This is a genomic window from Thermodesulfovibrio aggregans, from assembly GCF_001514535.1.
Classification (GTDB): Bacteria; Nitrospirota; Thermodesulfovibrionia; order Thermodesulfovibrionales; family Thermodesulfovibrionaceae; genus Thermodesulfovibrio; species Thermodesulfovibrio aggregans.
This window is the reverse complement of record NZ_BCNO01000001.1, coordinates 634,776-691,140: the sequence shown is the minus strand read 5'-3', so window position 1 is coordinate 691,140 and position 56,365 is coordinate 634,776. Positions and strand designations below refer to the sequence as shown.

At 34.4% G+C, this 56,365-nt stretch carries 65 protein-coding genes, 2 tRNA genes, 1 rRNA gene and 2 pseudogenes (1 of these 70 running past the window's edge); 22 read left to right on the top strand and 48 right to left on the bottom strand.

The window, feature by feature from the left end; all coding sequences use genetic code 11:
• The 5 genes and pseudogenes from TAGGR_RS03500 to TAGGR_RS03490 form a co-directional block, all read left to right on the top strand.
• Positions 1–211: the final stretch of a ParM/StbA family protein gene (locus TAGGR_RS03500; RefSeq protein ID WP_059175966.1), read on the top strand. Its footprint begins 1,031 nt before the window's first position; 211 of the gene's 1,242 nt are visible here — the last part of the coding sequence; its start codon lies off the left edge, out of view; it ends in the stop codon at positions 209–211.
• Positions 212–361: 150 nt separating this feature from the next.
• Complete coding sequence (locus tag TAGGR_RS03495; protein WP_059175965.1) at positions 362–979, top strand: hypothetical protein; 618 nt, start codon at positions 362–364, stop codon at positions 977–979.
• Positions 980–996: 17 nt separating this feature from the next.
• Positions 997–1,119, top strand: a pseudogene (locus TAGGR_RS11235) (IS1634 family transposase N-terminal domain-related protein); the annotation flags it as partial.
• Positions 1,120–1,125: 6 nt separating this feature from the next.
• Positions 1,126–1,272, top strand: a complete 147-nt coding sequence (locus TAGGR_RS10590; protein WP_161936164.1) for a hypothetical protein — start codon at positions 1,126–1,128, stop codon at positions 1,270–1,272.
• Positions 1,273–1,449: 177 nt separating this feature from the next.
• On the top strand, positions 1,450–2,226 hold the full coding sequence (locus TAGGR_RS03490) for a hypothetical protein (RefSeq protein ID WP_153000433.1): 777 nt from the start codon (positions 1,450–1,452) through the stop codon (positions 2,224–2,226).
• Positions 2,227–3,043: 817 nt separating this feature from the next.
• Here the strand turns inward: TAGGR_RS03490 and TAGGR_RS03480 are convergent.
• The 4 genes from TAGGR_RS03480 to TAGGR_RS10885 all read right to left on the bottom strand — a co-directional run bounded on the left by TAGGR_RS03480 (position 3,044) and on the right by TAGGR_RS10885 (position 5,170).
• Entirely contained in the window at positions 3,044–3,910 is an 867-nt protein-coding gene (locus tag TAGGR_RS03480) for a hypothetical protein (protein WP_153000432.1), read from the bottom strand.
• Positions 3,846–4,091 (bottom strand): ParB/Srx family N-terminal domain-containing protein, encoded by a 246-nt coding sequence (locus tag TAGGR_RS03475; protein ID WP_059175961.1) that lies wholly within the window; start codon positions 4,089–4,091, stop codon positions 3,846–3,848. The genes TAGGR_RS03480 and TAGGR_RS03475 overlap by 65 nt, the downstream gene beginning before the upstream one ends.
• 14 nt (positions 4,092–4,105) lie before the next feature.
• Positions 4,106–4,741, bottom strand: coding sequence for a hypothetical protein (locus tag TAGGR_RS03470; protein ID WP_059175960.1), 636 nt, complete (start codon positions 4,739–4,741; stop codon positions 4,106–4,108).
• A gap of 195 nt (positions 4,742–4,936) precedes the next feature.
• The gene (locus TAGGR_RS10885; RefSeq protein WP_059175959.1) at positions 4,937–5,170 is read right to left on the bottom strand and encodes a hypothetical protein; all 234 of its coding nucleotides are present in this window, start codon (positions 5,168–5,170) and stop codon (positions 4,937–4,939) included.
• A gap of 291 nt (positions 5,171–5,461) precedes the next feature.
• Here TAGGR_RS10885 and TAGGR_RS03460 point away from each other — a divergent pair, with 291 nt between their 5' ends.
• A complete protein-coding gene (locus tag TAGGR_RS03460) occupies positions 5,462–6,082 on the top strand; it encodes a tyrosine-type recombinase/integrase (protein ID WP_059175958.1) in 621 nt (206 codons plus the stop codon).
• 31 nt (positions 6,083–6,113) lie between these two features.
• On the top strand, positions 6,114–6,503 hold the full coding sequence (locus TAGGR_RS03455) for a hypothetical protein (RefSeq protein ID WP_153000431.1): 390 nt from the start codon (positions 6,114–6,116) through the stop codon (positions 6,501–6,503).
• 366 nt (positions 6,504–6,869) lie between these two features.
• On the opposite strand, the gene TAGGR_RS03450 is transcribed toward TAGGR_RS03455, so the two are convergent.
• The 4 genes from TAGGR_RS03450 to TAGGR_RS11145 all read right to left on the bottom strand — a co-directional run bounded on the left by TAGGR_RS03450 (position 6,870) and on the right by TAGGR_RS11145 (position 9,022).
• Positions 6,870–7,913 (bottom strand): hypothetical protein, encoded by a 1,044-nt coding sequence (locus TAGGR_RS03450; protein WP_059175956.1) that lies wholly within the window; start codon positions 7,911–7,913, stop codon positions 6,870–6,872.
• A gap of 75 nt (positions 7,914–7,988) precedes the next feature.
• Positions 7,989–8,207: a type II toxin-antitoxin system HicB family antitoxin gene (locus tag TAGGR_RS03445; protein ID WP_059175955.1), complete on the bottom strand. Its 219-nt coding sequence runs from the start codon at positions 8,205–8,207 to the stop codon at positions 7,989–7,991.
• A 301-nt stretch (positions 8,208–8,508) separates the two neighbouring features.
• On the bottom strand, positions 8,509–8,763 hold the full coding sequence (locus TAGGR_RS03440) for a putative toxin-antitoxin system toxin component, PIN family (protein WP_059175954.1): 255 nt from the start codon (positions 8,761–8,763) through the stop codon (positions 8,509–8,511).
• 52 nt (positions 8,764–8,815) lie between these two features.
• On the bottom strand, positions 8,816–9,022 hold the full coding sequence (locus TAGGR_RS11145) for a ribbon-helix-helix domain-containing protein (RefSeq protein ID WP_369688459.1): 207 nt from the start codon (positions 9,020–9,022) through the stop codon (positions 8,816–8,818).
• 219 nt (positions 9,023–9,241) lie between these two features.
• On the opposite strand from TAGGR_RS11145, the gene TAGGR_RS11215 reads away from it, so the two are divergent.
• From TAGGR_RS11215 to TAGGR_RS11140, 5 genes are all read left to right on the top strand, one after another.
• Entirely contained in the window at positions 9,242–9,340 is a 99-nt protein-coding gene (locus tag TAGGR_RS11215; protein ID WP_153000430.1) for a hypothetical protein, read from the top strand.
• Between the two features lie 49 nt (positions 9,341–9,389).
• Positions 9,390–9,824: a hypothetical protein gene (locus TAGGR_RS03435; protein ID WP_059175953.1), complete on the top strand. Its 435-nt coding sequence runs from the start codon at positions 9,390–9,392 to the stop codon at positions 9,822–9,824.
• Between the two features lie 19 nt (positions 9,825–9,843).
• The gene (locus TAGGR_RS03430) at positions 9,844–10,317 is read left to right on the top strand and encodes a Spy/CpxP family protein refolding chaperone (RefSeq protein WP_059175952.1); all 474 of its coding nucleotides are present in this window, start codon (positions 9,844–9,846) and stop codon (positions 10,315–10,317) included.
• Positions 10,318–10,361: 44 nt separating this feature from the next.
• A complete protein-coding gene (locus tag TAGGR_RS03425; protein ID WP_059175951.1) occupies positions 10,362–13,610 on the top strand; it encodes an autotransporter outer membrane beta-barrel domain-containing protein in 3,249 nt (1,082 codons plus the stop codon).
• A gap of 807 nt (positions 13,611–14,417) precedes the next feature.
• Positions 14,418–14,579: an HTH domain-containing protein gene (locus TAGGR_RS11140; RefSeq protein ID WP_082673588.1), complete on the top strand. Its 162-nt coding sequence runs from the start codon at positions 14,418–14,420 to the stop codon at positions 14,577–14,579.
• A 577-nt stretch (positions 14,580–15,156) separates the two neighbouring features.
• On the opposite strand, the gene TAGGR_RS03420 is transcribed toward TAGGR_RS11140, so the two are convergent.
• The 6 genes from TAGGR_RS03420 to TAGGR_RS03405 all read right to left on the bottom strand — a co-directional run bounded on the left by TAGGR_RS03420 (position 15,157) and on the right by TAGGR_RS03405 (position 17,960).
• Entirely contained in the window at positions 15,157–15,369 is a 213-nt protein-coding gene (locus TAGGR_RS03420) for a DUF2283 domain-containing protein (protein ID WP_059175950.1), read from the bottom strand.
• Between the two features lie 43 nt (positions 15,370–15,412).
• Positions 15,413–15,583, bottom strand: coding sequence for a hypothetical protein (locus tag TAGGR_RS10230; protein ID WP_201783811.1), 171 nt, complete (start codon positions 15,581–15,583; stop codon positions 15,413–15,415).
• A gap of 70 nt (positions 15,584–15,653) precedes the next feature.
• Positions 15,654–15,788, bottom strand: coding sequence for a hypothetical protein (locus TAGGR_RS11010; protein WP_269083320.1), 135 nt, complete (start codon positions 15,786–15,788; stop codon positions 15,654–15,656).
• A gap of 479 nt (positions 15,789–16,267) precedes the next feature.
• Positions 16,268–16,462 (bottom strand): phosphoribosylanthranilate isomerase, encoded by a 195-nt coding sequence (trpF, locus tag TAGGR_RS03415; RefSeq protein WP_059175949.1) that lies wholly within the window; start codon positions 16,460–16,462, stop codon positions 16,268–16,270.
• Positions 16,463–16,482: 20 nt separating this feature from the next.
• The gene (locus TAGGR_RS03410) at positions 16,483–17,640 is read right to left on the bottom strand and encodes a UxaA family hydrolase (protein WP_059175948.1); all 1,158 of its coding nucleotides are present in this window, start codon (positions 17,638–17,640) and stop codon (positions 16,483–16,485) included.
• Positions 17,641–17,669: 29 nt separating this feature from the next.
• The gene (locus tag TAGGR_RS03405; RefSeq protein WP_059175947.1) at positions 17,670–17,960 is read right to left on the bottom strand and encodes a UxaA family hydrolase; all 291 of its coding nucleotides are present in this window, start codon (positions 17,958–17,960) and stop codon (positions 17,670–17,672) included.
• 758 nt (positions 17,961–18,718) lie between these two features.
• Between TAGGR_RS03405 and TAGGR_RS03400 the strand changes: the two genes are divergently transcribed.
• Together TAGGR_RS03400 and TAGGR_RS10415 are read left to right on the top strand one after the other, a co-directional pair.
• Complete coding sequence (locus tag TAGGR_RS03400; RefSeq protein ID WP_059175946.1) at positions 18,719–18,949, top strand: helix-turn-helix domain-containing protein; 231 nt, start codon at positions 18,719–18,721, stop codon at positions 18,947–18,949.
• A gap of 92 nt (positions 18,950–19,041) precedes the next feature.
• Positions 19,042–19,218 (top strand): hypothetical protein, encoded by a 177-nt coding sequence (locus TAGGR_RS10415; protein ID WP_161936163.1) that lies wholly within the window; start codon positions 19,042–19,044, stop codon positions 19,216–19,218.
• 343 nt (positions 19,219–19,561) lie between these two features.
• Here the strand turns inward: TAGGR_RS10415 and TAGGR_RS03395 are convergent, their stop codons facing one another.
• The 4 genes and pseudogenes from TAGGR_RS03395 to TAGGR_RS03385 all read right to left on the bottom strand — a co-directional run bounded on the left by TAGGR_RS03395 (position 19,562) and on the right by TAGGR_RS03385 (position 21,228).
• Positions 19,562–19,759, bottom strand: a complete 198-nt coding sequence (locus TAGGR_RS03395) for a hypothetical protein (RefSeq protein WP_059175945.1) — start codon at positions 19,757–19,759, stop codon at positions 19,562–19,564.
• Positions 19,760–19,925: 166 nt separating this feature from the next.
• A pseudogene (locus TAGGR_RS11135) lies at positions 19,926–20,165 on the bottom strand (protein-export chaperone SecB); the annotation flags it as partial.
• A gap of 228 nt (positions 20,166–20,393) precedes the next feature.
• Positions 20,394–20,879, bottom strand: coding sequence for a type II toxin-antitoxin system MqsA family antitoxin (locus TAGGR_RS03390; RefSeq protein WP_059175944.1), 486 nt, complete (start codon positions 20,877–20,879; stop codon positions 20,394–20,396).
• 1 nt (position 20,880) lies between these two features.
• Positions 20,881–21,228, bottom strand: a complete 348-nt coding sequence (locus tag TAGGR_RS03385) for a type II toxin-antitoxin system MqsR family toxin (protein ID WP_059175943.1) — start codon at positions 21,226–21,228, stop codon at positions 20,881–20,883.
• Positions 21,229–21,860: 632 nt separating this feature from the next.
• Between TAGGR_RS03385 and TAGGR_RS03380 the strand changes: the two genes are divergently transcribed.
• From TAGGR_RS03380 to TAGGR_RS03365, 4 genes are all read left to right on the top strand, one after another.
• Positions 21,861–22,205 (top strand): HD-GYP domain-containing protein, encoded by a 345-nt coding sequence (locus TAGGR_RS03380; RefSeq protein ID WP_059175942.1) that lies wholly within the window; start codon positions 21,861–21,863, stop codon positions 22,203–22,205.
• Complete coding sequence (locus tag TAGGR_RS03375; protein WP_059175941.1) at positions 22,183–22,416, top strand: helix-turn-helix domain-containing protein; 234 nt, start codon at positions 22,183–22,185, stop codon at positions 22,414–22,416. Before TAGGR_RS03380 ends, TAGGR_RS03375 begins: the two co-directional genes overlap by 23 nt.
• 89 nt (positions 22,417–22,505) lie before the next feature.
• Positions 22,506–22,805: a hypothetical protein gene (locus TAGGR_RS10585; RefSeq protein WP_059175940.1), complete on the top strand. Its 300-nt coding sequence runs from the start codon at positions 22,506–22,508 to the stop codon at positions 22,803–22,805.
• A complete protein-coding gene (locus TAGGR_RS03365; protein WP_236698892.1) occupies positions 22,702–23,577 on the top strand; it encodes a tyrosine-type recombinase/integrase in 876 nt (291 codons plus the stop codon). The genes TAGGR_RS10585 and TAGGR_RS03365 overlap by 104 nt, the downstream gene beginning before the upstream one ends.
• Positions 23,578–23,604: 27 nt before the next feature.
• Here the strand turns inward: TAGGR_RS03365 and TAGGR_RS03360 are convergent.
• The 6 genes from TAGGR_RS03360 to pilB form a co-directional block, all read right to left on the bottom strand.
• A tRNA-Asp gene (locus tag TAGGR_RS03360) sits at positions 23,605–23,682 on the bottom strand.
• A 10-nt stretch (positions 23,683–23,692) separates the two neighbouring features.
• Positions 23,693–23,765: transfer RNA gene (locus TAGGR_RS03355), tRNA-Val, on the bottom strand.
• Between the two features lie 105 nt (positions 23,766–23,870).
• The gene (locus TAGGR_RS03350) at positions 23,871–24,635 is read right to left on the bottom strand and encodes a 3',5'-cyclic-nucleotide phosphodiesterase (protein WP_059175938.1); all 765 of its coding nucleotides are present in this window, start codon (positions 24,633–24,635) and stop codon (positions 23,871–23,873) included.
• Between the two features lie 3 nt (positions 24,636–24,638).
• On the bottom strand, positions 24,639–25,742 hold the full coding sequence (locus TAGGR_RS03345) for an HD-GYP domain-containing protein (RefSeq protein WP_236698891.1): 1,104 nt from the start codon (positions 25,740–25,742) through the stop codon (positions 24,639–24,641).
• A complete protein-coding gene (locus TAGGR_RS03340; protein WP_059175937.1) occupies positions 25,721–26,797 on the bottom strand; it encodes an HD domain-containing phosphohydrolase in 1,077 nt (358 codons plus the stop codon). Before TAGGR_RS03340 ends, TAGGR_RS03345 begins: the two co-directional genes overlap by 22 nt.
• Positions 26,797–28,506 carry a type IV-A pilus assembly ATPase PilB gene (gene pilB, locus TAGGR_RS03335; protein ID WP_059175936.1) on the bottom strand — a complete coding sequence of 570 codons (1,710 nt, stop codon included), beginning with the start codon at positions 28,504–28,506 and terminating at the stop codon, positions 26,797–26,799. The genes TAGGR_RS03340 and pilB overlap by 1 nt, the downstream gene beginning before the upstream one ends.
• A 79-nt stretch (positions 28,507–28,585) precedes the next feature.
• Here pilB and gltX point away from each other — a divergent pair, with 79 nt between their 5' ends.
• Both gltX and TAGGR_RS03325 read left to right on the top strand, forming a co-directional pair.
• Positions 28,586–29,986, top strand: coding sequence for a glutamate--tRNA ligase (gene gltX / locus TAGGR_RS03330; RefSeq protein WP_059175935.1), 1,401 nt, complete (start codon positions 28,586–28,588; stop codon positions 29,984–29,986).
• Positions 29,973–30,158, top strand: a complete 186-nt coding sequence (locus tag TAGGR_RS03325) for a Trm112 family protein (protein ID WP_059175934.1) — start codon at positions 29,973–29,975, stop codon at positions 30,156–30,158. The genes gltX and TAGGR_RS03325 overlap by 14 nt, the downstream gene beginning before the upstream one ends.
• 91 nt (positions 30,159–30,249) lie before the next feature.
• Here TAGGR_RS03325 and TAGGR_RS03320 read toward each other — a convergent pair whose 3' ends face one another.
• The 6 genes from TAGGR_RS03320 to dsrA all read right to left on the bottom strand — a co-directional run bounded on the left by TAGGR_RS03320 (position 30,250) and on the right by dsrA (position 35,976).
• On the bottom strand, positions 30,250–30,690 hold the full coding sequence (locus tag TAGGR_RS03320; RefSeq protein ID WP_059175933.1) for a 23S rRNA (pseudouridine(1915)-N(3))-methyltransferase RlmH: 441 nt from the start codon (positions 30,688–30,690) through the stop codon (positions 30,250–30,252).
• A 3-nt stretch (positions 30,691–30,693) separates the two neighbouring features.
• Positions 30,694–32,706: an NAD-dependent DNA ligase LigA gene (gene ligA / locus TAGGR_RS03315; RefSeq protein WP_059175932.1), complete on the bottom strand. Its 2,013-nt coding sequence runs from the start codon at positions 32,704–32,706 to the stop codon at positions 30,694–30,696.
• A 103-nt stretch (positions 32,707–32,809) separates the two neighbouring features.
• A complete protein-coding gene (locus TAGGR_RS03310) occupies positions 32,810–33,280 on the bottom strand; it encodes a CinA family protein (protein ID WP_059175931.1) in 471 nt (156 codons plus the stop codon).
• 64 nt (positions 33,281–33,344) lie between these two features.
• On the bottom strand, positions 33,345–33,569 hold the full coding sequence (locus tag TAGGR_RS03305; protein ID WP_059175930.1) for a hypothetical protein: 225 nt from the start codon (positions 33,567–33,569) through the stop codon (positions 33,345–33,347).
• Positions 33,570–33,627: 58 nt separating this feature from the next.
• Positions 33,628–34,743: a dissimilatory-type sulfite reductase subunit beta gene (dsrB, locus tag TAGGR_RS03300; protein WP_059175929.1), complete on the bottom strand. Its 1,116-nt coding sequence runs from the start codon at positions 34,741–34,743 to the stop codon at positions 33,628–33,630.
• A gap of 24 nt (positions 34,744–34,767) precedes the next feature.
• On the bottom strand, positions 34,768–35,976 hold the full coding sequence (dsrA, locus tag TAGGR_RS03295; RefSeq protein WP_059175928.1) for a dissimilatory-type sulfite reductase subunit alpha: 1,209 nt from the start codon (positions 35,974–35,976) through the stop codon (positions 34,768–34,770).
• A gap of 147 nt (positions 35,977–36,123) precedes the next feature.
• Between dsrA and smc the strand changes: the two genes are divergently transcribed.
• Complete coding sequence (gene smc, locus TAGGR_RS03290; protein WP_059175927.1) at positions 36,124–39,579, top strand: chromosome segregation protein SMC; 3,456 nt, start codon at positions 36,124–36,126, stop codon at positions 39,577–39,579.
• On the top strand, positions 39,576–40,934 hold the full coding sequence (locus tag TAGGR_RS03285) for an FAD-binding oxidoreductase (RefSeq protein WP_059175926.1): 1,359 nt from the start codon (positions 39,576–39,578) through the stop codon (positions 40,932–40,934). Before smc ends, TAGGR_RS03285 begins: the two co-directional genes overlap by 4 nt.
• Here TAGGR_RS03285 and TAGGR_RS03280 read toward each other — a convergent pair.
• The 18 genes from TAGGR_RS03280 to TAGGR_RS03200 form a co-directional block, all read right to left on the bottom strand.
• Positions 40,909–41,754: a ParB/RepB/Spo0J family partition protein gene (locus tag TAGGR_RS03280; protein WP_059175925.1), complete on the bottom strand. Its 846-nt coding sequence runs from the start codon at positions 41,752–41,754 to the stop codon at positions 40,909–40,911. The genes TAGGR_RS03285 and TAGGR_RS03280 overlap by 26 nt on opposite strands.
• Positions 41,735–42,505, bottom strand: a complete 771-nt coding sequence (locus tag TAGGR_RS03275) for a ParA family protein (protein ID WP_059175924.1) — start codon at positions 42,503–42,505, stop codon at positions 41,735–41,737. Before TAGGR_RS03275 ends, TAGGR_RS03280 begins: the two co-directional genes overlap by 20 nt.
• A gap of 3 nt (positions 42,506–42,508) precedes the next feature.
• Positions 42,509–44,290: a penicillin-binding protein 1A gene (locus TAGGR_RS03270; protein ID WP_059175923.1), complete on the bottom strand. Its 1,782-nt coding sequence runs from the start codon at positions 44,288–44,290 to the stop codon at positions 42,509–42,511.
• Complete coding sequence (locus TAGGR_RS03265; protein WP_059175922.1) at positions 44,290–44,691, bottom strand: M67 family metallopeptidase; 402 nt, start codon at positions 44,689–44,691, stop codon at positions 44,290–44,292. Before TAGGR_RS03265 ends, TAGGR_RS03270 begins: the two co-directional genes overlap by 1 nt.
• The gene (locus tag TAGGR_RS03260) at positions 44,688–45,452 is read right to left on the bottom strand and encodes a HesA/MoeB/ThiF family protein (protein WP_236698890.1); all 765 of its coding nucleotides are present in this window, start codon (positions 45,450–45,452) and stop codon (positions 44,688–44,690) included. Before TAGGR_RS03260 ends, TAGGR_RS03265 begins: the two co-directional genes overlap by 4 nt.
• Positions 45,452–46,732, bottom strand: coding sequence for a homoserine dehydrogenase (locus TAGGR_RS03255; protein WP_059175921.1), 1,281 nt, complete (start codon positions 46,730–46,732; stop codon positions 45,452–45,454). The genes TAGGR_RS03260 and TAGGR_RS03255 overlap by 1 nt, the downstream gene beginning before the upstream one ends.
• Positions 46,733–46,741: 9 nt before the next feature.
• Positions 46,742–47,950: an alanine transaminase gene (alaC, locus tag TAGGR_RS03250; RefSeq protein WP_059175920.1), complete on the bottom strand. Its 1,209-nt coding sequence runs from the start codon at positions 47,948–47,950 to the stop codon at positions 46,742–46,744.
• Positions 47,951–47,972: 22 nt separating this feature from the next.
• Positions 47,973–49,124, bottom strand: a complete 1,152-nt coding sequence (locus tag TAGGR_RS03245) for an iron-containing alcohol dehydrogenase (RefSeq protein WP_059175919.1) — start codon at positions 49,122–49,124, stop codon at positions 47,973–47,975.
• Positions 49,111–49,971 (bottom strand): lipoyl synthase, encoded by an 861-nt coding sequence (lipA, locus tag TAGGR_RS03240; RefSeq protein WP_059175918.1) that lies wholly within the window; start codon positions 49,969–49,971, stop codon positions 49,111–49,113. The genes TAGGR_RS03245 and lipA overlap by 14 nt, the downstream gene beginning before the upstream one ends.
• Before the next feature lie 46 nt (positions 49,972–50,017).
• Entirely contained in the window at positions 50,018–50,221 is a 204-nt protein-coding gene (locus TAGGR_RS03235; protein ID WP_012546429.1) for a cold-shock protein, read from the bottom strand.
• 316 nt (positions 50,222–50,537) lie between these two features.
• A 5S ribosomal RNA gene (rrf, locus tag TAGGR_RS03230) occupies positions 50,538–50,654 on the bottom strand.
• 39 nt (positions 50,655–50,693) lie between these two features.
• Entirely contained in the window at positions 50,694–52,805 is a 2,112-nt protein-coding gene (locus TAGGR_RS03225) for a DNA translocase FtsK (RefSeq protein WP_059175917.1), read from the bottom strand.
• Positions 52,805–53,578 carry an undecaprenyl-diphosphate phosphatase gene (locus tag TAGGR_RS03220; protein ID WP_059175916.1) on the bottom strand — a complete coding sequence of 258 codons (774 nt, stop codon included), beginning with the start codon at positions 53,576–53,578 and terminating at the stop codon, positions 52,805–52,807. Before TAGGR_RS03220 ends, TAGGR_RS03225 begins: the two co-directional genes overlap by 1 nt.
• A 24-nt stretch (positions 53,579–53,602) precedes the next feature.
• Positions 53,603–53,857 (bottom strand): type II toxin-antitoxin system RelE family toxin, encoded by a 255-nt coding sequence (locus TAGGR_RS03215; RefSeq protein ID WP_059175915.1) that lies wholly within the window; start codon positions 53,855–53,857, stop codon positions 53,603–53,605.
• A 2-nt stretch (positions 53,858–53,859) separates the two neighbouring features.
• The gene (locus TAGGR_RS03210) at positions 53,860–54,084 is read right to left on the bottom strand and encodes a hypothetical protein (protein ID WP_059175914.1); all 225 of its coding nucleotides are present in this window, start codon (positions 54,082–54,084) and stop codon (positions 53,860–53,862) included.
• 47 nt (positions 54,085–54,131) lie between these two features.
• The gene (locus TAGGR_RS10410; RefSeq protein ID WP_153000429.1) at positions 54,132–54,272 is read right to left on the bottom strand and encodes a hypothetical protein; all 141 of its coding nucleotides are present in this window, start codon (positions 54,270–54,272) and stop codon (positions 54,132–54,134) included.
• On the bottom strand, positions 54,269–55,447 hold the full coding sequence (locus TAGGR_RS03205) for an Aq_aa27 family P-loop NTPase (RefSeq protein WP_059175913.1): 1,179 nt from the start codon (positions 55,445–55,447) through the stop codon (positions 54,269–54,271). Before TAGGR_RS03205 ends, TAGGR_RS10410 begins: the two co-directional genes overlap by 4 nt.
• On the bottom strand, positions 55,425–56,365 hold a 941-nt coding region (locus TAGGR_RS03200), incomplete at its 5' end, for an IS256 family transposase (protein WP_082673538.1). The genes TAGGR_RS03205 and TAGGR_RS03200, both read right to left, overlap by 23 nt.

Below are 56,365 nucleotides of genomic sequence, written 5' to 3'. Positions count from 1 at the left end.
TAGATTTTATTTACCAGAAATAGAGAGCAGACTTAAAGATTATGTGATAGAACTAAAAAACAATGGATATAAAATTGATCAAGTACTTTTAACTGGTGGTGGTGCAGTTTATTTGAATGATAAAGTTGATGGAGTATATATATCAGATAATCCTCAATTTGCAAATGCAAGAGGATATAAAATATATGTTGAATATGTTGAACGAAAATAAAAAACCTTGGATATATTCAGAGTTTACAAAAGAATGTTGGAAAGTTTTCATTAGAATTCCTTTTCTTTCTTGTTTGTCTATGTTTTCTCAATTTAAAAAAATTTCTTTTGGCTTTTTTATATAATTACATATAAAGAATAAAGGTTAATTATGAACCAAAAAAATGAAAACAAGGTTAATTTAACTTATAAAGATATTCAAACCAAATCAGAAGATGTGTCATTTGCCTTTTTCTTAGTAATTGCTTTGTTTATTACTGGAATAATATATTTTTGGGATTCAGTCAAAAAATTTTTTCCTGAATTAGGGACACATCTTTTAAATCTCGATATTAATACCATTGCTCACATTGTAGGTTTCTGGATAGCGATTAACTTAGGAGTACTGTTTATTTTTGGAGTAATATTTGGTTTTATTCTTGAAAAAGTCTTTTGCAAAATAACTGAAAGCACTTTTTCACCAAAAAGATTTTTATACATTTTCTTAAAAATGCCAGAATGGATAGATAGGACATTTAATGCTTTTTTTGATAATTTTGGATTAACTTACAAAAATTTTTTAGACGATAAAAAAGCTAAATTATTATGGGACATATATACAGATATGAAAACAGGCTACATATCCAACTGGTATTCTCTGCTTTTACATGTTGTAACTTTAGTTAGTTTTATGTTTCCTGTTTTGTATTTTTATGTAAAACCTATCAGAAGAAATATCTCACATAACGCTTTTATGGTTTATTGCTACATGTCAAAAAAGAAAAATTAAAATCCTTTAAAAAATAAATTCTTAATTTACCTGCTTTCACGAACAGAGATGAAACTGGAAAAACAAGGCACAGGTATCTGTTCAGTCTTGGCAGGCTTGATGATTTCCTGAACACAGAGTCATTTAAAAAACTTGCAAAGAGAGCATTGGGGCAGAAAGAACAAAAGCTAGAACTTAGAAACATCTCAGAGGGAAGAATACTCAACTATGGACATTGTCTTATAAAGAAACTCTGGGATAGATTGAGTCTTGATGAATTTTTCAACTCTGTGACAGAAAAGAAAAGGGCTTGAAAATTCTCATGAAATTTGACCCACTTTTCTCATGAAAATTGATCCACCCCTCTATTAAAATAACCCCTAAAACAGAGGAAAAGGAGATGGTGATAAGCATGAAAAATTGGCAGTGTTCAGATAGTGCTTGGATTACTAATAAAGATGGAATGTCCTTCTAAAAATATAATATTTAATATGAAACCAAAAGTTCCTAAAAAACCTGTTTCTACTGTTCATCAACAGCGTCTCCCTTTGTTTTGTAAAAAAACAAAGTTTGAAACTATATTTGGAAATATAGAGCTTTCAAAAGAATTAAGCCAAACGCACAAGGATATTCTTGATGCTATGGCAACCTGTTCTATCAAAAAAGGCAAAACTTTAGAAGGAAGAATGTTCATTGTTTTTGACATTCGGGAAGTCTTAAAATTTCTTGGACACAAAAAAATAACACATCATAAGTGGTTATCTCAAAAACTTGATGACATGATGTCAACAATAATCAAACTTCAATACACTAAAAACGATAGAATCTATAAAATTCACTCTAACATCATCAACAAATTTGGATATTCAGAGAAATTTAAAAAAGAAAATATAAAAGAAGGAACATTTGGAGAAGGTTGTTACTATGTTGTGGTTTTCTCAGAAGAATTCACAAAACTTTACGAACACGATACTGTTATCTATCTCGATAAACAAACTATAAAAGCCATCGTGGATGTTAGTAGCGATTTTGTTAAATCAGTTATAAGGTTCTGCATGAGTCATCAGCAATGCAATATGAAACTTGAAGACATAATGTATTATCTTGGCTACGAAAATATATCAGAACGACATAAGCAAAGATTAAAAGCAGAAATCTTAAAATACAAAAATTATCTTGAAGAAAATTTCAATATCATCGTCAAACAAGAAAAAAATCAAATCACAATTTTCTACAAAAGCAATTTATCAGTTTTTTTGCCTGAATAAATAATCCAATTCAACTAAACTCACTCTATAAAGAACACTAACCATTTATTTTTGCCTTAGCTAATTGCTAAATCATAAACAAATATCCTTATAACGCTCAAATCAAGTAAAATCAAGCATTTCATAAAATGTTGTCTTTGATATGTATTTTTTGCTTATTTTTCAATAACTTAAATGTAAGTAACATAAAGCCTTGAAAAATAAAGAAAACGACATATTATGATACGGAGTATGACATGTTATGATACGGTGGCGACATGTTATGGTACGGTGAGCGACATGTTATGATACGGTCGCCAAGATTAGGGTATATATATAACCCTAGTAATATAAGTTATGCAGGGGGGTATCTCAATTTCGCATATATTATATATATAGGGGTTATAATAATAACCTTAGTTATTCTTTAACCTAGGTATAAATTTGTCCTACAAAGAATTAGTAAAAGACTTATTTTTTTGGTTTAGTTCTAATTTCACTAGTGGAACACTCTTTTTTTGACAAAACTATTTTATTGTGATTGGTTCTTAATATTTATTAGAGGCAAAATACTTCTCTTAGCCTTTCCTTGCAACTCCCTGTTTTCCCTCCGACAGGGAGTTGCCCCCCTTAAAAAAAACATAAAAAATGAAAGTTTTTTACATAGGGAAAAACTCAAATAAACCCTTCTTCCCCTTTGTTAAAAACAAAAACTACCTCAAGCAAAAAAATCTTTGTAAAGCAAATAAAAAAAAGAGGAGGAAATCCCCCTCTTTTTTTACTTTTTACCCTGAGATATGCTTTCCCTTTAAGGGAAAGCAGAAAAATTCAGAACAGGTTAATCCGGAAATTTCTCTATAATTGATTCCTCTACTTTGTTGAGTTTATTAATAATAATATCCTTGATTTTCTGGAAGTGATCATGAATCACAAGCATGTTTTCTTTATCTTTTATTGCAGAAAAACAATTCTCAAACTTTGTTAAAGTCTCTTCTACATCTGTTAAAAGAGATTTAATAATTGTAACAGTGTATTCAAACATCTGATTATTAACCATTTCAATTTTTTCAGAAAGTTCTTCATAAAGTTTCAATTTTTCTCTTTCCTTTTCAGCAATGATAGCATCTTTATCCTTAAGATTTTTTTCTAAAAGTTCTTTGTTATGAGATAGAATTTTGATTTGGTTTTTAAGTTCTTCTACCTCTTTTTTTAATTCTTCGTCTGGCTTGAAATTTTTAAGCTCTAATTCTTTTTGTTCAATTTTTTCTTTAAGAATTTCAAGTTGTTTTTTTGTTTCATTGAGCTGGTTGTTTAAATTTTCTTTTTCTTTTAAAATAGAACTTATTTGATATTCAAGTTCTTTTTTTTCTTGAATTAATTTTTCGTCAACCACTTTTTTTTCTATGATTTCTTTTACGACTTCAACTTGTACATTCTCTTTTTGCTCTAAAAGTTCTTTTATTTTTTCTATTAACTCAGGAAAATTTTGTAAATGCTTTAATTTTTCTTCAGGTAGATTTAGTTTTTGGGCAATTTCAGAAAGATAAGGGAGAATTTCATTCTTTTTAAAAAAGATATGGTCTATTTTTTCTAAAATTGCAATTTGTTCAGTACTTGTGTAATTTTTTCTGGAAAAGTTTTCAGCAATCCATGCTTGGACAATTTCTTCTTCGTCGGTTTCCTGCAATACGATAAATCTTTCCATTTTCCTCTGTAACCAAAATCGGTTGCAAAATATTCATCTCTGCTATTGAAATCATCAACTTTTGTATGTCTTCTTCAGTAACAGCAAAGATTTGATTTTCTTCTAAAATTTTCAACGCAGGATGTGGTTCAAGAGTTTCTGGATTCAAAAAAACTATTTGTCCTTCTTGGTATTTTGTCATTCTTGTCTCCTCCTTTAAAGTTTATTTTTTTTCATTAATTCCTTTCTTGCCTCTTCACATCTATCGTGCAAGGTTAATTTATCCATACGCATAACACTCTCTATTGTGAGGTTTAAAAGAGGTAATAAATCTTTGAAATTGAGAATATAAAACATTTTTGCGGCTTTTTCATCTTCTAAAGTTAATCTGGTCATCAAATTTATTAATTTTAATTTTTTGTCCCTAAAAAAGATTATGTTTTCAACACCATATATTTGTGCAATATATTCTAAATATTTTTTTGTTAGTTTTCTTTTTTCCGCACGAGATTTTAAAACACAATCAGGTTTAATGATAATTTTTTGTAATTTCAATTCTTCGCAAAGTCTTTTTACATGTCTATATTTGTATCCTTTAGGATTTTTTACAATGTTTTCTATAACATTAATAAGTGCAGTGATTTTGATGTCATCAGAAGGTAACGAAGCGATAAGAATTAACCATCTTAATTTAATAACTTTTTTTAAAAAATTAGGCTCTCTAAAACGCAAAAGCATTGTTATGCATTCTGGGGGAAGATTGTTAACGAATTGTTTTGCATAACGATTGCCATACGCTTCCTTTAAAAATTTTTCTGCTTGTATTTTTTCTATTTGTGTTTCTGTCATCATTTTATAATATAACAATATTTTTTTAAATTACAAATCGCTCACTATTTACAAAAAGTTGTATCTTTTAAAAAAAATACAACTTTTTGTCGCAAACTCACTTGCTACAACTTTTTGTCTCAAACCCATTTGCAACAACTTTCTGTTGCAAACCAATTTGCTACAACTTTCTGTTGCTTTTTTGCAAAGAACAATAAATCACCCAAATCTTATATCATCTACTGCTTGCAGAATATTTTTTATGTGTTTGATGTCTATCTTTGTTAAGCGGGAAATTTCTTCTATTGATTTGTTTTCCTTATGAAGTTTCACTATTTCTATTAAAATTTTTGTAGCCTTATTATTTTTGCAGTTTGTTATTTTAGCTACATATTCTATTGTTCTTGACGCAAGAAATTTTATATAGTCAGAATAAGAATTTGTATAATGCAATAAAGCAGTATTTGCTATTGCAGGAATAGTAGAGATATTAATAGTTTCAAATGAAACAAATTCATCTTCACCATCGGGGAGACCCCGTCAGTAAGGGCGGGGATGAAAGGCGATTTTTTTAACATATAAAAACCCCTTGATTTCTTAACACTATTACAGGTTTTTTCAAACAGTCATTATCTATAACAAAATTTCTATTTTGTTATAGATAGCATCTGTTTTATATCATTTTATCCCTTGATTTTTTATTTTTTGTTGACTTATCTATAACATTTCCTTTAGCATAATGTTATGCTTGTACCCAAAAAAGGAAACTTTATCAATTCTGTTCCTGTACAGGAAGAAATTTATCATCTTACAGAAGATGAACTTAACAGGCTCACCTTTGAGTTTCAGAAATGGTTTGATGAAAAACGAAGTGTTTTAAGGGGTAGATACTGGCTGATTTTTCTTTTGCTTCGTTATACAGGGGCAAGAATTTCTGAAGTTCTGAATATAGATGAAACAAGAGATATAGATTTCAGAGCATCTACAGTTAGACTCATCACTCTTAAAAGAAGTGCCAGAAAAAAGAATCAATACAGAATTGTTCCTGTTCCCGACAGAGTTATTTCTGAGTATCTGAGATTTACAAAGCTTTACCCCATACTGGAAGGTAAGGTTTTTAAAGTCAAAAGAAACAATTTTTTTGTTGTCTTCAGAGAAATTTGTAAAAAAGCTAACATCCCAGAAAATATTTCCCATCCACATGTTTTAAGACACACCCGTGCAATAGAACTTCTCCGTGCAGGAATTCCTGTAACCGCAGTTCAACAACTGCTTGGGCATGCATCACTAAATACTACTGCAATGTATCTCAGATACAGTAATATTGAAATTCAAGAAATATTAAAGACAAAAGGGTTAATTTAAACAGTGAAGTGGAGGAGGTTTTTTTATGTTAATGAAACTATTAATTCCAATTCTTGTCGTTGTTTATTTAACAACAACTACTTTTGCTATGGATCCTGCTTGTATAGCGGGGGGATGTGAACAGGAAAGTCAGCAGAACTCTCCAAGTTTATATGAAACAGATGATTATAAATGCGTGTGTCCATCCTCAAGAAGTGCTGTTGAAACATTCCTTGATGCGTTAAGCATTTTAATTATACCTTTAAAAATTTTATCCAGAGATTATAATTTCACTCCAGAGGGAATATCTATTGAAAGACTGATCAAGAGTGGATGCACATGCAAAAAGAAAGAAAGTCAACCAGATGTTGAAAAAAATGTTATAGAAAATATAGAAAACAAAAAAGATTCATCAGAAGAATTGAATAATCAAAAAAGATAACCCAGAAAGGATTGATGCTAAATCTGATCAATAAAAATTCTTTAAAAAAGAGAAATACATTTTTTTACAGAAGAAAAATTAGAAAAAATCAAAATTTCTTCGTCGCTCACGCTCCTCGCATTGACCTGATTGGATGCTTCTTATATTTACAAAATAGATACTCCCTGCAAGGACCAAATCGGACGCTTATTGTAATGAACAAATTCGTTACTCAACACAATTAACAGATTGTAGTAAATCTGGCAATGATTAGATGGGTAATCTTTGCAATGAAACCATCATCAATTTCACGAAAATATGAGCTTTAGCTATCACCAATACTCGCCGAATTAGATAAGAAATTCGTAAAACAGGGCTTCCTGTGCTCTAAATCGTCTCTCCATACCTATATTTCAGGTCAAAGTAGTAGCTGTAATAAAACTTTATCTCTGGATAAAACTTCTTTAAATACTCCTCCACATCAGGTTGTATTGTGTAACTCACCACAAATCCTTGCACTTCACCTCTTAGATATTGTCTTACCCTTTCAATAATACGACTGAATTTTTCTATATCTCTTTTACCTAAATGAGCCTTGCATTCTCCTATGAGATATACTGTCTTCCCATCTCTCTTACCTTCAACATAGATGTTAAGTTCATCAAATTTTCCATCAGGATATACTATGTTTTTTCTACCAAAGTTCTTTACCTTTATTCCGTATTCATCCTCCGCAAACTTCTTCATCAGTGGAATTATCTTATCTTCAAGACCATAGCCTACTGTGTCTGCAAGGTTTCCAAGCATTTTCCTTGTTTCTCTATGCTCTGAAGCAAGCTTCCTTATTTCTTCTTCTGTTCGTTTCTGGGCTTCTGCAAGTTCAGCAACAGTCTTTTCAAGTCTTGTGAGTCTCTCTTCAAATTTCTTCTGTGCTTCGGCTAGCTCATTCAATCTCTGTTCAGTCTTCTTCTGTGCCTCAATTAGCTCTGCAACTGTTTGTTCAAGTCTTGTAAGTCTCTCTTCAGATTTATTATGTGCCTCAATTAGCTCTGCAACTGTCTGCTCAAGTCTTGTAAGTCTCTCTTCAGATTTATTATGTGCCTCAATTAGCTCTGCAACTGTTTGTTCAAGTCTTGTAAGTCTTTCTTCAGATTTCTTCTGTGCCTCGGCTAGCTCTGCAACTGTTTGTTCAGTCTTTTTCTGTGCCTCAGCTAGCTCTGCAACTGTCTGTTCAGTCTTTTTCTGTGCCTCAGCTAGCTCTTTAACTATTATTGCCAGTTCCCTTATTTCAGCCTTCAGGGCCAAAAAATCCTCTTTTTTTACCATCTCCCCGATCGTCTTATCCAGACTCTTAAGTATCTTAATAAGACTTGACCTAAGGGCAGGTTCAAGTTTCTCTAATTCTTCAATGATTTCTATACTGAAAAGCATATCTTAATATAAACTGTTTTACTAAATATTATCAATAAGTCTTACATTTATCAAAGAGACTTTACTTTTGGTTGTTCAGGCAACCTGAACCTCTATGGTTGAAGTAAACACCTTTTTTCTTTTAATTTCTTCAAATTCTTCAGAAGTTAACGTCTCAAGATAAAGTTCCACCGCTTCTTTGATGTTTGCAATTGCTTCTTCGAGAGTATCACCTTGACTTATGCACCCTTCAAGTTCAGGACAGTAAGCAAAATATCCTGAAGAGTCTTTCTCTATAACTATGGTAAGTTTCATATATAAAGTTAAAAAAATAGAATAAAAAAATCAATGTAAATTCCTCTCTTGGATAAATCCTTATGATTGTTATAAATTTTCATGAAAATTGACCCTGGTTTTATCGCGAAAATTAACTCACCCTATTTCTGTTGTACAAAAAATTTATATTTTCAAAAATAAAATCCAATATTTTCAATGAGTTATAAAATTTAATTGATAAACTCAGGTGATTGGTTATGATCATGAGATACTGGCATAAACAAACGAAAAGTCAGAGTAAATCTTGACTAATAAACTTTAAGTATATGCATGCTCATATTCAATCAAATAACAATTCAAAATCCCTCGGAGATAAAATTCTGATTCTTTTGTATTTTTTAACAGAAAGCAATTCAGTATCACCTGTCACTATATAATCAGCATTGCTTGCCACTGCACAGGCAATTATATTGTCATCATCTTTATCCTTACAGATTCCTGAAATAGTTAGACTGTCTTGAATTACGTCAGTAACTGCTTCATTGATTATATCTGTTGATGAATTTACCTCGCCCTCCTGAGAATCCTTGAACATAGACCTTCTGTAACGAGTGCTGCTATATAAACATTTGTATCAAAAACAACTCTCACGATATTTTCTTAAAGACATCTTCTTCTGTAACAATACCAAGTTTTTTTGCCTTTGAACCCATCCTCTTTTGGAGATCTCTGAGTTTCATTTCCCACAGAAAAAGACTTAAAGATTCTTTAACAATATCACTCTTATTCCTTCCTGTCTTTTTTGCAAATTCATTGAGTCCCTTTAAAATCTCCTTAGATAAACTAACTGAAATAACGGACCTTATGTTTCACCTCCTTTATTACAATACACTACAATATAAGATTATCTCAAGTTTTCACCACTGTTTTAGGGGTTATTTTAATAGAAGGGTGGGTCAATTTTCAATGAGAATTTTCAGCAGAGAAACTTGAATACTTCAAAACAAGACCTCTTGCACAGAGTTTACTGTATTCATTGATGCTATCACACCGAGGTAAGAGATGAAGGCAAAATGGTTAAGATAACTATTTATGTAGCAGCAGGATTTGATTCATTGGGATATAGACATATACTTGGTTATTGGATTATGAAAGGCAGAGCGGAGGGTTGACAATTGAAAAAAAAATGATATTCTCAAGCAAAAAATTAGGAGGTGTCTTATGAAAAAAGTGGAAAGTAGAATTAAAAGATTTGCTCAATTGTTTTGTCTTTTCTCTATTGTGTTTATGTTTTTTTTAGTCTATGAAGTTGCAGCTGATGTTTCCCCACCAGGAAGTTATAAAAAAACATGTAAAAAAATCCAATACAATGCAAGCGATGACAGAATAACCAGTGCATACTGCCAAAAAATAGACGGATCTTGGAAGTATACTTACGTGAATAATGCAAAGCAATGTGTAGACAATAAAGGCGATATTTCAAACTGTGATGGTTCACTTGATTGTACAGGGATCAACCTTCCTGTCAGTTCATATACAGCCACATGTTTTTGCTGTAAAATGACCGGAACGACTTTAAGTTGTTACTGTAAAGACGCAAAGTTTAGAAAGTTAAGTAACCGTGCATGGGTTATTGTTAGTGCGGTACAAGAATAAAAACCGTAGGCGTATTATATTGAAATACTCTGCAAAGGTTTTTACAATTCTCCTTTTTTCCATTGTCTGTTATATTTTTAGTATTTCTGTGGTTTATGGAGAATCCCAGCCAAAGAAAGAGGCAAATCCCCAAGTTCAGCCTCATGCTCAGCCTCAGGTTCAGCCACAAGTTCAGAGGAAGACTGTTCTTGATTTCAAGGAGGAGCTCAAGTTAACCCGAGATCAGGAGGAGAGAATTAAGAAGATTATTGAGGGATTTCAGAAGAGGGAGCGGGAGATATCTGAGAAGATGAGGTTGCTTGATGGAGAGATAAGAAAATCGCTTGAGGAAAACGGAGAGATAAAGGAAATAGAAAAGAAAGTCAAAGAGCTTTTTCAGTCAAGGGCAGAAGTGGTGATAGAGGAAATAAAGGCGGGGCGTGAGATAGACAGGGTATTAAATGCTGAGCAGAGAGAAAAGTTGAGAAAAATAAGGAAAGGAGAAAAGCCATAAAAAAGGAAAATAAAAGAGAGTTAAATAGAGGTAAGGAGGCAAGTATGAGACTAAAAAGTCCATTTTTGTTCCTTGTGTTAAGTTTTCTTATTTTTTTAGGTTTTGCGATGAATTCAGAGGCATCCGAGCGAATAACAGGTCCCGACAGTGAAACTTGGGAGGTTGGTGTATATTTAGATTCTGATGAAACTACATATACGCTTTCATCTGACTTGTCCATTAATAGTGACACATATACAGTTGCAGGAATTTATGTAGACAAGGATACAGATACTCCGCCTACTCCTTTTGAGTCACTTACCATTGGTGCTTCCCTTAATGCAACGTTTAACAATACGAGTGAAGATGGTAGGGCTTACGGAATTTATTTTAATGTAGAAGATTATCAGATGGCGAGACCTCTTAATAATTTAACAATTACATCAGGCGGGGATATAAGTGTAACAGCGACAGGTGGATATGCAGAGGCCTATGGAGTGTATGCATACAGTATAGATGAAAGTTTTGTTAACAACGAGGGTGGGTCAATCACCGTTACAGCTGATGCAGCAGATGGAGATGCCTATGCCTATGGAGTGTATGCAGAAAATCAAGTAGATAATTTTGAGAATAGCGGCAATATAAAAGCAGAATCAATAGCAACTGCAACAGATGGGGAGGCCTATGCCTATGCCTATGGAGTGTATGCAGAAAATCAAGTAGGTAATTTTGAGAATAGCGGCAATATAACTGTAACAGCAACAGGTGGATATGCAGAGGCCTATGGAGTGTATGCATACAGTATAGATGAAAGTTTTGTTAACAACGAGAGTGGGTCAATCACCGTTACAGCTGATGCAGCAGATGGAGATGCCTATGCCTATGGAGTGTATGCAAGCAGTATAGGTAATTTTACGAATAACGGGACTATTAAAGTATCAGCCGTGGGTAATTATTTATATGATGAGTATGATTATTATTATTATTATCCAGGAGTGGCAGGGGTTTTTGTACATGGTGATTCAATAGAAGAGTTTGTTAATACAGGTAAGATAGAAGTAAGCGGTAATGCAACAAGTGGTGATGCCTATGTAGATGGAGTGTTTGTGGAAAGTGGCATAACTAGTTTTAGTAATGAATCGGGTGGTACCATATCGGTAAGGGCTATTTCTAATAGTTGGGCAAGTGCCTATGGAGTTGAGACATGGGATAATATAGGTAATTTTACGAATAGCGGGGATATAACAGTCAGTGCAACAGGTCAGTATGTGTATAATTTCAATGAAGATTATCCAGGAGTGGCAGGGGTTTTTGTATATGGTGGTTCAATAGAAGAGTTTGTTAATACAGGTAAGATAGAAGTAAGCGGTAATGCAACAAGTGGTAATGCCTATGTAGATGGAGTGTTTGTGGAAAATGGTATAGGTAATTTTAGGAATAGCGGAAATATTACGGCATCAGCAAATACAACAGGTGGGAATGCAGAGGCATATGGAGTGAGTGCCGGCAGTATAAATGATAGTTTTGTTAACACCGAGGGTGGGTCAATCACCGTTACAGCCAATGCAACAGATGGGGAGGCCTATGCGTATGGAGTGTGGGCATGGAATAATATAGGTAATTTTACGAATAGCGGGGATATAACAGTCAATGCAAGAGGTGGGAATGCAGAGGCATATGGAGTGTATGCATACAGTATAGGTAACTTTAATAACACAGGTCATATAGAGGTTAATGTAAATAGCAATTATCAGAGCGCAACTATTAATGCAGCTGTCCTTAAAATTTCTGATAGTTCCAATGCAAATATAGTCAATAATGGAACCATGAAGGTTGTTCTTAATCTGCCTTCCAATGCAGATACGACCAATGTCAATGCAGCTGTCTTCTGGATTGAAAATTCCAATGCTACTATCTCTAACTATGGCAATACCTGGGTTGAAAGCAATGTGGCAGGTTCTAATTTGAGAACCCTTTACATTACTAACTCATCTCAGGTTACTTTAAGTGATAAATTTGCCATCACCTTTGGTGCACCTGGTGTTAATCCTGATACAAGACCAATCTATGTTGGGAGTAATTCTACTCTGGATCTCAATAATGCTACACTTATTGCAAGAATGGATAGTAGAAATCTCAAACTTAATGTTCCTTATTATTTAATTCAAAAAGAGGAAAGTGGAAATGTGACCGGGCAATGGGGAGGCCTTGAGAGGGGCTATTCCAATCCATCTATACTGGTCAACTGGTATAATGCCACTTCCCTGGGTGCAGATTCTGCTGTAATCTTTACCTATCAGGCTACACCTCAGCAAGATTTAGCACCGATTGTAGGTTCAGTGGTAGCTAATGATATTGGCACAACCTCTGTTGTTGGTGCTATGCTTATGGATGCATCACCTTTTTTTAACTTCTTTGTTAAGGGAGAAAGACCGGTTATGCTTGCTTCAAGCGCCTTTAGTGATGCTGGCTATGCAAGCCTTGGAGGCTCAATGGCTGGGCAGAAGGGAATTTTCTGGCTCATGCCTCTTTATACAAGAATTGAGGCCAAAGACCTTGGATTCAAAGGCAACTCCTACGGGCTTGCCATGGGGCTTGGTTTAAAGCTCACTCAGGGGGCAGGACTTGAGGTCTTTGGTGGCTACCTTAAGAATGATCTTAACTACACTGTTAGAGTGGCAGATAACCTTGATCAGGACAACTGGTTTGGAGGATTTAACTTTATCTACAATCCAAAACCCTATATCTTCAGGTTATCAGGCCTTGCCTACAAGGCAAACAATGACTACAGCGGAAAGACTGGTCTTAATTATGATTTGAAAGAAACAGCTTCTTTCGACTCTAACGGATACAGAGTTGAGGCTATGGGAGGATATGTTTTTGGTCAAAAGGTAAAGCTTGTGCCTCAGATTGGATTGAGCTATAGTTATCACAAAACGGATAGTTTCTGGACAAAGGTCCCTGACAATCCTTCCCTCAGCAGAAAGCTCAACGCGGATGATTTAGATGTGTGGAAGGTTAAGGGGCTTTTGAGTGTGGTAGGTGAGACAGAAGCAGGAACGGGCCTTGTAAGATACTACCTTGGGGCAAAGGTTGAGCAGGCTATATCTGACAACGATGTTGAGGCCTTAGTGACTGTGGCTGATACTACAACCAAGGTCAAGAGAAGCATTGGTGATACTACCTATGGAGTGAATGTGGGGTTGAATTACATTTACAATAAGAGATGGAATTTTGAGGTCTCTGGTTCGGCAGACTTTAACTCCGACTACAGCTCTTACACTGGAAAGGCGATTTTGAGGTATAGTTTCTAAGGTTTAGTTTTTGAGTAGAAAAGCCCGGGGACTTCCCCGGGCTTTTCTATTTTTAATCATCATAGAGTTTCGCCTGCAAAAAATCTCACTATCAGGTAGCCGCAGGCTTTAGCCTGCGATCTTTTTAGGGCAACCTGTGGGTTGCGGCTACAAGAAACCTAAAAAGAACTATAATTTCGCAAAGGTCTGTAGATGAAGAACCATGGTAATGTCAACTTAATTGTGTCAACCGTTACCCTTGAAGCATTTTTATCCATTAAAAGTCTCATCCTTTTTTATGAGTGTTCTTTCAAGTATTTTTCTCTTTCACTTAGCATTATTTCTTGTATCATTGACTTGAAATATAATGACATAATTAATTATACACTATCAAAAATACTATTGTTTTGTTTATCATTATTTGTATCCTCCTCACTTCATCGCCACTGGAAAGTTTGGCACGGTTACCGGTTTTGTGTTGACCGGGGTCTGTTTGCCCTTTGTTATCTCCTTTACACGCTCTGCCTGACTTTGACAGTTAAAAATTTAAAATTCTTTATTTTCAATATGTTAGGGCGACCTGTCCTGTTTACTCCACTACAACTACTCTGAGGATTAATGGCGGGATTTTTACTCCTGAGGTTTTAAATATCTGATTAATTTATAATCGCTATCCTTGTTTTGACCAATTCTACAAATTCAAAAATCTCTGAGATAATGCTGTCTTGATTAAACTGATATAATATATAAAATGCCAAAGAAACCGAGTATAAAAAAGGAAGCACTAAACAAAGGAAAGAGAAACCTCAGGGTGTTGCTGAAAAGGTAATCAACATCCTCAAGATACTCAATCTCAATGAACAGGACAAGCATCCCACAGTAAAAGAGCTTGCTCAAATCTGTGAAGTAAGTGAGCGTTCCATCTATCGTTATCTATACATCCTCAATCAAGTCGTTCCCATAAAAAGTAATGTTAACATTGTCAGATAGTCATTGACTTAGCTCTGCCATAAAAGCCCTTTTTCCAAAAAATGACCACCAACTCTGTTTCATTCATATGCAAAAAAAATTAGGAAGAAAACATGTCAAAACAGGACGTTAAGGCTTTTTATGAAGAACTGTCCAGAGGCAGTAAGGAAACAACACATCTAAACAACAAATATAGTGGAAAACATAAACAGCAGATTAGAACTTGTACGAATGAATACAGGAGGGGATTTTCAATCAGTGAGGACAGCTGAAGTTGCGATATATGTTACATTGAGCAGAATAGAACAGACAAAATGGAAAAATCCTATGCCTCTGGTAAAATCCTGCTCTTTATGAGTTAAGACAGATGTTTAATGCTAAATTTTTTGGGGAGACACAATTTTCTTGACAAGTCTCTATATGCAACATCAAAATCACATGATGAAAAAGTCCTTACCCTACCTTTACCCGTCCTGAGATGTCATGTCAGGACAGTTAAAGCACGGTTCAGAAAAATTTAAGGTAAAACCCCTTATGGCAATGTTGCCATAAGGGTTATTGAAGTGTTATAGTGATGTGGAATGTATTTTTTCTATTATCATTCTACAACTATTTCAACAGGCATGGAATTACTGACTTTCAATGTTTTGCTTATGTAGAGTTTTTCTATACCAATAATGTTACCTTTTTTATCCTTTTTGAAAATAATTCCCTCCCCTGCCTCTTCACATATTGCTTCATCCAGAGGATTACCGAACCATATATCAAGTGTATCTGATTCCCTGTTGTAGTGAATATTTATTTTACCCATATTAGTTCACCCTCCTTTACTTTTTCGGTAGGATAAGCAGTTATTAAAAAACCTGTCTTATTTCATCTGGAAACTGCAATACAGATTTTACAATATCTTCTTTATCTTTCATCACAGGATGTTTTATGGTAATCAGGTATTTCCAGTAATTATGAGTAGTTCTTATTTCTACATTAAGTGGAATTTTTACTGTAAAGTAAATTTCTTTATTCAAATAAAGTCCCCTTTAAAAATTATTTTTGCTATATATTATTTACCAGATTACAGGTTTTTTCAAACAGTCATTATCTATAACAAAAATTGAGCAGCTTTTTTCTGAAATTGCAGGCTGAGTATCCCCCAAGAAGCTTAGCAATTGCTCTTGTGCCATGCTCTGGATTTTTCTTCTTAAGATTCCTTATTGTTGCCCAATCCTCCATGCTTATTACCCTTTCCCACTGTTTTAGGGGTTATTTTAATAGAAGGGTGGATCAATTTTCATGAGAAAAATGGGTCAATTTCAAGTGAGAATTTTCAAAAATTGCGGCAAGGAAATCTTCACAGCCAGTTTTGGTTTTAAGGATTTTTTGCAGTAAACGGTGCCAACAGAAGGAACAAAAATTCTATTACAGGCTCAACAAAAGAAAACAACCCTCTAAAATCAATTTTAAGGATGTCCACAATAACGATGGCTATGTTAGTATTAATTCCTCAACAGTAGGCTTATAAATCAAAAATTATCAACTATCCCTCCAGAAAAGCAGGTTTGAGATAGAGTTTGGTAGCTATGAATTTTGCCAGATAGCAAAGCATTGCTGCAACTTTGAAATCAACAGTCCACAGCCTTTGGCATCCGCCCTTGGCAATTCAAACGCCCTGCTGGCTATTCAAGATTCAAAGTTCAAGGTTTAAGCTTCAATTATTGAGCATAGGCATGACAACGGCTGCCTACTTCTTTAGCGTTCCTTATGAACAGTCTTAATTTTTCAGGGTCTTTAAAGCCATTGCTTTCTTTTGTGCATGTGTTTACATCCACTCCATAGGGGGGAACGCCCTCTATTGTCTGCTTTATATTTTCAGGGGTAATACCTCCTGCAAGAAAAACAGAAGTCAAAGTCGGAAAAAGGTTAAAATTTAAAAGGTAGAAACCAGCTTAAACATACCAAATTCTCTATGTTTTAAAGCCTCTGCCTTTGTTAATCTCCCATTTATAACCTCTATCATAAGTTTAAACAATCTTTCTCCTGCTTCTTCTATGCTCTCTATTCCTTCTATTATGGTGCCACAATAAAAATCAATATTGTCTTCCATCAATTTATAAGTTTCAGGATTACCAGTTATTTTAATAACAGGAGCAATAGGAGAACCTGTGGGTGTGCCTCTTCCTGTGGTAAAAATAACAACCTGTGAACCACCAGCAGTCATACCAGTTATAGATTCAATGTCCTGGCCTGGCGTATCCATGAAGTACAATCCTTTTCCAAAAGGTTTTTCTCCGTAATCCAGAACTCCCTGTAATGGTTTAGTTCCACCTTTATAGATAGCTCCTAAGGATTTTTCCTCTATTGTACTGATTCCTCCTTCTATGTTTCCTGGAGTAGGTTGACCACCGCGTATGTCTACACCTAATGTCTTGGCTTTTTCTTCAACTTTTTTAACCATCTCAATTAATTTTTCAGCTACTTCTTTAGATACAGCTCTTTTAGCCAGAAGGTGTTCAGCTCCTATAACCTCTGTAGTTTCAGAAAACATCCCTGTTGCACCAAGCTCAATAATTTTATCTACAACATATCCTGCAACAGGATTTGAAGCCAATCCTGAGGTTGTATCAGAGCCACCGCATTCTACAGATAAAATTATTTCAGATATATCGGCATCCTCTCTTTCCATTTTTAACAACTCCTGAGCTAATTTTTGAGCCAATCTCGTTCCATTATCTATAGCTTTTAATGATCCTCCCGCTTTCTGAATTCCTACGTATTCAACAGGCTTGCCGGTTTTTGAAATTTCTTCAACCATTCTTTCTCCAGAAACACCTCCGCATTCAAGAGAAACAACCAGCACTGCTCCTACATTGGGATTTTTACCCAATCCTATCAATACATTTTCAGTCAAAGCTAAATCTGCACCAATCTGACAACAACCATGCTGATTAGCAAGTGATATTGCTCCTTCCACAAAAGATGCTATTCGTTCAGCCACGGTTGAGGCGCAAACAACCGTAGGTATTATCAGTAAATGATTTCTTATACCTACTCCTCCATCAGGTCTAATAAATCCTCTGATTTTCATTTTTTACCTCCTGATTGTACTTTTTAAGGCTATTGCCAGTCTCCGCGGCCTCTTAAACTTTCAATGTTATGAACATGAACATGTTCTCCTTTTTTGATATCAGTAATAGCCCTGCCTATAACTTCACCATATTTAATGACATTCTCACCTTTTTTTATATCAGCTATAGCAAATTTATGTCCGAATCTTATGTTTGACAACAATTTAATCTTCACGTCCTTACCACTAACATTGATAGACACCTCGTCGCCAGCAGATAAATCTGTTAAAGCCGTAACAACATTATCAACCTGATTTATCAATAAAGCTACTTTTCTCATATTCCCCTCCTTTTTTATAAATACTCTTCAAAGACTCGCAATTTTTTGAAAATCAAAACCTTGCAAGACTGTTTAATTTTAAATTACCTCTCTTCTGTCATTCTGCTATGATTATTATAGGTAACAAATGTCAAAAAATCAAGCATATTGCTATCCCGGCAGTGTAAAATTTTTTATGTGTAAAATTGACAGAACAATAAATGAGGGTGTAGCCTCCATTAAATTAACCAAAAATCACACAAAGAAAGTTTGATAGGTTTAGGATAACCACCTTTACTAAAAAACCGAAAAAATCTTTTTCAATCTTCAATCTATAATGTCTTCTCAAAACCACACTCTACCTGTTGCAACTGTTGCAACAGGGTCCTTCATGCAACTATTGCTTGTTGCAATTTTTACAAATAAAGAAATTTTATGCCTAAAAAATAATATTTATTATGAAGATTTACAGGGTTTGTTTACATAGTACATATAGCGTTGTTGAACACCAATATGAAAGTCATGATGGACCTAGAGACCATAAAGTACTTACCAGAGAAAAATTTTCTATCGCAAATAAAATTTTATCATTGGCAGATATCTATTCAGCATTAATGATCGATAAGCCTTACAGATCATCTTGCGATAGAGCCCTTTTATCAAGCAATATCCAGAACCAAACTCCTCGTTGGCTTGAAGCCGAATTTATAAAAAATTTAATTGAAATCAAAAAATTTGAAAACAGTCAATATGTTATATAAAAGAAGGAGGTAAAATTTATGGAACTTTTAACAACAGATGATGTTGCAAGAATGCTTAAAGTTAATAAAAGAACTATTTATTACTGGGTTGAAAGGAAACAAATTCCACACATAAAAATTAACAATAAACTCATAAGATTTAGACCAGTTGACATTCAGGAATTTATCGAGAAAAATCTTGTTAATCCTGATGGAGTTGATGAAACCGTTGACGAAGTCGTTGATGAAATCCTTTCAAAAATCAATTAGTAAATATTTGACTCTTATGTTTCCTATTTCTGATTCTATTGTATCTCTGTTCTTTGACAAGTCAGGTATGCAAGCCTGTATGGAGGTTATATATGGGCTTGTATAAAAGAGGCAAAATCTGGTGGATTGCCATTACTATTGATGGCAAGCAAAAATGCTTTTCTACAAAGACCAGTGATAGAAAAATTGCTGAACAAATTTACGCAAAGGTATTACTTAAACTTGATAATCAGGAATCGAACCCGCGTCAACAGATTGTAACTTATTGATTTTATTGCATTTTATTTTTGATTCGGATAGAGTTCGGATAGAGTTGAAAAATCCTTTATTGATTCTTTTAATCCTTTTTTATTTGTAAACTTCTCCTCTATAATCAGTTTTGTCAATGAAAATTACTCTTTTTTCTTTTTCAATTGTAAATATTATTCTCAATTTTCCTTTTCTTATTCTGTAATAACCTTTCCATTCTCCTTTTAGTTTTTATATATCAAGTTTTATGTTCTCTCGCTTAACCTTCAAAATCAATTTTTTTTATTTCATTTTTAATTTCGTCGGATATTTTTTCTCTCTCAATAAAATCTAAGGCTTCATTGGAATACTGAATTATCCATTTCATAGATCAATTGTTTCACTATAAACAGGCTTTTTTTCTCGGGAAGGAGCCCCATATATTTGTATAATATCTCTCATTTCTTCATCAGAAACATCTGGTACATTATTTAAAAATCTTTCTAAAAATTCCTCTTCAAGTGCTTCTCTAACTGCCATTTTAATCATTTTAAAAAGTTCCTCTTTTTCAACAGGTTCCATTTAAACCTCTAAATTTTGTTGTATCATAAACCTTTCGACCCTGTCACCAAACACTCTCAGGATTTGTAATTAGCACCACTGCCTGAACCAAGATATCCATATTTTTACTTTTTAATTCCCTCTCGTGAATCAATCTTTTTCTTTAAATCTCTATTTTTTGTTTTCTTCAATTTTTTTTATTTACATTCTTTGCTTTTTCTTTTGACAATTCGTATAAAGCAACAAAATTTACAGGATCAATATTAAGTGGAAGACCTGCTTTTCTTGTTAAATCTGCTACGGATTCCCTGATAAATGGAAATATAATTGACGAACAGTTGATATGAACAATTCTTTCAAGTTCTTCTTTCTTTGGTATACTATCAAAAACAAATATTCCTTCAAAAACAACCCTGAGAACAAAAGGCTGTTCTTTTTTTTCAGAGAAAAAATTAGGGGTACCTTTACCCTCTTACCTTTTTTGTGAAATGATATTTTCAGACTTAAATCAATCTGATACCGCCTGTTTTTTCAGGTTTGGAAACAGGATTCAGAGCAGAGAAACATTCAATCTGTCTGATATTTTCTATTTTAAATTTAGATTGCAATTTCCAGTCCTTCTGTATTATGAATGGTTTTTTATTTTAAGTTTTTGTCACTCACTACTTTGTAAACTTTTTTGTAATTCTAAATCCTTAATTTTTCGGCTCTGTTTTTCAACCTGCTTAATTTTATCCTTTATCAAAATTTGAATAACAAAAGGATAAGCATCAAGAATCCTTAAAAGATTATCCATGGGTCTGCTCTGACACAATTGCCCTGTTTCGTATCTTGCAAAACTCTTTTTCCCTCCACCAAGAATTTCTCCCATTTTCTCCTGAGAAAGTCCAAATTTTTTCCTGATATTCCTTATTTCTTCAGGTGTAAGTAATCCTTCAACCTGTCTTTTGAATTCTTTTAATTTCTTGCCCGCTGATTTCAAGGTTTTTCTGTCAACAATGGATTCACCACATACATTGCATTCATGAATTACATAATCAGGTATTGTGATTGTTTTACCTTTGTAATTAAAAACTTCTTCTGTAACTTTTTTAACCAACTTACCCTTTCCACAAAAAGGACATTTTTTAAACTCTTGCATTTTATATTTCCTCCTTTTTATATTCTTTAAATTGAACTAAAATTGCTTTATTTTCAAAAATTTGAATTTTTATATAAATTTCAATGTCGTTTTCATCATCTTTAAAAATGTAGACATCCTGCCATAGTTCAGGAAATCTATCTGAAGGCATTGATTTGTAAAAATTTTTGTTTGATAATTTTTCAATAACATCTGTAATTTCATCTTCGTCCATATAACCCAGTTCACCTGCTCCCTTAAATGCAGTATTTGTAATACATCTCTTCCCAGGATTTGAAAATAAATTTTTAAATTTGCAAAGATCATAATGAGGCTTTTTCTTGGGTGCAGGTTTTTTCCTCGTTGCCATTTAAATAATAATAACATATCTCAATTCCTCTATTAAAAATAGTATCAATATGATACTATATGCTACTAAAAGTATATAAAATTGTCAATAGACAATTATTCTGTCTTTGCAAAAAAGCGGGAGTTAGCTCTGTACTGCACCCCAATTTTGAGGACACTTTTTAGCCTTTCAGTTTGTAGAGCTTTAAGCAATATTTCACTTATCCTTTACTTTTGCTTCTTCAAAGTTTTTAAGCTCATTAAGCCAGATTAATTCCTCTTTAATTGTGCTCATTATTCTTTCAGTGTCGGCATTCCCCTTCGGATTGTCTTAAAATGTAAATATTTGTTCAATCCCAAGCCATACTGTCAAACCATTTTCTTTTTTCATTTATACCCCTCTCTCCTGATTTTTTCTGTTCTGCTGAAAAAGTTTAAGCTCTACGAACTTATCGTGTCCACTATTTGATAGGTTTAGGATAACCACCTTTACTAAAAAACCGAAAAAATCTTTTTCAATCTTCAATCTATAATTTCTTCTCAAAACCATACTCTACCTGTTGCAACTGTTGCAACAGGGTCCTTTCATGCAACTGTTACTTGTTGCAACTTTTACAAATAAAGAAATTTTATGCCTAAAAAATAATATTTATTATGAAGATTTACAGGGTTTGTTTACATAGTACATATAGCGTTGTTGAACACCAATATGAAAGTCATGATGGACCTAGAGACCATAAAGTACTTACCAGAGAAAAATTTTCTATCGCAAATAAAATTTTATCATTGGCAGATATCTATTCAGCATTAATGATCGATAAGCCTTACAGATCATCTTGCGATAGAGCCCTGATATCAAGCAATATCCAGAGCCAAACTCCTCGTTGGCTTGAAGCCGAATTTATAAAAAATTTAATTGAAATCAAAAAATTTGAAAAACAGTCAATATGTTATATAAAAGAAGGAGGTAAAATTTATGGAACTTTTAACAACAGATGATGTTGCGAGAATGCTTAAAGTTAATAAAAGAACTATTTATTACTGGGTTGAAAGGAAACAAATTCCACACATAAAAATTAACAATAAACTCATAAGATTTAGACCAGTTGACATTCAGGAATTTATCGAAAAAAATCTTGTTAATCCTGATGGAGTTGATGAAACCGTTGACGAAGTTGTTGATGAAATCCTTTCAAAAATTAATTCGTAAATATTTGACTCTTATGTTTCCTATTTCTTATTCTATTGTATCTCTGTTCTTTGACAAGTCAGGTATGCAAGCCTGTATGGAGGTTATATATGGGCTTGTATAAAAGAAGCAAAATCTGGTGGATTGCCATTACTATTGATGGCAAGCAAAAATGCTTTTCTACAAAGACCAGTGATAGAAAAATTGCTGAACAAATTTACGCAAAGGTATTACTTAAACTTGATAATCAGGAATCGAAAACTGTTACTTGGCAGACAGAGACAAATCAAGAAAGTATGCTTACTTTTGAATCCTTTTACAGAGAACACTATTTGCCATGGTGTTATAAAAGACAAAACTATTATCATACAAAAAAAATACTATCTCAAAGTCTTGCCAGAGTGGTTTAAAAAGTTAAGACTGGTTGATATAAATAATAAAGAAGTTGAAATGTTACAGTCTTATTTTATTAAACAACAATACTCAACTGCTACCTGTAACAGATATATTTCAATTTTAAAAGCTAGTATGACAAAGGCGTACGAATGGGAACTGATAAGCGAGAAAAAATTAAAATCAATCAGAAAAGTAAAACCTCTTAAGGGTGAAAATAAGCGACTCAGATATCTTAACTCTGAAGAAATCCAGAGATTACTTGATGTTTGCGATAAGCACTTATACCCGATTGTTTTTATCGCCCTTCATACAGGCATGAGAAAAGGGGAGATCCTCAACCTCAAATGGGACATGATTGATCTTAAAAACGATCTCATATTGCTCGATAAAACAAAAAACTGCGAAAGAAGAGAAATTCCAATTAATAAAGCACTTAAACAGGTTTTACTACAGTTGCACTCTCAAAGAAGACTTGATACTGACTATGTTTTCGTTAACCCTGATACAGGCAAAAATTACACATACATAAAAAGAAGTTTTGCCACTGCTTGCAGGAAAGCAGGTATCAAGGACTTCCACTTCCACGATCTCAGACACACTTATGCGAGCCAGCTTGTAATGAATGGAGTTGATCTTAAAACAGTGCAGGAACTTTTAGGGCACAAAAGTTTAACCATGACACTCAGATACGCTCATCTATCACAGGCTCATAAGAGAGAGGCAGTTAAGGTACTTGAAAAACTACATTACTACAATTTTACTACATTTTACTACAGTGAGGGATAAGCAGTTTTTGAAAACCCTTGATTTTATTGGCGGGGTGGACGGGACTTGAACCCGCGGCCTCTTGCGTGACAGGCAAGCGTTCTAACCGTGCTGAACTACCACCCCAATTAGCACATGGGCGGAACAGGTTTCGAACCTGTGACCTCAGCCTTGTAAGGGCTGCGCTCTCCCATCTGAGCTATCCGCCCGTATTTTTAAAATTACTATAATACTTAGAGATTTGTCAAGAAAACAAGAAAAATCCTAATATTTTGAATTATATAAAAGAGGTTAAACAAAAAAACTCTGCAAGTTTAAATCCTTATTATCTCCCCTCCTTGAAGAATTTTTATTTTATATCCTGAGTATCTTTTGAGCTCTCTTTCAATCTGCTTTCTATAAAATGGTTTTATGTGAGTTATGAAAATTTTTTCAGGTCTTTGATTAAGAAATTTTAAATCTTCAAAAAATAGCTCTGCAGTTAAATGTCCTGTCTTTATCGCAAGTTCTTTCATTTTATTGGGGAAAGATACCTCAATAATTAATACGTTCAATTTTTTATCCGAAAAATTCTCCCACAGATTCTTTACAGGTCCTGTATCTCCCGTATAAAAGAGAGATTTATCATTTTTTTCAATAAGATAGCCAACAGATGGTACTGTGTGATTCATTCTGTAAGCAGTTATCTTATATTCATCTATTAAAAAGGGGGCTTTTTCCTGAATTATCTCTAATTTTAAAATTGAGTTTTTAACATCTGGAATTACTGTAAAATCTGGCCATAACCTTTGATTGAGAAGATGTTTTTTTATGTCATCAATTACTTCCTTTATGGAGTAAATTTTTATAGTTTTTGATTTACCACTTACAATTAAATTATCAGCGAGAAATGGAATATCTCTAATGTGGTCAAGATGGGCATGAGTTATAAATATATGCTCTATTTTATGCTGAGCTCTAAAACTTAAAGAACCTGTAACTCCACCGGCATCAAAAAGTATTTTGCTGTTTAAAAGAAAAGAGGAAAGATGATATCCTGCCACATCTGAGCCAGAAGCTCCAAGAACTTTTATAATCAAAGCTCACCTCTCATATTTATTTAATACTTTCAAAAATGCCTCAACTATCTCAGGATCAAATTGACTGCCAGCTTTATTTTTCAATTCTTCTATTGCATCTTCCCTACTCATTCCTTTTCTATATGGTCTATCTGTGGTCATCGCATCAAAAGTATCTGCAACTGCTATGATTCTTGCTATTATCGGAATTTCTTTTCCTTTTAATCCAAAAGGATATCCTCTGCCATCAAATTTTTCATGATGATATTTAACTCCTGGAATAATGTCTTTAAGCTGTCTTACGTGCTGTAAAATTTCCGCTCCATAGATTGAATGATTCTGTATAATTTTAAACTCTTCATCTGAAAGTTTTTCCTCCTTAAGTAAAATCGCATCTCTTATCCCAATTTTACCTATATCATGAAGTATTGCTGCAAGTTGAAGTTTCTCAAGATCCTCTTTTTCAAGTCCTAACTCTATACCTGTTTTAACAGAGTATTCCATAACTCTCTTTGTATGACCAGCTGTATAGGGATCTCTCTTTTCAATTGTATCTGCAAGAGCAAGCACTATTTCATAAAAGGTCTGTTTAAGTTCATCGTAGAGTCTTGCATTTTCTATGGCTACAGCAATTTGACTACTCAGTGCATTAAGTAGTTCAAGATCATATTCATCAAATACAGTATTTCTTTTATTTATCGCCTGAATTACTCCGAGAAGTCTATCTTTAATCATGACAGGTAAACAAACCATGGTTTTTGTTACAAATCCTGACTTCTCATCGGCACTCTTAAAAAATCTTGGATCACTTTGAACATCGTTTATTATAACTGCCTGTCTTTTTTCTGCAACCCATCCAGCAATACCCTGCCCCAATTTAAGTCTTATCGTTTTTATCTTATCTGCTTTCTGCCCTAAAGCAACATCAAAATAAAGTTCTTGAGTTTGTTCATCAAAAAGCAATAGACTGGCTGCTTCGCAATTTACAAGATTCATGATGGCTTCACAGGCTCTTTTTCTTATTTCTTCAATCTCAAGGGATGAATTAATAATTGCAGAAAACTTAAGAAGTTCTCTTAAATGTTCTGAAACTATATCCTTGTTCATTAATCCTTGTATTTTTCCCATATTTCGATTACTTTATCCATATTCCCAAGAAAAATATTAACAATTTCTGGATCAAATGCTTTTTCTTTCATAGCTTCCATGTAATTAACTGCCATATCTAAACTCCATGGCTCTCCTTCATCTTTTTCGGTGATAAGAGTATCAAAGTTGTCAACGATACTTACAATTCTTGCCCATAAAGATATTTCTGTTTCTTTTTTACCAAAGGGATAGCCCTTTCCATCCCATCTTTCATGATGCTCAAGCGCTATTATAGCTGCTATCTGAAATAGTTCACTTTCTTCATCATAAAGAAGTTCATATCCAATAATCGGATGTTTTTTCATTATTTCCCATTCATCAGGTTCGAGTCTACCAGATTTTTTAAGAATTCTGTCTGGAATTCCAATTTTTCCAATATCATGCATCGTTGATGCTAACAAGAGTATTTCGCATTTTTCTTCATCAAGTCCAAGTTTTTCTGCAACTAATCTTGAAATGAACCCTATTCGTATAAAGTGGTTCGGAGGTTCAGGATCCTTATATTCTGCTGCCTTTGATAGTTTTATAAGAGACTTTTTATGTAACTCTTTTATTTTTTCATAAAGCATCATGTTTTCAATTGCTGCTGCAGCAAACTCTGCAATAAGTTTCATCAGTTTAATATCTGAGCTTTTGAATTTACTGGATTTATTTACTGCCTGATAAACGCCTATTACTTTACCTTTTGAATCAAAAATTGGAACAGCAAGAAGATTTCTTGTTTTATATCCTAAAATTTTGTCAACTTCCTTATTAAAAAATTTACTTCTATAAGCATTTTCTGTAACATAAGTTTTACCTGTTTTTGCTACATGTCCTGCAATGCCAGAATTCATTGGAATTCTAATCTCATTTACTCCATGAGCAAATATAGTATAGAGTTCCTTTTTCTGTTCATCTATAATAAAGAGACTACAGCGGTCAACTTCTATCATGTCCTTAGCAAGATTAGAAAGAATCTCAATGAGATTATTCAAATTTTTTTCTCTTGTTATTTTTGGAGCAGCTTTAAGTAAAATCTCAAGCTTGTCCATCAATCCTCCACAGTAACTCTTAAAACCTCTTCTATGCTTGTTATCCCCGCCATTATTTTTCTAATACCTGACTGCCTCAAAGTTATCATACCAACTCTTATAGCTTCTTTTTTAATTTCATTAGCAGAGGCACCTGTGAGAATCAACTCTTTGATTTCTTCTTTTATTGGCATTACTTCGTAAAGTCCTATTCTTCCACGATAGCCTGTTTGATTGCATTCAGGACATCCCTTTGGCTCATAAATTTTTAATCTATCAAGACTGCTTTCAGGAAAACCAAGTTTTATTAAATAATCTTTTGAATATTTCTGTTCTTTTTTACAGTTTTCACATAGTTTTCTTGCAAGCCTTTGAGCAACAATCAAAATTACAGATGAGGATATTAAAAAAGGTTCTATCCCCATGTTTACTAACCTTGTAATAGTACTTGGTGCATCATTTGTATGAAGGGTGCTCAGAACTAGATGTCCTGTAAGAGCTGCCTTTACAGCAATCTCAGCAGTTTCAAAATCTCTTATCTCACCAACCATTATTATATCAGGGTCCTGTCTTAGAAAAGCTCGTAGTACCTGAGCAAATGTCCTTCCTATTTCTTCATGAACCTGAACCTGTGTAATTCTTGGGAGAGTATATTCAACAGGATCTTCAACTGTCATGATATTGACTTCTGGTTTATTTAGTCTCATTAAAGCAGAGTAAAGAGTTGTAGTTTTTCCCGAACCAGTTGGACCTGTAACAAGTATCATTCCATAAGGTTTACTAAGGGCATCAAGAAAATAGTTAAGAGACTCTTCTTCAAAACCAAGACGGGTTAGGTCAAGTTGAAGAGAACCTTTTTCAAGAATTCTTAAGACAATTTTTTCACCATATATTGATGGAAGAGTGGAGACCCTGAAATCAACCTCTCTCTTACCGATTTTAACTTTTATTCTTCCATCTTGAGGAAGTCTTTTTTCTGATATATCAAGATTTGACATAATCTTAATTCTTGTTGTTAGTTTTCCCTTTAAATTTGAAGGTAAAGTTAAAACATCATGTAGCACTCCATCTATCCTGTATCTTACATATATATTGTCTTCAAAAGGCTCTATATGAATATCACTTGCCCTTTTTGAAATGGCACTTAAAATTATCTGATTAACAAATTTTACTAAAGGACCTTCCTGTTCTAAACGAACATCCTCTACCTTCTCAGTTACAGGAGTCTCTTTACTAACCACCTCAACGAGTTCACTGATATTCTGAGAAGTATAAAACTCCGATTCCTCTTCACCAAAAAATTGATTCATCAGAATTTTAAAATCCGAATCCTTCCCAACATAGAACATTATTCTAAAGCCACTTAGAAAAAACTTAAGCTGTTCTAACGCTATTTCATTGGCAGGATCAGTTGTAAGGACTTTTACTATGTTTCCTTCTCTGTAAAAGGGTAATATTTTGTATTTTTTTATTAAATCCTCTGGAAGAAGCTTGATGACTGCTGGATCAACCTTGTGTAAATTCATTCTAAAAACAGGAAAACCATAAAGTTCACTCATTGCATTTACAAGTTCATCCTCTGTTATGTAGCCTAACTTTATTAAAGCAGCACCGATTTTTATACCTTCAATTTTTTGAAGAGCCTGAGCATCAAGTAGTTGTTTCTCTGTAATCTTTCCTTTTTTCAAAAGGAAGGCACCGATTGGTATTTTTCCTGTGAGAGACTTCATAATTTATTGTGGTAATATAGCATAAAAATTATACCAAAGTGTATACTAATTTATTACAAAGCTTAAATTAGGAGGATAAATGGTAAGAGTTAGATTTGCACCTTCTCCAACAGGACATCTTCATATTGGAGGAGCAAGAACAGCTCTTTTTAACTGGCTTTTTGCAAGACATCATAATGGAAAATTCATCCTAAGAATTGAAGACACTGACAGGTCACGTTCTACTGAAGAATACATTGAATCAATCATTGAGGCATTAAAATGGCTTGGACTTAACTGGGATGAAGGTCCTTTCAGACAAACTGACAGAATGGAAATTTATAAAAAATATGCTTATAAGCTTCTTGAAGAAGGTAAAGCCTACAGGTGCTATTGCAGTCCTGAGGAATTGGAAGAAAGAAGGCAAAAGGCTATGAAAGAAGGAAAACCTCCAAGATATGACAGACGTTGTAGAGAAATTGTAGAACCTCTTGATAAACCATTTGCAATTCGGTTTAAAATGCCACTGGAAGGCGAAACAGTAATTAATGATATTGTTAAAGGAACTGTTACATTTAAAAATAGCGAGCTTGAAGATCTTGTAATACTTAGAAGTGATGGAACTCCTACATACAATTTCTGCGTTGTAGTTGATGACTATGAGATGGAAATTACGCATGTCATAAGAGGTGAAGATCATCTAAATAATACTCCAAAGCAGATTCATATTTACCGTGCTCTTGGGATTAATCCACCAGAGTTTGCCCATATTCCAATGATTCTTGGGAAAGACAGATCCCGCTTAAGTAAAAGGCACGGTGCCACAAGTGTTCTTGCCTACAGAGATGAGGGATATATCTCAGATGCGGTTGTTAATTATCTTGCCCGTCTTGGTTGGTCTCATGGAGATCAAGAGATTTTTACAAGGGAAGAATTAATAAAATATTTCGATTTAGAACATGTAGGAAAGGCAAATGCTGTTTTCGATTCAGAAAAACTTTTATGGTTAAACAGTGAATATATAAAATTAACTCCAGAGGAAAAGCTTTTTGAACTTGTAAAGCCTTTTCTTATAAAAGAGGGATATCTCAAAGAAAATGAAACTATTGATTTAGAATGGGTCTGTAAAGCTATAAAATCACTTAAGGAAAGATGTAGAACTCTTAAAGAACTTGCCAATGCAATGAGATATTATTTCTTAGATTATGTGGACATTGATCCGAAGGCAAAAGAAAAACATATAACCTCTGACACTATTCCAATACTTAAAGAAGTCACAGCTAAACTCGCTGAACTTGAGGACTTTACGCAGGATAACATAGAGAAAATATTCATGAATATTGTTAACGAAAAGGGATTGAAACTTGGTCAAGTAGCACAGCCTGTAAGAGTAGCAATAACTGGTAACACTGTAAGTCCCGGAATATACGAGGTTCTTGAAATTGTTGGTAAAGACAAAACACTTAAAAGACTAAGGAGGATTCTGAATGACTTTGAGTAAAGAGTTACTTGAGATAATAGTTTGTCCTAAATGTAAGAGTGAGCTAATTTATGAGGAAGACAAACAGAGACTTATCTGTCAGAAATGTTCTGTCTATTATCCAATTAGAGAAGATATACCGATTTTATTAATTGAAGAGGCTATTCCTATTGAAAAAGAAACTAAGTTATAATTTTTCATGCCTGAATTAGAAACGAGGCTATGGGGAAAAATTACTTTTATAAGCATTCTTATCGCAATATTTGGCTTTTATGGTAAATAACTCAGTAGTGATAACTTTTGCCGTAAATTATTGTAATCGCTCTGTAAAGCTGCTCAAAAAGAACGAGTCTACTTAGTTCGTGTGTAAAAGTCAGAGGAGAAAGAGAAAGTTTAAAAAATGCTGAGTCTACAACTTTATCACTTACTCCATAAACTCCACCGATAACAAATTCATGTAATGCTCTGTCTCTTATTAAATTTGCAAATTCTAAAGAATCAAGCAGTTGTCCCTGTATGTGTAAAAGTATAAATCTCTCTTTTACTGAATTAAGAATCTGCTTTGATTCTTCGTAAATTATCCTGTCTTTGTTTCCCTGTCCTTCTCTTAGCTCAATTAGCTCAACCTTTGCATAGGGACTTAAAAGTTTAATATAGTGCTCAATTCCTTCTTTTATGAATTTAGCTTTTGTTCTTCCCGGATATATAATTCTAAATTTATACAACTCTCACCCGAGCATTTTCAGTAATTCTTCATAGGATATTGTTTTTACTCCCAGTTGATTTGCCTTCGCAAGCTTACTTCCCGGTTCTTCTCCAACAACAAGATAATCAGTATTTTTTGAAACAGAAGAGGAAACTTTTCCTCCTGCCTTCTCAATCATATCCTGAACTTCGTATCTTGGCTTAGGTAAAGTTCCTGTAATGACAAAGGTAAGACCTTTGAGAGGTAGTGATTCCTCTTTTTCTTTATAATCTGGATTCGCTAAGGTTAATCCTAAACTCTTAAGCTCCTCTATTGCTTTAAGGTTTTCCTCATTATTGAAGAACTGCTCGATTGCCTTTGCTGTTTTTTCTCCTATCTGGGGAATCTCAATAAGTTGCTCCATTTTAACATGATAAAGGTCTTCAAGTCTTCTAAAATTCTGTGCAAGAAGTTTTGCTGCATACTCACCTACCTGACTTATTCCAAGAGCATAGAGAAATCTTGCAAGAATTGTTTTTTTACTTCGCTCAATCGCTTCTATAAGCTTTTTTGAAGAAAGTTCTGCAAATCCTGGAAGTTTCCTAATATCTTCCTGTCTAAGCTTATATAAATCGACAAAACTTTTTATAAAACCTGTTTTGTGAAGAAGTTCAACTGTTTTATCTCCAAGTCCCTCAATGTTCATTGCTCTGCGGGATGCAAAATGTTTGATTCTTTCTTCAACCTGAGCAGGACAGTTAAAATTGATGCATTTTAATGCGACTTCACCCGGTTCTCGAACAGTTTTTGATCCACAAACCGGGCAGTGCTCAGGAGGCTCAGGCACTTTCTCTTTACCTGTTCTTCTGTCAACAACAACGCCAATTATGTGAGGAATTACCTCGCCTGCTCTCTCTACAATAACATAGTCTCCAACTCTAATATCCTTTCTCTTTACCTCATCCCAGTTATGAAGTGTTGACCGTGATACTGTGACTCCACCGATTCTAACGGGTTCAAGAATTGCCACCGGGGTTATAACACCTGTTCTTCCAACACTTGCGACAATATCATTTAGCCTTGTAATTCCCTGATGAGCAGGATATTTATAGGCAATTGCCCATCTTGGTTCACGAGTCTTAACTCCTAAACGTCTCTGAAGCTCAAAATCGTTAACTTTGACAACTGCTCCATCTGTTTCAAATGGGTATGTTGCTCTTAATTGCTCAATTTCTTTTATTGCCTTTATTACCTCATCAATCCCTTTTACAACCTTTACATAGGCTGGAACAGGAAATCTTGCCCAGCGAAGCCATTCAATGAATTCATACTGAGTTTTAAATTCTATACCTGAGTAGTATCCAACACCATAACATGCCATATGAAGTCTTCTACTTGCTGTAATTGAGGGGTCGAGCTGACGTACTGAACCAGAAGCTGCATTTCTTGGATTGGCAAATATTGGCTCGCCTTTTTCCTGCTTTTCTCTGTTTATTCTCTCAAACTCATCAATATTCATATAAACTTCACCACGAATATCAATTTCCTCTGGGACAATATCTACTCCTTCAATTTTAAGGGGAATTGATTTTATTGTTTTAATATTTTGAGTAATATCCTCACCAACATAACCATCTCCACGAGTTGATGCTTTGTATAAAAATCCATTTTTATATGAAAGCTCTACTGCCAGTCCATCATATTTTGGCTCTACTGTGTACTCAATAGGTTCATTTGTACCAAGAAGCCTTTTTACCCTCTCATCAAAATCTCTTAATTCCTCTTCAGAGAAAGCATTATCAAGTGAGAGCATTGGTTCACGGTGTTCAACTTTTTCAAATTTTTCAGAAGGTGCTGCACCAACTCTTTGAGTGGGTGAGTCAGGCAAAATGTATCCCCACTTTTCCTCAAGCTCTTTAAGCCTTCTAAGCATCATGTCATACTCTTCATCGGAAATTACAGGGCTATCAAGAACATAGTAACGATAATTGTGATAATTTATTTCACTTACAAGTTTCTCAATTTCCTTTTTTATCTCCTCAGGTACTTCTTTCATTTAAAACCTCCGTCTCTGATAAATTTTTATCAAACCAGGATTGGAATAATCACTTCAAGCTTTACTTTTTGTTTACTGTGACAGAACTAAATTTTTATTTTAATTATAACACTTCTATAAGAAGTTTCAAGGCCTCAAAAGTTGCTTCGATTTTGTTTGATAGTCTATCACCTTGAAGATGAAGTTCTTTTACATAAACTTTTTCAGGTGTTGCAACAGCAATGTAAATTAATCCTCTTGGTTTTCCCTCCATTGTATCAGGACCAAGATTCCCTGTTGTTGCAATGGAATAATCCGAACCTGTAAGAGATCTAACTGCCACAGACATAGCTTCAGCCATCTCTGCAGAGATTACTCCATAATTGAAAACTTTATCTGAAATTCCAAGAAGTTTATGCTTCATTTCTGTAGCATATACAACAACTCCACCAACAAAAACTTTACTTGCGCCCGGGACATCGGTAATAGTAGATGCTATAAGACCACCTGTACAGGATTCAGCAGTTGAAAGGGTTTTTTCAGCTATGGAAAGTTTTTTAAGAACTTCAATTGAAATAGAAGTTAAATAATTCATGACACATAAATAAAAAAGGAGGGACTTCTCCCTCCTTTAAAAAATTTTTTATTAAATGATTTGATTATGCTCCCTTACGTTTTTCTCCAAGTTCTATATAGCTTCCACCAAAGTATGTGTAAATTAAATCTCCTGCATCAATAAGTTCTCTTATTGCTGCTTTTGTTTCAGCATCTGGAATGCCCTGCTGCCTAAAATGCTTTATTACATCTGCCTGTTTATATTTCTTTTTACCTGCTGATTGTTCAATAAGTTGATAAATTGCTTTTTTGAGTTCCTCTTTGTCCATTTAAATCACACTCCTTTCAATAAAAATAATAAGGGAGGCAAAAGCCTCCCCTATTTGTTTACTTAGTCCACTTAAACTGTGTTGTAGTTCTGAAGGTCTTAAATGCATATGTCCAGTCGTCAATGTGCTGGAATGTGAATGGCAAGCCTGTCACTGCAAAGAATTTTTCCCAGCCTATTCTTTCAATCCATTCACCTACTCTTTCATGCTTCTTTGCACCAGCTATATAGGCATCAAAGATTTTTCTTGTTGCCTTTACTACTTCAGGCCATCTTGGTGGATTGTTTGGCAGATAGGCAACTGCAAGTTTTGAGAACATTGGTGGCTTTCTAAGGTTACCAACCTTTCCACCAACAACTATTGCAACACCGTCATTCTCTGGGTCTGCAATGGGAAGTGCTGGACAGACTGAGAAGCAGTTACCACAATACATGCATTTTTCTGGATTAATCTTTATTGATTTCTTTGCTGGATCAGGAGTTATTGCCGCAGTTGGACAAGCAGCCATTGTTGTTGGAAGCTCACAGACGTTTTTGAAATTATCATGGTCAATTCTTGGAAGTTTTCTGTGAATTCCAACATAGGCTATATCTGAACAGTGAACTGCACCACACATGTTTGTACAACAAGCAACAGCAAATCTTACCTTGTTAGGAGTTTCTTTTGTTGTGAAGTAGTCAGCAAATTCATCCATTATCGCTTTAACAAGAGCAGATGCATCAACGGCTGCCGAATGGCAGTGAATCCATCCCTGTGTATGAACAATATTACTTACTCTAGAGCCAATACCACCAATCATGAATTTCTTTGCATTGAGTTCATCAATCAATGGCTGTACTTTTGACTCATCAGAAACAAGAAACTCAATGTTGTTTCTTGTTGTAAATCTGAAATATCCATCACAGTATTTATCTGCAATGTCAGCAATCTCTCTTAATGTATCTGTACTAAGAAGCCTTGGAGAGGCTACTCTTACTGTCCAGATTTTATCACCAGAGTTTGCTATATGAACCATTAAACCAGGGCTCAAAATTTCATGAGTTTTCCAGTTACCATAGTTTTTCTTAATTACAGGTGGTAAAAAATTGCTGTAATGAGGCGGTCCTATATCTGTTTTCCTCTGTTTTACATCTACTACATCAGGTATAAAGAATTTCTCCGGAATTTCACCCATTTTTAACCTCCTTATTTTATTGTTTTATTTTAAAAATTCTTCCCAAGGTTTCTTTTCAAGATCCTCTTCTTTCCAGAACCAGAATGGATCATTTCTTGGCTCTTTGACCATCTCAGGTGTTGGCTCAAGTCCGCATACTTCAAGGAACTCTCTCATACCACGACGAATTATGAGCTCACCAATCCTCTCTCTGTTCTTTCCATATTCATTCCACCAATCCCACATATTTCTAATCATATCTTTAAGTTCCTGATAAGGTGGTTTCAACTCCATAAATGGAACAATTACCCATGAAAGAGTTGCACCTATAACAAATGGTGCTTTTGCACCGATCAGAATTACTGCACCAAATGGTGGTGTTGGCTTTAAAGCACCTGCAAGTTTTGTGATACAGTGCATGCAATGTAAACAATCACTATTGTTTATTGCAAGATTGTTTCCATCCCATGTTATGCACTTTCCAGGACAGAAATTAACTATCTCTTCCTGAATGTTAACACCTTTCTTTGCATAGTCTCTAACTCTGTCCTGATCAATCTCTATTGGACCTTTCCATGTTCCGATTATTGAAAGATCTGCACGGGCAATTGAGGCATTACAGTCAACTGGACAGCCAACTGTTTTAATTTTGAATTTATATGGGAACTGTGGTCTGTGAAGTTCATCCTGAAATTCCTGAGTTAAATCATAGGTAATATCAAGGGTGTCAATCATTGACCATTCACATCTTGCTGGTCCAACGCAACAGCTTGGCGTTCTCATTGCGGAACCAGAACCACCAAGATCAAATCCATTCAAGCTAAGAATTGTTGCAAGAGGCTCAAGATTATCTGTTACAGTTCCTAATAAGACCATATCACCTGTAGAACCATGGAAGTTTGTTAATCCACTTCCATATTTGTCCCAGAGGTCACAAATAAATCTGATTGTTTCAGAGGTATAAAATAATCCTGCTGGTTGATTAACACGAACTGTGTGGAAGTGAGCAACACCTGGAAACTCATCAGCTAACTGGGAATATCTTCCAATAACACCTCCTCCGTATCCTCTTACACCAACGATTCCACCATGTTTCCAGTAAGTTACTTTGTCTCTCATACTTTTTTCTAACTGACCAAGCTCATCAGCAGCCATAGGATTTTTAGCAGCTGCTTTCTTGATTTCCGTAACAAAGCTCGGGAAAGGACCCTTTTCAAGCTCATCCAATAAAGGTGTGTCATACTTCTTCGTCATAGTTTCCTCCTGCTTTAAGATTTTTTGAAATTATAGCATAAAAATTCGTGTCTATCAACAGTAAAATAGTTATGCCTATTTGGTCAAATAAAAAAAATTTATGCTTACATTAAAGCTTTTAAAAGCAAAATAAGCTAAAATATTCTAATGCAGATTAAATGGGTTGAACTAAACGGATTTAAATCTTTCCCTGAAAAAACAAGAATAGAACTTAATGAAGGAATAACCTGCTTTGTTGGTCCAAATGGAGCAGGCAAGAGCAATATTGTTGATGCCTTCAGATGGGTACTTGGAGAGCACAATCCCCGCATCCTGAGAGGCGAAAAAATGGAAGAAGTCATCTTTCAGGGCTCTCAAACCAAGAAAGAAAAAGGCATTGCTGAAGTAACAATTCTCGTGAAATCTCTAAAGGAATCAGAAAATGGAGGACAACCAGAGGCTGAATTAATTGAAATAAAAAGAAGATTTTACAGGACAGGAGAATCTTTTTTCATAATTAATGGAAAACAGGCAAGACTTAAAGATATAAAAGAAATATTCCTTTCACAGGGAGTTGACATAAGGACATACTCAATAATTGACCAGATTAAAATTAGTGAAATTTTATCAAAGCCTTCCCAGAGAAAGTCTCTTTTAGAGGAATGTGCTGGAATTTCACTATATAAACTTAAGAAAACAGAATCTGAAGGGAAACTTCAATTAGCTCAGGAAAATTTACAAAGAATAGAAGATATAATCAATGAACTGAAAAGACAGTATTCTTTACTTGAAAGGCAGGCTAAAAAAGCTGAAAAGTTTAAAAAAATCATGGAAGAATTAAAAAATCTGGAATTGAAGGTTTCTAAAACCGAAAGCTTGACTCTTCTTGAAGAAATCAAGAAAATTCAGGAAGATATTCAAGTTCTTGAAAACAAACAATCAGAATTGAAAGAAGAAAATACGAAAGTCTTAAACAAAATCAAAGACCAGAAAAATAAAATTTTCCATATTGAAACTTCCATACAGGAAGAAGAAAAACAACTTAAACAAAAAGAGATGGAAAAAGCAAAATCAGAAAACCAACAGGCTCTCCTTATTCAGGAAAAAAAGAATAGGGAGGAATTGATAAATAAACTTCAACAAGAAACTTCCACACTGGACAAGGAAATAGAAAAAATCACCGATGATTTAAAGAAGGCTTCTGTCGAATATGCTGAGAACGAAGAAAATATTTCTAGCCTTGAAAAAGAAATCTCTGAAAGAGAAAAAGCACTTATTGACTTTTATAAAGAGATAAATGATATCGAAAAAGAGCTTGAAAAAAATAGAAAAATTCTATTTAATCTCACCACTGAACTGGCAAATAAGAAAAACTATTACCATTCAATCAAAAAATCTCTTGAAAACACTCAAAACAGGTTTAACTCAATAAATATGAGAAAAAAAGAGATAAATGAAAAAATAAATCAACTGGAAATGGACATTCAAAAAATTCAGTACGATATAAAAAAGCTACAGGAAAAATTACATTCCGAGAATCAAAGAAAAAATACTGTTCAAAATCAACTTTCCCAGTTAGAAAAAGAAATAGAAATAAAAACTCAGCTAATAATTGAAAAAAAGAAAAAAGAAGCGGCAATAAGTGGAAAAATTGAAGCTCTTTCTGCAGAAATATGGCAGGAAAACAAAAATTATAAACTCCTTTTTGAATGCATTGATGTAAGCGCCGAAGTTGAAGAATTGATTGAGGCTTTACTTGAGGAAAAACTTAAAGCTTCAGTAATAGAAAACATTGAAGTGATTAGAAATTACAAAAGTAAAAGCTGGTTTCTTTTGAAAAATAATATAAATTTACAAACAATCAATAACGACCATGAAGGACCTCAGAATGCTCAAAAAGTTAAAGATTTCATAAAAATTAAAGAGCCAGGAATTCCTGAAGAAATATTTGATAATGTTTATATTGTAAAAAATCTTGAAGAAGCAATCCAGATTAAAAAAGAGTTTCCAAATTCCATATTTGTAACAAAAGATGGTGTTGTCTTGTTTCAGGATGGATTTATAAAAACAGGTAAAACTCTGGATCTGCTTAAGAAGAAAAGGATGTTTGAAGATTTAAATAGAGAGAAAATTGAAATATCAAAACAGATTGAATCTTTACAGCGAGAAATTGACAAAATGCAAAATTTAAAACAACAACTTAAAGAAGAGCTGGAAAATATGAGATCAAAGATCTCTCAAATTCAAAAGGAAGTTTTTAAAGCGGAGGAGAAATATAAAGGCATTAATAGGGAACTTGAACAAACAAAACAGAGATTAAAGTATCTGGAAAATGAAGAAAAGTTTATCCAAAATGAAATATCTAACAGTACAAAACTACTCGAAAAAACCCGTTTTGAGATTGAAGAGCTTAACTCTGGAATTGATGAATTAGAAAGTAAAATTGAAAATTTAAAAAATAAACAGAAAGAAGTTTTTCAGAAAAATGAAGTTCAAAAGGAAGAACTCTCTAATAAAAAAATCATGCTTTCCACATTAAAAGAAAGACAGCATAATAAAACAAAAGAAATAAACAGACTGAATGAAGAAAGTAAAAAGCTCTTTATGAAAAAACAGAAAAATGAGAAAGAAATCGAACAGAGTCTAATAAGAGTATCCCAGATTGAAAAGGAAAAAACAGATATACTTAGAAAAATTGAAACACTTTCTTTTGAAATAGAAAAGATAAAAAAACAAAGAGATGAACTCTATGCAACACTTCAGAAAGAAAGAGAAGATCTAACAGAAATGGAAAAAAATTATCAAAGCATAAATGAAAAACTACAGCAAATCACAGCAGAAATTGGAGATAAAAAAACTCTTGAAGGAGAAAGAAAAATCAAACTTGAAAATCTATGGCAAGAAATTTACAACATTTACGGGATTGACATAATTAAAGAAGAAATAGAAACAGTTGAGGAACCTGATACCTTTAAACCTCAGATAGCTAAACTTAAAAATCAGCTTAAAGATATCGGAGCAGTTGATATAGAGATTTTGAAAGAATACGAAGAAGTTAAGGAAAGATATGAGTTTCTAATCAAACAGAGACAGGATATCGTAACATCCATAGAGGAACTTCAAGAAGCAATAAAAAAAATTAATTCTCTAACAAAAAGAAAACTAAGAGAAACATTCAATCTGCTACAGGAGAGATTCAAAAATCTATTTATTGAGCTATTTGAAGGAGGCAAAGCTGAAATTATGCTAACTGATGAAAATAACATACTTGACTCTGAAATAGAAATAAGAGTTCAACCACCAGGTAAAAAAACAGGAAATATAAACCTTCTTTCAGGAGGGGAGAAAACTCTAACTGCTTTAGCTTTTGTTTTTGCCTGTTTTAGTATTCGTCCATCTGCTATATGTATCCTTGATGAGGTTGATGCTCCACTTGATGATGTAAATACTCTAAGGCTAAGAAAATTAATAAGAGAGTTAAGCAAGAATACACAATTTCTAATCATAACTCACAACAAGCTCATGATGGAAATTGCCGATTACATTTATGGCGTTACAATGCAGGAGGAGGGAGTATCATCAGTAATTTCTTTAGAGCTAAAAGAAGCCGAGGTATATGCATGAAAAATTTAAAACTACTTGAAGGTATAGAAATATCAGACGAAAAAGAAGATCTTATATGCTACAGCTATGATGCCTCATATGCAAAGGGTTCTATTCCAGAGTTTGTTGCCTGGCCCAAAAACACTGAAGAGATAGTAAGAGTAGTTAAATGGGCAACAGCTAAAGGATTAAAAATAGTTCCAAGAGGTGCTGGAACAGGGATGGCAGGTGGGGCTGTGCCTGTTGGTACAAGAACAGTTGTGATTAGCCTTGAAAGAATGAGAGAAGTTCTTGAGATTAATCCAGAAAATTTTACTACCACTGTTCAGCCAGGTGTAATAAATGGAGAACTTCAGAAGGAGCTCATGATTTACGAACTTTTTTATCCACCAGATCCTGCATCCCTTGATTACTGCACAATAGGAGGCAATGTAGCAACAAATGCTGGTGGTCCCCGGGCAATAAAATATGGAGTTACAAGAAACTACTGTTTAGCTCTTGAAGTTGTTCTTTCAACTGGAACAGTTGTTACTTTTGGAAATAAAAGTTTTAAAAGGGTTACTGGATATGAAATAAAAGAACTTTTAATTGGTTCAGAGGGGACACTTGGAATTATATCCAATATCACTTTAAGAGTTTTACCTCAACCAGAAGATATTATCACCCTTCTTATAACTTTTGACTCAATTGAGTCTGCTGGAAAGACTGTCCCAAAAATCATTGGTTCTGGAATAACTCCAAGAACCCTTGAATTTCTTGACAGTTCCTGTTTAAGTTTAATTGAAAAAAACTATGAACTTGGTCTTCCAACTCAGGTTGAAGCAATGCTTCTTGTTGAACTCGATGGAGAACTAACTTCCATCAAGAGACAGGGCGAAAAAATTGTTGAGATTGCCCGGAAATTTAAAGGAGAAACCCAGGTTGCCACAGACTACTACTCAAGAGAAAATTTATGGAAAGCCCGTAGAAGCATCTCACCATGTCTTCTTAAAATAATAGACAGGGAAAAAATAAACATTGATATTTCTGTTCCCATAGATAATCTTTCAAAAACACTTGTAAGATTAAATCAAATTTCAAAAGAATCAAATATCCCTATTGTCTCTTTCGGACATGCTGGAGATGGTAATATTCATGTAAACATTTTAGTTGAAAAAAACAATGAAGAAGAGAAAAAATTAGGATTTGAAATTGTGAAAAAAATCTTTGAATTTGTTGTTACCATTGGCGGAGCTATTTCAGGAGAACACGGAATTGGAATAACAAAAAAACCTTATATTGATATTCAGTTAGGAAGAAAACAGATTGAACTGATGCAGGCTATAAAAAGAGTTTTTGATCCTAAAGGATTTATGAATCCAGGAAAGATTTTTTAAAGATTTTCTGAAGTATTCCTTCAAGCTCATCAAGGGAGTTATAAAATATTTCAAGTTTTCCTTTTTTGCCTTTATGTAAAATTTTGACTCTATAGCCAAGTTCTGAAGTCAATTTATCCTCAAGTTCTGCTATTTCGGGAATAATTTTGATTGAAGGTTTTTGTTTATCTACTTTATTTAAAAATTTTTTAACAAGCTCCTCAGTCTGCCTTACAGACAACGATTTTTTTATTATCATATTAGCAATTTCTATCTGTATTTGAGGGTCTTCGACTGATAGGATCGCTTTAGCATGCCCCATTGTTAGTGTTCCATCTTTAAGATATTGTTTTACTTCATCAGTAAGCCTGAGAATTCTAAGGTAATTTGAAATTGTAGCTCTGTCTTTACCAACTCTTTTTGAAAGTTCCTCTTGTGTTATATTGAACTCTCTGAGAAGTCTATCAAAAGCTAAAGCTGTTTCAACAGGATCAAGATCTTCTCTCTGAATGTTTTCAATGAGAGCAATCTCAACAGCCTCAGCAGGTGAAACATCTTTTACAACTGCAGGAACTTTATCTAGCCCAGCAATCTTTGCTGCTCTCCATCTCCTTTCCCCGGCAATTATTCTGAAACTACCATCTCCAACACGAGATACAACAATTGGTTGAATAATTCCCTTTTCCTTAATTGATTGGGCAAGTTCTTTTAGAGATTCTTCGTTAAAATCTGTTCTTGGTTGAGCCTGTCCCGGAACAATTCGCTCTATCTCAATTTCAAGAAGTGATTCCTCTTTTTTGGGTATTAAAGCATCAAGCCCTTTACCAAGCGCTTTCTTCATTTAAAAACTCCATAGCAAAAGTTAAATAACTCTGCGACCCCTTAGATTTTATATCATAAAACACGGCAGGTTTTCCATAACTTGGAGCTTCTGCCAGTGTTACATTTCTTGGTATTACTGTATTATAAACCTTTTTACCAAAAAAACGTCTCACTTCTTCAGCAACCTGACGGGAAAGACTGTTTCTCACATCAAACATTGTCAGAAGAATCCCTTCAATTTTAAGCGCTGGATTAAGCTTAGTTTTAACCAACTCAAAAGTTCTCATTAGAAGTCCAAGACCTTCAAGAGCATAGTATTCACATTGAACAGGAATTAAAAGAGAATGAGCTGCCACAAGACAGTTAAGTGTAAGCAAGCCAAGTGAGGGAGGTGCATCGATAAAAATATAATCAAAATCTGAAATCATCGAAAATAAAATATTTTTTAATATAAACTCTCTATTTGGTTTCTGAACAAGCTCTACTTCAACTCCAACAAGGTCTATTGTTGATGGAATTATCCAGAGATTTTCAAAGGCTGTGCTTATTTTTACGCTCTCTGGAGAATAAGCATTAATATAGAGGTCATATAAACTTGAATTAAGTTTATTTCTTTCTATTCCTATACCTGTTGTAAGATTTCCCTGAGGGTCTGAATCTACCAGAAGGACTTTTTTACCTTCAATACTAAGACAGGCACCTAAATTTAAAGCTGTGGTAGTTTTTCCAACCCCTCCCTTTTGATTGACAATTGCTATTATTTTACCCATTTTTTATTTTAACATTTGAACTGTATCTGTCATGAAATCAATCCATATTGGTAGAGCTGCTCTTGCACCCGCTTCTTTTGGTCCTATAGGCTTATGATTATCTCGTCCTACCCATACACCAACTAATAAGTTATCGTCAAATCCTACAAACCATGCATCTGAAAAATCATTTGTTGTTCCTGTTTTTCCATATACCTCTTTTTTGAGTTCCTTTGCTCTCTGCGCTGTTCCTGAGAGAACAACTTCTCTTAAAAGTTCTCTCATCTGCTCAACAATTTCCTCAGGAAGTATTGTTTCTATCTCTGGTTTATTTTCTTCAATAGTTACACCATTGTGATCAGTTAATTTTTCATAAAAAATCGGTTTTATTTTCTTACCTGTTGCAAAAACTGAGTAGGCTGCTGTCAACTCTATTAGTTTTACATCAGAAGCTCCCAGTGCAGTTGAAAGATATGGATGGATTTTTGAAGTAAGACCACACTCTTTAGCGAATTCCACAACTTTTTTAATTCCAACCTGAGAAGCAAGCCTGACTGTAGCAGAGTTTAATGAGAGAGCAATAGCCTTACGAAGTGGAACTTCACCATAATACTCGTTGTTATAGTTTCTCGGACTCCAACTTTTTCCCTGTACAGCCCCTGGAAAGCTTACGGGAGCATCAAGAATTGTATCATCAGGGCTCCATCCCTCTATAAGAGCAACAGCATAAACAAATGGCTTAAAAGCACTTCCTGGCTGTCGCAGAGAAAATACTCTGTTATACTGGGTTTCCCAAAAATCACTTCCTCCTACCAAAGCTCTTACATAACCTGTTTTAAGGTCAATAGCAATCAATGCTGCCTGTACTGGTGGCTTTGCTCTCTTATGAATCTCTGCAATACCCTTACTTACAGCTTCTTCTGCTTTTTTTTGAAGATTATAGTCAATGGTAGAGTAAATTCTTAATCCATCTCTGTAAAGCCTATCTCCATACTTTGCTTCGAGTTCCTGTCTTAGAGTTTCAACAAAATAAGGTGCTTCAAAACGCCTCCAATGTGGATGTTGTGGAAGAGGTTCATTGATTGCTTCAGTGTACTGTTCTTTTGTGATAAATCCCTCTTCAAACATTTTCTGTAAAACGATATTTCTTCTTTTTATTGCAATATCAGGTCTTTTAAACGGATTAAAAGATGATGGAGCTTTAGGTAAAGCTGCAAGTAATGCAATCTCAGAAACTTTCAACTCTTTATAAGACTTTCCAAAATAAGTCTCTGCTGCTGCTGCAATTCCATAAGCTCTATTGCCAAAATAAGCTTGATTTAGATAAAGTCCTATTATCTCATCCTTTGTATATCGCTTTTCAATCTGTACAGAAAGTAGTGCTTCTTTAATCTTTCTTGTAATGCTTTTTTCAGGCTTTAAAAATAACATCTTTGCAAGTTGCTGTGTAATCGTGCTTCCTCCTTCAACGATACTGCCTGCCTTTATATCCTTGTAAAGAGCCCGCATAATACCAATAATATCAACCCCAGGATGTTTATAGAATCTAACATCCTCGGCAGCAACAAAAGCTTTTTTTATAAGGTCAGGAATCTCATAATATGGAACGAATTTTCTTCTCTCATAAAAAAATTCCGTAAGAACATGACCATCAGAAGAATATACAATCGATGATTCATAGGGTCTATAACTTTCTAATGACTTTACATCTGGCAAAGTTGAAAAGAGCCAGTATATGTAACCTGCAAAGGCACCAATAAGAAAAAGAATGAAAAAAACTATGGCATATATTATTTTTGTCTTCATTATTCAATGACTAATTCTTCCTCGTAAACTTTTCCATCTTTTATCTTGAATGCTCTGGCTTCAAAATTAAGATTTTCCTGCTCAGGATTTAAAGAGATTATAACATGGCAGACATCATAAAAAGACAGTTCTATGTCTTTATTTGATGGATAAGCAAAACCATAGGGATGACTGTGGAATATACCTATCATTTCAATCCCTTTATTTTTCATATCCTTCATTGCCTTTAATTGCTCCACTGGATCCATAAAATAACTCACTGAAGAGGTCTCAATATTTTTTATTTTATAAATTTCTGTTGCAATACTGTCTTTTCCTCCGAGAATTCCACAGGCTTCATAAGGAAAACAACCCTTACAATGTTCTATCATCTCAAGGAAGATTTCTTTTTTAATTCTCATTCACAGATTCTACAGGATGGATCTTTTGAAAGTTTAACCTCTCTAAAAACTCCATCCAATGCATTATAGATAATCATCCTGCCATGTAAGGGCTTTCCAAAACCAATTAAAAGCTTTATTACTTCTGTTGCCTGAATTGAACCAATTACTCCTGCAACTGACGCTAAAATTCCTCTTGTAGTAGTATCATCAACCGCCTCCTCAAAAAGACAGCCATAGCATGGTCCATAAGGAGGAATTACATCAAAAACCTGCCCTTCAAATTCTGATACTGCTCCCACTATAAGAGGTTTGTTTAACCTGAAACAGGCTTTATTGAGAATTTTCCGTGTTTCAAATTTGTCAGGACATGCAACCACCAGATCATAAAATTTTAAATAATCAAAGACATTTTTTTTATTAATCTCATCTGGATAGGGAAGTATCTCTACTTCACTATTAATTTTTTTGAGATTTATCATTGCTGAAATAACTTTAGGCATTTCAATGTGTTCTTCATTATGAAGAATCTGTCGCTGAAGATTACTTAACTGAACTATATCGGGATCAACAACTCCAATATATCCAATACCAGAACAGGCAAGATAATAACATACAACACTTCCAAGTCCTCCAGCACCAACTACTAAAACTTTTGAATCTTTTAGTTTTCTCTGCCCTTCTACTCCAATTTGGTGAAGAATAATCTGTCGGTCATATCTTGACAAACTGAAGGGCTCACTATCTGACTTACCTCGCTCTGATATGGTTGCATACTGCACTAACTCTCTTCTCCCTCTACTCTTATGAATACACTTTTATCAGAAACCACCGGCAGTTTATCAATCTCTTCCAGTGCTCTGAGAACATCCTTTTCCTTAGCTTTATGAGTCAAGATTACCAGAGGAACAGCACCAGCCTTTGATCTTCCTTTCTGAATTACTGAGGCAATGCTTATATTATGCTCTCCAAAAACTCCTGAAATCTTTGAAAGAACTCCAGGACGATCAAGAGCATTAAATCTGAAATAATACATGCTTTCTATTTCTTGCATTGGTTTTATTGTATATTTTTCTGAAAAATCAACAGGCATTGTATTTATACCTTTTGCAATATCAACAATATCAGCTACAACAGCACTTCCTGTAGGCATACTTCCTGCTCCTCTCCCATAATAAAGAGTTGAGCCAACACAATCCCCTTCCACATATATGGCATTAAAAACACCATCAACCTTTGAAATCAGATAATGTTCTGGAACCATTGTAGGATGAACTCTAAGCTCAATCTCTCCATCAAGAATTTTAGTTATTGCAAGAAGCTTAATTTTATAGCCAAACTCCTTTGCAAACGCTATATCCTGTGCAGTTATTTTTGTAATGCCTTCACAGTATACACTATTAAAGCTAAAGGGAATTCCATAGGCTAAAGAAGCCAGTATTGTTATTTTATGGGCTGAGTCAATTCCTTCAATATCAAGTGTTGGATCTGCCTCAGCATAACCGAGAGTTTGTGCCTCTCTTAAGGCATCCTGAAAATCAATTCCCTCATATGTCATCTTCGTAAGTATGAAGTTAGTTGTTCCATTGATTATTCCATAAATAGCAAGCATCTTATTTGCCACAAGCCCTTCTTTTATCACTTTTATAATCGGAATTCCTCCTCCGACAGAAGCTTCAAAGCCTATTTTTAAACCTCTCTGCAGAGCTTCTTTGAATATTTCATTACCGTGCTCTGCCAGTAAAGCTTTATTTGCTGTAACAACATGTTTTCCATTTCTTAAAGCCTCAAGAATAAACTCTTTTGCTATAGTAGTGCCTCCTACAAGTTCAACAACCACATCAATTTCAGGATCCTTAATTATTTCCCATGCATCTTTAGTTAAGAGTTCCTTCGGTAGAGATATATCTCTTGGTCTTTCAAGGTCTCTATCTGCAACTTTTTTTAAAACTAAATCTAAACCTGTTCTCTTTTTAATTAAATCTCTCTGATTAAGAAGTATCTTTACTGTTCCTGTGCCAACAGTTCCAAAACCGATAATACCAATATTGATTTTTTTCATTCTGCCTCCTTATCCTGCTTTTCTAATTTTTTTAACTTGAGGCATAAGATTTAATGCTTTTTTAATACCTCTACATGCCTGTCTTATTCTGTGCTCGTTCTCAACTAAGGCAAATCTAACAAAACCCTCTCCTCCTTCACCAAAACCTATGCCCGGAGATACAGCAACTTTTGCCTCGTTTATTAAAAATTTTGCAAACTCTAAAGAACCCATCTTTTTGAAAGGTTCTGGAATTTCTGCCCACACAAACATAGTTGCCTTGGGTGGGTCAACCCTCCAGCCTGCTTGATTCAGTCCTTTGATAAGAACATCTCTTCTTCTTTCATAGGTTTTTCTTATTTCCTCAACACAGTCTTGAGGTCCTCTTAATGCCACAATTGAGGCAATCTGAATTGGCTGAAACATTCCATAATCAAGATAACTCTTTATCTTTGTAAGAGCGCCTACTATTTCTTTATTACCAACACAGAAACCAACTCTCCAACCAGCCATTGAATAACTTTTAGTCATTGAGAAAAACTCAACTCCCACATCCTTTGCTCCTGGAACCTGAAGAAAGCTTGGTGCCTTGTAGTCGTCAAAGACCAGATCAGCATAAGCAAAATCGTGTATGACCATAATATTGTTTTCCTTTGCAAAATCAACCACTTTTCTAAAGAAATCAAGATCCTCTACCACTGCTGTTGTTGGATTGTGAGGAAAGTTTATTATCAAAATCTTCGGTCTTGGCCATGAATTTTTATAGGCTCTTTCAAGTTCTTCGAAGAAATCCATGCAAGGACAAATGTTAAATGTTCTTACATCTCCACCTGCGATTATTGCTCCATAGGGGTGAATTGGATAAGCTGGAGAAGGAGTAAGAACTACATCACCTGGTTGTACTGCTGCTAACAACAGATGACTTAATCCTTCTTTTGACCCGATTGTAACTACTGCCTCTGTTTCAGGATCTATGTCAACATCAAATCTTCTTTTATACCATTCTGATATGGCACATCTGAGTTGTGTGATACCTCTGCTTGCTGAATATCGGTGATTCTTTGGAATCTTTGCTGCTTCACACAGTTTTTCTACAATATGTTTTGGAGTTGGCAAATCAGGATTTCCCATCCCAAGATCTATAATATCCTCACCCTTTCTCCTTAACTCAGTTTTTAACTGATTTACAACTGCAAAAACATAAGGAGGCAGTCTTTTAATTCTTGGAAATTCAAACATTTTTAATCCTCCAGTTTTTTATTTAATAATTTGCATTTTTTAATATTTCTGTCAATACATCCTTTGTGTAAATATCTTTCATATTCCATACTTCAGCAATATTATAGGCGTTGTCAACAATTTTTGGTATATCTGACTCCGATATCCCCGCATCCTGTAAATTAACGGGTGCACCAATTTTTTTAAACCATGTCTTAAGCTCTAAAATTCCTTCCTCAGCTTTATTTTTATCAAATAATTCTTTTGCAAATCTCTCAAACTGGGCAGGATTTTTATCTTTATACCATCTCATCCATGCAGGAATAACAATACTCAAGCAAGCTCCGTGGGCAAGGTCATAAAGACCACCCAATGCATGGGCAATCATATGATTTGGAAAACTACCTCCTTTTATACCTAACTTTGCAAGACCATTTAAAGCAAGAGTGGCAGCCCACATAAATTCTGCCCTGGCATTGTAGTTGTCAGGTTCTTTAAGGATGCTCTCTGTAGTATCCATTACTGTTTTAATTAATCCTTCAATAAATCTATTTTGAATCATAGGACAATAGGAACCACTAAAATAATACTCTATTACATGAGCAATTGCATCTACCGCAGCATATGCCTGATATTGGGAAGAAACACTGAAGGTTAATTCAGGATTGAGAATAGACACCTTAGGATATATATGATGGGAAGAGATTGAGAGTTTCTCTTTAGTTTCTTCATTTGTAATTACAGCATTCTCATTCATCTCTGTTCCTGTTGCAGCCACAGTTAAAATCGTATAAACAGGGAGAGCTCCCTTAATCTCATCCTGTCTTTTAAAAAATCTCCAAACATCTTTCTTAGTTTTAGCGCCTACCGCAATTGTTTTCCCTTCATCAATAACAGAGCCTCCACCAACTGCAAGTATGGCATCTACTTTTTCTTTTTTGGCTTTTTCAATTCCCTGTCTTGCATGACCAAGCACAGGATTTGGCTTTACTCCACCATGTTCAATAAACTCTATACCTCTTTCCTTTAATGCCATGACAACCCTATCATAGAGCCCAATCTTTTTTATTGATTCTTTTCCATAAACAAAGAGAACTTTTTTAATTCTGTCTTTTTTCAGAATATCGCCAATTTTATTCTCCGTATCTTTACCAAAAACTATTCTCGTAGGATTAAAAAATTCAAAGTTTTCCATATATTCCCTCCTTTACTGCTTTATATGCTTCATAAGCTCTTGTAGAACTTCTTATCAGTGGAGCACTTAAAACAACTTTAATACCTGTTTTCAAGGCAAAATCAGCAATTTCATCAAAAACTTCCACTTTTTTATATTCTACTACAGGAAGAGCTTTTTTTGAAGGTTGAAGATACTGCCCCACTGTAATAATGTCACAACCGGCATTCTTTAAATCTTTTACTGTCTGAAAAATTTCTTCCATCTTTTCGCCGACTCCGACCATAAATCCTGACTTTGTAATTATCTGTGGATTATAAATTTTTGCAAACTCAAGAATTTTTAGTGAACGCCCATAATCACCCTGTCTCACATTGCCATAAAGAGAGGGCACTGTCTCTACATTATGGGCAAACACTGCAATATCAGAATTTAAAACTTTTTTTACTGAGTTTATATCCCCTTGAAAATCTGGGACAAGAACTTCCACTAAAACAAGGGGATTAATTTTTTTGATTTCTTTTACTGTTAATGCAAAATGTTCTGCTCCACCATCTTTTAAATCATCTCTTGTCGGTGAAGTTATAACAACATACTTTAGTTCCAGTTCTTGAATTGCTTGAGAAATCCGATAGGGTTCTTGAGAATCTACTGCTTCAGGTATCCCTTTGTCTGCATTACAAAATTTACAACCTCTTGTACAAACATTACCGAGAATCATAAAAGTAACAACTGATTTTTTATAGCAATCACCTCTGTTTGGACATCTCAGTGTTTCGCAAACAGTATTTAATTTACGATTTTTTAAAAATTTCTGAGTTTTTTTTATTTCTCTAAGTTGAGTTTTAACCCATTCTGGAAGAGGCATCGGAAAGGTTTATGGGAAAGGACCCCTTTTGGGGTCCCCTGTGTTGTCAGACTTTTTCTACATTAACTGCTTTAGGTCCACGATCTCCTTCAACAACATCAAATTTTACTCTGTCACCCTGTTTCAGAGTCTTAAATCCATCACCTTTAATTGAAGTGTAATGGACAAAGACATCCTGTCCGCCATCCTGCTGAATAAACCCGAATCCCTTTGACTCGTTAAACCACTTAACACGTCCTTCAAAAGCCATACTTCTTAAAACCTCCTTTTAATCTCCCCACCTACGGCAGGTACTAAAAGCTTGCAAAATGCAAAGCTAACTCTTTTATAACATGCAAAGTTTAAAAAAGTAAAGAAAAATTTTAAGTGGAAATTTACTGAAGGTATAAAACCGCTCAGAAGTGAAGAAAAAACCCTGGATTACAAAAGGCAATATTATCCTGAATCTGTCAAAAAGAATGTAAAAATCTCATCTTTGAGACATCTGTTATAAAAAAGCATCATGTCAGTTTATAGGTGATTTAGGCGATAATTTTGGGCAGATTAGATGATATAAATAAAAAAATGCCTGGCGGCGACCTACTTTCCCATGACCTCGCGGTCATAGTATCATCGGCCCTGGAGGGCTTAACTTCCGTGTTCGGAATGGGAACGGGTGTTTCCCCTCCGGTATAACCACCAGACAATTTTTATAATACCACAGAGTTTATAAAAAATGCAAGCTAAAAATTACCTAAAAATTTTCTCGGCTTTCCTGCACCCTGTGGAGGACCTACAAGTCCATCCTGTTCAAGCAAATCCATTATTCTTGCAGCACGATTATAACCTATTTTGAACTTTCTCTGGATAAGTGAAATTGATATCTCTCCAACCTGCCGTGCGTATTCAATAACTTCTTCATAAAGCTCATCTGTTTGTGTACCATTTGTTCTATCATCTTCTTTTTTATTCTGTGGCAATTGAATTGATTCAAAAATGGAGTAATCGGGAGTTCCCTGATTTCTTAAATATTCAGTCACTGATTTTACTTCTTCCTCGCTTACATAGGCACCATGAACCCTTATTATTTTTACACCTGAAACCATGAAAAGCATATCACCCATTCCGAGAAGTTTTTCCGCACCCTGTGTATCGAGAATCGTTCTTGAATCAACCCTTGATGTAACCTGAAATGCGATTCTTGCGGGGAAATTTGCTTTTATTATACCAGTTATTACATCAACGCTTGGTCTCTGTGTGGCAACGACAAGATGGATTCCTGCTGCTCTTGCCATCTGGGCGATTCGGGTTACAGATTGTTCAACCTCTGTTGGTGCAGTAAACATCAAGTCTGCAAACTCATCAATAAATACAACAATGTATGGGACTTTTTCATCCGCTGAGACTGTTTTATTAAAACTTTCAATGTTTCTGAATCCTTTTGATGCAAAAAGTTTGTAACGGCGCTCCATCTCAACTATTACTTTCTTCAATGCCTCTGATGCTTCTTTCGGATCAGTTATAACTGGTGCCATGAGATGGGGAATATTTTCATAGATTGAAAGCTCAAGAAGTTTTGGATCAATTAGAAGAAGCTTTACATCATGCGGTGTTGTTTTATAAAGAAGACTTAGTATCATCGTATTTAAACATACACTTTTACCTGAACCAGTTGCACCTGCGACAAGCAGATGTGGCATCTTTGCCAAATCTGTTATAACAGGATTTCCATATATGTCTTTCCCAAGAGCAAGAGTTAAATAGGAAGCGCTATTTTGAAATTTTTCTGATCCCAAAATCTCACCAAGTCTTACAATCTGCCTCTTTTTATTTGGAACTTCTATGCCTATCGCAGACCTTCCAGGGATTGGGTATATTCTTATACTCTGGGCTTTAAGTGAGAGAGCCAGCTCATCACTAAGTGTGATAATTTTACTCAGCTTTATTCCACTGGCAGGTTCAAACTCATACATTGTAACAACAGGTCCGGGATGAACTTCTTTTATTGTTCCATGAATACTAAATTCGGCAAATCTTGCCTCAATGCTTCGTGCAGATGCTACTATTTCTTCTTTTGATATGTTTTCCTCACTTTTTTCAATTTTAAGAAGAGAAATAGGTGGAATTATAAAACCTTTCTTCTCTGACTCTGTACTCAGTTTTTCTTTGATATTTTCTGATTTTACCTGCCTTTCAACTCCTGAACTATCAATTTTTCTATCAGATTCCTCAGGTTTTGAAACCTTTACAATCTTTATGTCTTCATTAATCTCAGGTAAAGGCTCTTTTATCTCCTCTTTTTCTTTTCTCCTTATTAATTCTGGCTTAATAAGAATAACAGATGCAATAAAGATAGATAACCAGAGAATATAGGTTCCTGCAATTGAAAGGAATCTTTCGGTTAAATGAAAGGCTATCCATGAGATGCCTTCAGGAAGTTTCTTGTAAGCCTCAACAGTTTTCCTCAGCGGTTCAAGCATAACAGATAGAGAGAATAAAAAAGTTGTGAACCAGGGTATTTTCCATGTGTTTGTCTGTTTACCAAAAAACTTTTTTATTGCTAAAAAAACTAAAAATAGCGGGATTAAAAATGTGGCAATACCGAAAATACTAAATAAAAGCTCTGCAATATATGAACCAACAATGCCACCATAGTTTGATGGTTTTGATTTTGTATAAGTAAATGGTGATGGATCTAAAAAATTATAACTTACAAGACTTACAGCAATATAAGCTGCAAGAGCGATTAATAAGATGGTTTTAAAAACATCTGATGCTGAGAGTTTTTTAATATTCTCAGGCTTTTTTTCAATAGCTTTTACTGCAGGTTTTCTATAAACCAGCTTCTGTCGCATCAGTTTCTAAAAAAATATAACAGAAAAATAACTCCTGCTAAAACCCATCTGTAATAAATGAAGAGATTAAGAGGATACTTTTTAAGAAAATTGAGAAGAAACTTTATTGCCAGTATACCTGTAAATGCAGCTGAAATTAATCCAATAAAAAAGAGAGAGTAATCATGGGCATAACCAATTTTCATGGATTTATAAAAATCAAAAAATGCAGCACCACCAATCGCAGGAATTGAAAGCAGAAATGAAAACTTTGCTGCATAGGCTCTATCAAGCCCTTTGAATAATCCTGCAGTAATCGTAATCCCTGAACGGGACACACCAGGAATTAAAGCTATTGCCTGAGCTGTCCCTATTACTAATGCATCCGAAAAAGTTACAGAATCTCTTTGTCTTTTACCTAATTTTTCAGCAATAAGCATTAAAAAACCGACAAATACAAGGGTAAAAACAATAATCAGGGGATTTCTAAGTTCATTCTCTATCAAATCATGAAAAGCTACACCTGCCAGTCCTGCTGGTATTGTTCCGATAATGAGATAAAAAAGCATTTTTCTATTCCTTACAAATATATCAATCAAGTCCTTCCAGAAGCAATAAAAAAGTGAAAAAAGGGTGCCCACATGAACAGCTATGTCAAAGCTCAGAGAATTAACAGTTCCATTCCATCCAAAAATCCACGGTGTAATAACAAGATGTGCAGTGCTACTTACTGGCAAAAACTCGGTAATTCCCTGAATAACTCCAAGTATAATTGCTTTAATAAGTTCTTCCACAACTTCCTCCTATTCTGTCCTTGTTTAATATACATCTTTTCTGTGAATTATCCCTAAAATCCATATCTCATCACCTGATATTTTAAATACAACTCTATAATCTCCAACCCTTAATTTCCAGTACCCTTTCAGGGTTTTTCTTAGAGGCTTTCCATAATGCTGAGGAGCAACTCTAAGGCGTTTTTCTATTACATTTTTTATTTTTTCTCTTGTTTTCTTATCAATATTTTGCAGGTCATATAATTTGACATCAGGATGATATAAAATTTCAAATGGCAATACTACCAGACCTCTTCATGATTTAAAGCTCTATCTCTTTGAAAACTTCTTTCTCTTTTTTCTGCAAAACTGCCAAGTACAATGTCTTCTTCAATTTCAAGAGCTTCTTTAACAAGGTCTCTCAATTTCATTGAAAGAGAAACGCCTTCCTTTTGAGCGAGATATTTTATTGATTCATATAGAGATTTTTCCAGAACTACATTTATTCTTGGATTTTTTGCTGGCATTCTCAATCCTCCTTTTAGTTTTTTGTAACACAACCGTTACACCCAAGTCAATTTTTAGCTTTTTCATTCATGGCATAGTAAAAGAACTCCATCTGCTGCTGTAACCACATAAGTTTTTGTTCAACAGGCTTTTTTCTGTATTCCTCAATCTGTTCCTTTGTTTTATAGTATAAAAGAGGCTCTTTCATGCAAAAAATCTTTTCAAAAATCCCTGTTTCTGTCCTATGAATTGAAGGAATCTTTCCTTATGAAGAATTAAAGGAGTGCCCGATGATTTTACAACACTTGGGGGGAGCTTATTTTTAAGCTGTTCTGCATCTTTTGGCTCATAGATGCTTTTAAGATCAATCACAAAATACTTCTCTCCCTCGTCTTTCATCTCTTTGAACTCTTTTCTTCTTGTAAGATAAAGAGCCTGCCACTCCTGACTTCCGATTTTGTAGTAGTCTCCGCAGGGGCTCTGGCTTATAAAATCAGGAACATCAACTCCGGCTTTTTCAAACATATTAATGAATATCTTTCTTGACATTGAAAGGGGATCTTCTATTTTGAAAAACTCTTCTTCAGTCATTCTCTTTGCAAACTCTCCTAAAAAATATCTGAATAGGCTATCATCAACGATGCCTACCTTTTCTTCAAAGTATCTCTCAGCCTTTTCTTTTATTTTTTTGTCTTCGGAAAAAGGTGAGCCAAAGTGTAAGTAGTAAATGCGCCTTATTACCTGACTTTCTGCACTGAATCCCACATTAGAGGTTCCAATAAGGCATGGATGAGGATCAGTAATGGTATTTGTAAGAGTTTTTATAAGTCTCTCACCTTCGCCTCTGAAGAAGTTGTCATATATCTCATCAACCAGGATGGGAAAGACATTGTTTGTATAGAAAAGATCGTACAGAATTCTCTGTGTTTTTGTGTAGATGTCTTTGTAGTTGAAAACTTCAAAGTTGTTACCGAGAAGTTTGTTAATAAACAAAAGAAGCTTTGTTTTCCCTGTGTTTGCAAGTCCGCCAAGAATTAAAACTATTGGGATCTCTGCAAGTTTTTCATCCCCTTTGTTTTTCTTCACTGACTTTCTTATTAAATAGACAAAAGGAGAGGTAAAGGCAAAAAGTATTGCCTCAAAAACTCTCTTAAGAACCTCTCTGTCTTTGTAAACTGCAAACTCCCAGTAGGAGTTGACAAAATTGACAAGTTTAATCAGATTATCTCTCAATTCTTCATCTGTTAAATTAGCATTATATGAGACTGCAAGATCATTTTCCTTTATGTAAAACTCCCAGTTAGCATGATTAAAATAAAGAAACTTTCTTTTGTCAATAAACTCCTGCGTTCTGGTAATGTCAATAATTTTGTGTAAATTCATAAATAGGTGTATTCCTCCATTTTTCGTTTAAATGGCTTATCACTGCAAAAATTATTCTTTCAATACTTTCAACATTATTAAAACAACTCATAGTTCTCGTTCTTCGCCTTACTTCCCTAAATGCCCTCTCTATTATGTTTGTTGTTCTTAACTTCTTCCATAAACTCTTCGGAGTCTTGTAAAAAGCTGTCAATTGCTCCCAGTTCTTCCTTATACACTCTACTGCTTTAGGATAAAGTCTACCCCACTTGCTCTCCCATAACTGAAAGTTTCTCTTTGCCTCTCTTAAATTCTCTGCACTATATATTTTCTTAGCTTCAAAAAGACATTCCTTTTCATCTTTCTTTCTAAGATAGTTCGCTACATTCCTCATTTTATGTGCCCAGCATCTCTGCCTCAATACAAGAGGAAATACATTATCTACTGCATTCTCAAGAGCTTTGCTCCCATCCGTTACTATCAGACTTAATGTATCATCTGTTAATCCCCTTGTCTGAAGATTCTGTAAAAATCCTGTCCACTTGTTCTCGCTTTCTGTATCTACTACCCTGAAGTCTATTATCTGTCTTATCCCCTGCACTGTTACTCCATATGCCGCTAAAACAGCCCTGCTCTTAGAACCTATACCTGTCTTAATCTTAAGAACTATGGCATCTAAAAATAGATACATATACTTTTCAGTAATTTCTCTCCGATGAAATTTCTTTACATCCTCATCAAGACTTTTTGCTATGTTTGATATTGTTTGAGCTGATACTTCTCCAATAAGTGGTTTTAAGGCTTTAGCTGTAAGTCGTGTTGATGCTCCATAAATAAATATCTGCTTTAGTATCTCATCTATCTGGCTTTGCCTTCTTATGTATCTGGGAATTATCTTACTTTGAAAACCTGTCTCTCTTAGTCTGGGCATGTTAATCT

Coding starts and splice junctions, on each gene's coding strand:
- TAGGR_RS10585 (WP_059175940.1), top strand. CDS start 22,506: ATGGGCTTGTATAAAAGAAGCAAAATCTGGTGGATTGCCATTACTATT.
- TAGGR_RS03490 (WP_153000433.1), top strand. CDS start 1,450: ATGAAACCAAAAGTTCCTAAAAAACCTGTTTCTACTGTTCATCAACAG.
- TAGGR_RS03445 (WP_059175955.1), bottom strand. CDS start 8,207: ATGAAACTTACCATAGTTATAGAGAAAGACTCTTCAGGATATTTTGCT.
- TAGGR_RS03325 (WP_059175934.1), top strand. CDS start 29,973: ATGACTTTGAGTAAAGAGTTACTTGAGATAATAGTTTGTCCTAAATGT.
- gltX (WP_059175935.1), top strand. CDS start 28,586: ATGGTAAGAGTTAGATTTGCACCTTCTCCAACAGGACATCTTCATATT.
- TAGGR_RS03455 (WP_153000431.1), top strand. CDS start 6,114: ATGAAACTATTAATTCCAATTCTTGTCGTTGTTTATTTAACAACAACT.
- TAGGR_RS03400 (WP_059175946.1), top strand. CDS start 18,719: ATGGAACTTTTAACAACAGATGATGTTGCAAGAATGCTTAAAGTTAAT.
- TAGGR_RS03285 (WP_059175926.1), top strand. CDS start 39,576: ATGAAAAATTTAAAACTACTTGAAGGTATAGAAATATCAGACGAAAAA.
- TAGGR_RS03405 (WP_059175947.1), bottom strand. CDS start 17,960: ATGAGAAAAGTAGCTTTATTGATAAATCAGGTTGATAATGTTGTTACG.
- alaC (WP_059175920.1), bottom strand. CDS start 47,950: ATGTTTGAATTTCCAAGAATTAAAAGACTGCCTCCTTATGTTTTTGCA.
- TAGGR_RS03450 (WP_059175956.1), bottom strand. CDS start 7,913: ATGCTTTTCAGTATAGAAATCATTGAAGAATTAGAGAAACTTGAACCT.
- TAGGR_RS03380 (WP_059175942.1), top strand. CDS start 21,861: ATGAAGATTTACAGGGTTTGTTTACATAGTACATATAGCGTTGTTGAA.
- pilB (WP_059175936.1), bottom strand. CDS start 28,506: ATGAAGTCTCTCACAGGAAAAATACCAATCGGTGCCTTCCTTTTGAAA.
- TAGGR_RS03310 (WP_059175931.1), bottom strand. CDS start 33,280: ATGAATTATTTAACTTCTATTTCAATTGAAGTTCTTAAAAAACTTTCC.
- TAGGR_RS03345 (WP_236698891.1), bottom strand. CDS start 25,742: ATGGGAAAAATACAAGGATTAATGAACAAGGATATAGTTTCAGAACAT.
- TAGGR_RS10410 (WP_153000429.1), bottom strand. CDS start 54,272: ATGAAAGAGCCTCTTTTATACTATAAAACAAAGGAACAGATTGAGGAA.
- TAGGR_RS11215 (WP_153000430.1), top strand. CDS start 9,242: ATGGTTAAGATAACTATTTATGTAGCAGCAGGATTTGATTCATTGGGA.
- TAGGR_RS03495 (WP_059175965.1), top strand. CDS start 362: ATGAACCAAAAAAATGAAAACAAGGTTAATTTAACTTATAAAGATATT.
- TAGGR_RS03375 (WP_059175941.1), top strand. CDS start 22,183: ATGGAACTTTTAACAACAGATGATGTTGCGAGAATGCTTAAAGTTAAT.
- TAGGR_RS03265 (WP_059175922.1), bottom strand. CDS start 44,691: ATGAGAATTAAAAAAGAAATCTTCCTTGAGATGATAGAACATTGTAAG.
- TAGGR_RS03385 (WP_059175943.1), bottom strand. CDS start 21,228: ATGGCAACGAGGAAAAAACCTGCACCCAAGAAAAAGCCTCATTATGAT.
- TAGGR_RS11010 (WP_269083320.1), bottom strand. CDS start 15,788: ATGGAGGATTGGGCAACAATAAGGAATCTTAAGAAGAAAAATCCAGAG.
- TAGGR_RS03475 (WP_059175961.1), bottom strand. CDS start 4,091: ATGACAAAATACCAAGAAGGACAAATAGTTTTTTTGAATCCAGAAACT.
- ligA (WP_059175932.1), bottom strand. CDS start 32,706: ATGAAAGAAGTACCTGAGGAGATAAAAAAGGAAATTGAGAAACTTGTA.
- TAGGR_RS03235 (WP_012546429.1), bottom strand. CDS start 50,221: ATGGCTTTTGAAGGACGTGTTAAGTGGTTTAACGAGTCAAAGGGATTC.
- TAGGR_RS10415 (WP_161936163.1), top strand. CDS start 19,042: ATGGGCTTGTATAAAAGAGGCAAAATCTGGTGGATTGCCATTACTATT.
- dsrB (WP_059175929.1), bottom strand. CDS start 34,743: ATGGGTGAAATTCCGGAGAAATTCTTTATACCTGATGTAGTAGATGTA.
- TAGGR_RS03425 (WP_059175951.1), top strand. CDS start 10,362: ATGAGACTAAAAAGTCCATTTTTGTTCCTTGTGTTAAGTTTTCTTATT.
- TAGGR_RS03480 (WP_153000432.1), bottom strand. CDS start 3,910: ATGGAAAGATTTATCGTATTGCAGGAAACCGACGAAGAAGAAATTGTC.
- TAGGR_RS03210 (WP_059175914.1), bottom strand. CDS start 54,084: ATGCCAGCAAAAAATCCAAGAATAAATGTAGTTCTGGAAAAATCTCTA.
- TAGGR_RS03435 (WP_059175953.1), top strand. CDS start 9,390: ATGAAAAAAGTGGAAAGTAGAATTAAAAGATTTGCTCAATTGTTTTGT.
- TAGGR_RS03410 (WP_059175948.1), bottom strand. CDS start 17,640: ATGAAAATCAGAGGATTTATTAGACCTGATGGAGGAGTAGGTATAAGA.
- TAGGR_RS03460 (WP_059175958.1), top strand. CDS start 5,462: ATGCTTGTACCCAAAAAAGGAAACTTTATCAATTCTGTTCCTGTACAG.
- dsrA (WP_059175928.1), bottom strand. CDS start 35,976: ATGACGAAGAAGTATGACACACCTTTATTGGATGAGCTTGAAAAGGGT.
- smc (WP_059175927.1), top strand. CDS start 36,124: ATGCAGATTAAATGGGTTGAACTAAACGGATTTAAATCTTTCCCTGAA.
- TAGGR_RS03275 (WP_059175924.1), bottom strand. CDS start 42,505: ATGGGTAAAATAATAGCAATTGTCAATCAAAAGGGAGGGGTTGGAAAA.
- TAGGR_RS03270 (WP_059175923.1), bottom strand. CDS start 44,290: ATGAAGACAAAAATAATATATGCCATAGTTTTTTTCATTCTTTTTCTT.
- TAGGR_RS03470 (WP_059175960.1), bottom strand. CDS start 4,741: ATGATGACAGAAACACAAATAGAAAAAATACAAGCAGAAAAATTTTTA.
- TAGGR_RS03440 (WP_059175954.1), bottom strand. CDS start 8,763: ATGTTCAAGGATTCTCAGGAGGGCGAGGTAAATTCATCAACAGATATA.
- TAGGR_RS03305 (WP_059175930.1), bottom strand. CDS start 33,569: ATGGACAAAGAGGAACTCAAAAAAGCAATTTATCAACTTATTGAACAA.
- TAGGR_RS03280 (WP_059175925.1), bottom strand. CDS start 41,754: ATGAAGAAAGCGCTTGGTAAAGGGCTTGATGCTTTAATACCCAAAAAA.
- lipA (WP_059175918.1), bottom strand. CDS start 49,971: ATGCCTCTTCCAGAATGGGTTAAAACTCAACTTAGAGAAATAAAAAAA.
- TAGGR_RS03255 (WP_059175921.1), bottom strand. CDS start 46,732: ATGAAAAAAATCAATATTGGTATTATCGGTTTTGGAACTGTTGGCACA.
- TAGGR_RS03205 (WP_059175913.1), bottom strand. CDS start 55,447: ATGAATTTACACAAAATTATTGACATTACCAGAACGCAGGAGTTTATT.
- TAGGR_RS03245 (WP_059175919.1), bottom strand. CDS start 49,124: ATGGAAAACTTTGAATTTTTTAATCCTACGAGAATAGTTTTTGGTAAA.
- TAGGR_RS03390 (WP_059175944.1), bottom strand. CDS start 20,879: ATGCAAGAGTTTAAAAAATGTCCTTTTTGTGGAAAGGGTAAGTTGGTT.
- TAGGR_RS03340 (WP_059175937.1), bottom strand. CDS start 26,797: ATGGACAAGCTTGAGATTTTACTTAAAGCTGCTCCAAAAATAACAAGA.
- TAGGR_RS03225 (WP_059175917.1), bottom strand. CDS start 52,805: ATGCGACAGAAGCTGGTTTATAGAAAACCTGCAGTAAAAGCTATTGAA.
- TAGGR_RS03420 (WP_059175950.1), bottom strand. CDS start 15,369: ATGGGTAAAATAAATATTCACTACAACAGGGAATCAGATACACTTGAT.
- TAGGR_RS03395 (WP_059175945.1), bottom strand. CDS start 19,759: ATGGAACCTGTTGAAAAAGAGGAACTTTTTAAAATGATTAAAATGGCA.